This window comes from Micromonospora sp. SYSU B005, assembly GCF_055362685.1.
In genome coordinates, this window is record NZ_JAXCFU010000002.1 from 512,356 (window position 1) to 567,122 (window position 54,767).

A 54,767-nucleotide genomic window follows, 5' to 3' on the forward strand; every position below is an offset into this window, starting at 1 on the left:
GCCAGGGTCTCCCAGGTCGGCGCCGTGAGCGTGGCGTCGACGTCGACCGGGATGCCGTTGCGCGCCTGCCAGTCCTGGACCGCCGCGACGGTGGCCGCGTCGAACACGCCGTTCACCGGCACGGTGTAGCCGCGGAACGTGAGCAGGTACTGCGCGACCTGGACCACCGGGCCGCCGACGAAACGCCAGATGTCCGGCCAGCGGCGGGCCGGCACGTCGCCCAGCTTCGTGCCCAGCTTCTGGAACACCGCGCGGCGCAGCGCCGGGAACTCCCGGTAGAACATCGCGCCCGGGCAGAGCGTGGCGCGGAAGTCCCAGTGACCGAAGATGTCGTGCGCGTGCAGCCCGTACTGCCGGCAGATCGCGGTGCACAGCCGGGCGAGGGAGTCGAGCAACTCCTCCGGCGGCGTCTCGCTGACGTAGGTGCCCTCGTTCTCGATGCCGATGGCTCGCCCGTTCTCGCCCGGGCAGTGCGCGGCGATCATCTGCCGGTCGCCGGCCCGCAGCCGGTCCAGGCTGCCGTGGCGTCCCTCCAGGACGTGACCGCCGCGGCTCACCGTGAAGTGCTGCCCGGTGTCGGACCAGCCGTTGCCGTCCATGTGCAGGTCCTGGCAGTCGCGGGCGAGCTGCTTGGCGTGCTCCTCGGAGTAGTCCGTGACGTTCGGGAACGCCATGTGGTGCACGATGATCTTGTTGGTCGGGATCGCGCTCACCGACAGCGGGTCGGCCGGCGGGCGGGCGGCCCACTCGTCGCAGCTGATGATCCAGTCGAGGTCCGCGCCCGGCGCGGCCTGCGCGGCGGCCGGCAGGGCGAGCTCACTGCCGACGACCGCGACCGCGGCGGCGCCGAGGCCGGCCCGCAGCAGCGTACGGCGGTCCAGCTCGGGGTGGTCGAAGTGCATCTCGCCTCCTCGATGGCCCGGCCGGCGCCGGGCGATGTAAAGGAACTGCAACGACTGCGCGCGTGGTGGAGAATATTGCCAAGCTCGCGCGGCGCGCCAGAGGACAAAAGCGACGTTCGCCGGCCGGTGGGCCGGTTGCTCCTACCGCCGGAGTAGGCGATCTCACGTCCGCTGACCGGGACGGACCATGGTCTTCCGCGACCCGCCGTGGCAGCCTGGGCCGGTGCAGTCGCCCAGCCTGACCGGGATCGTCGTGCTCGTCGCGGTGCTCGCGGCCGCCACCGCGTTCGGCTGGTGGCGCCGCCGCCACGACGGGCGGCTGCGCGCCGTCCGGAAGCGCCCATCGGCCGCCGACGCGCCGCACCGGGCCACCCTCACCGCCCTCGGGGTACGCCCCGGCGAGGTCACGCTGGTCCAGTTCTCCGCACCGGTCTGCGCGCCCTGCCGGGCCGCCCGCCGGGTGCTCGCCGATGTCGCCGCCCGCGTCGACGGGGTCGCGGTGCGGGAGGTCGGCGTGGACGAACACCTCGACGCGGCCCGGGAACTGGACGTGTGGCGCACCCCGACGGTGCTGCTGGTGGACGCCGCCGGCCGCGTGGTGCGCCGCGCCGCCGGCGTGCCCGACCGCGACGACCTGATCGACGCGCTCACGGCCGGGGCGGCGCGATGACCGGCGTGCGGCTGACCCGCCGCCGGGTGGTGGACCACGGCCGGCTCGCCACGAGCCTCTGTGCGGCGGCGCGTCCCGCCTGACCGACCGCCCCCGCACGAACGGACCCACCCCATGCTGCTCGACCCCCGAGGACCGCGCTTCGCCGCCGTCCTCACCACAGTCGTCCTCGCGATCGTCCTCGTCACCGGCTCCGGGCCGCTCCTGCTCGCCCAGGCCGTCGTGTTCGCGCTCACCGCCCTGAACCCGCGCGTCGGCCCGTACGGCCTGCTGTTCCGCGCCCTGGTGGCGCCCCGGCTGGACCCGCCGGCGGAGCTGGAGCCGGTCGCGCCGGTGCGCTTCGCCCAGGTCGTCGGCCTGGTCTTCAGCGTCGCCGGCGCGGCCGGCTGGTTCGCCGGGCTGCCCGCGCTCGGCCTGGCCGCCACCGGTGCGGCGCTGGCCGCCGCGTTCCTCAACGCCGCGTTCGGCCTCTGCCTCGGCTGCGAGGCGTACCTGACGATCCGGCGGCTGGCCGGACGCCCGCTCGCCGCCCGGGTGGCGGTGCCCCCGCGCTGAGGTTGCGCCCGTACGCTGGCCCCGGGCGGACGGGGGAGTGGCATGGCGGGTCGCGGGCGGCTGGACCGGCGCAGCGTGCTCGTGGCCGCGGGCGGGCTGGTGGTCGCCGGGATCGGCGTGCCGGTCGGGCTGGCCGCCACGAACGACCGGCCGCCGCCCCCGCCGCGCGGTCGGCGGCCGGTCAGCATGGCGATGCACCTGCACGCCTCGTTCAGCGAGGGCGTGGCCAGCTACGCCGCCCACCTCGACCAGGCCCGGCGCAACGGCGTCGACGTGCTGTGGTGGACCGACCACGACTTCCGGGTCGCCGCCCACGACCACCGCCGGGTCGTCCACTTCGACGGCCCGGAGGAACGCGAGGGCGGCCTGGCCTGGACCTGGCAGCCCGCCACCGAGGGACGGCTGACCGGCTCGGCCGCCGACTTCGTGGACGCGCCGGACGCCCCCGACGGCCCGGGCCGCGCGCTGCGCCTGACCGCCGCCGGTTCCGGCACCCACTGGTACGCGGGCAAGGCGTGGAACTGGACGCACACCGCCAACATCTCCGACACCACGCTGCACCTCGACGTACGCCCCGAAGCCGCCGGCCGGGACGCCACGCTCACCGTGGAACTCGCACTGTCGCACCACCCGGCCGGACCCGGGCGGCCCGCCGGGCAGCTCGTGCTGCGCTACCGCCTCGGTGGCGTCGACACGGTCCGGCACACGGTGGACGGCCGGCACGGCACCGTCGAGCTGCCCGCCCCGCCCGGCGCGTGGCGGCGGCACACGTTCGGCCTGCTCGCCGACGTACGGCGGCTCTGGCCCGACATCGTCGCCGGGGACAACTCGCTGCGCGGACTGCGCCTCGGCGTGACGGTGGCCGGTGGCGGGCGCGGCGCCTACCTGGTGGACCGGCTCGTCTTCGACCGCGCCCGCCGCGCCGGCCAGGCGGGCGAGGAGCTGCGCGCCGAGGTGCTGCGCGGCTACGACGGCGCGTACCCCGGCGTCACCCACCACCGGGCGTACGAGGTGTCGATGGTGCGGCACCTCAACTGGTTCGGCGGCGACGGCACGCTGCCGCGCTTCCCGTCCCCGCCGTACCGGGACAACGACGTCGACGCCACCGAGCGGATGGTGGAGTTCCTGCACGCGCACGGCGGGGTGGTGTGCTGGAACCACCCGCTGGACGCCGAACGCCGCGAATCACTGGCCCGCCTGCTGGTCAGCCGCAACGCGCTCGGCGTCGACCTGATCGAGATCGGACGCCGGTCGGTCGAGGACCACCTCTGGGCGTACGACGTGGCGGCCCGCAACGCGATCCCGCTCACCGCCGTCGGGGTCACCGACGACCACGACGGCACCGACTGGCGGGCCGGCCGGGACCGCAACGTCACCTCGGTGTGGGCGGCCTCGACCGGCCGGGACGACCTGGTCGCGGCGCTGCGCGCCGGGCAGGCGTGGTTCGCCGACCTGGCCGGCTACCGGGGCGCGCTGGACCTGGAGCTGGGCGGCCGCAGCGCGATGGGCGCGCTCGCCGTGCTCGCCGAGGACACCGTCACGGTGCGGCTGCGCGCCACCGACCTGCCCGCCGGGGCCACGCTGGAGACGGTCACCGGCGAGGTCGACCGGGCCGGTGTCGCGGACCCGACACCGGCGGTCCGGGTCGGGCAGGTCCCCTGGCGGCAGTTGCGGCAGGGCTGGCACGACCTGCCGGTGCGCGTCGGCGCCGGCACTTACGTCCGCACCCAGGTCCGCGACCGCGACGGCGAGATAGTCGGCGCGAGCAACCCCCTCTGGCTGCTCCGCACCCCTCCACCCGCAGGCATCCCCCCACCCCGCCGCCGCTGAACCCGCGCCCCCTCTCCCGCCGTGCTCCCTTTCCGCCGATCATGAAGTTGACGGCGATGTCTGTCCTCTTTGTCCCTGTCAACTTCATGATCGACGAGCTGACGGCGGTTGCCGGGGTCTGGTAATCGTGGCGGTGTGTCCGATACCGACCACCTGTCGTGCGGCGCCGCGCCGCGCGAGCGCCCGGGCGCCGGTCGGCGTCCGGAAGCAGCCGTTGCGGCGATGGCCCGCGGCTGCGCCACGGTCAGAATGACGAGCGAGGCGGCGTCCGACATCCGCCCTTGGGACGCCGTGGAGTCTGTCGCATGAGCGGCTGGGAACTGTCCGGATACACCCCGGTCCGCCGGCTCGGCGCCGGCGCGTCGGGCAGCGTCGTGCTCGCCACCCACGACCCGACCGGCACCCCCGTCGCGATCAAGTATCTGATCCGCGACCTGGGCGAGGACTCGGCATTCCGGAGCGCGTTCCGCACCGAGGCCCGGCTCCTCGGCGAGATCGACGACCCGCACGTCAGCCGCCTCTACGAGTACGTGGAGAGCCCGCACGGCGCGGCCATCGTGATGGAACTGGTCGACGGCGTCTCACTGCGCCAGATGCTGCGCGAACACGGCCCGACCACACCCGAGGCCGCGCTCTGCGTCCTCAAGGGCTCACTCGCCGGCCTGGCCGCCGCGCACGCCCACGGTGTCGTGCACCGCGACTACAAACCGGAGAACGTGCTGGTCACCGGCACCGGGCGGAGCAAACTCGCCGACTTCGGCATCGCCATGCCGATCGGCCAGGGCTCCGACACCACGGTGTCCGGCACGCCCCGCTACATGGCCCCCGAGCAGTGGACCGGCGCCCCGGCAAGCCCCGCGTGCGACGTCTACGCCGCCACCGCCACGTTCTTCGAGTGCCTCACCGGCCGGCCCCCGTACCAGGGGCCGGACCTGCTGTCCCTGCGCGACCAGCACGCCAGCGCGCCGATCCCCGCCGAGGCGGCACCCCCGCCGGTGCACGAACTGCTGCGCCACGGCATGGCCAAACGCCCCGACGAGCGCCCGCCGTCCGCCGAGGCGTTCCTGGAGCTGCTGGAACGGGTCGCCGGCACCGGCTACGGCCCGGAATGGGAGGAACGCGGGCTGCGCGAGCTGGCCCGGCGGGCAGCGCTGCTGGCCGCGCTGTGGCCGTTCCCGGACCGGGCCGAGGGCGCCACCGCCGTCGCGCACACCGAACTCGGCACGACCACCACCGGCCGGGGCGGACGGTTCCGCAAGGGCCGCACCCGTACCGCGCTCGCCGCCGGCGCGCTGGTCGCCGCAGTCCTGGCCGGGGGCGCCGGCTACAGCTACGCCGCCCACGACGACACGTCCGCCGCGGGTCCGACCGGCCCCGCGAGCGCCGCCCCCGTCACCACCGGCGCACCCGTACCGGACCCGACCGGCACCGAGACGCCCAGCCCGTCACCGACACCCGGCCCGTCCACCGTGTCCGCCGCGCCGTCACCTCCCGCGCCGTCGGCCACCCCCGACCCGACCGGGACGCCGACCCGAACCGGCACACCCACCCCCAGCGCGTCACGCACCACCAGCCCGCCCTCACCGGACGTGACAGCGCCGGTCGTGGACGGCGTCAGCGCCGACCCGGGCGAACTGGACCCGAAGGGATGCCCCTACGGCGCGAAGAGCAGCACGGTCACCGCCACCGTCACCGACGACCGCAGCGGCCCGGCCGCGCTCACAGTCACCTTCGGCTACACGGTCGACGGCGCCACCGGCACGATCCGGATGGCCGCCGCCGGGCGCGGGCTGTTCACCGGCACGCTCGGGCCGCTGTCCACGCCCAAGCGCAGCGCCCGCATCCCCATCCGGGTCACCGCCGCCGACGCCGCCGGCAACACGACCACCTCGACGTCACCGGTGTACGTGACGCTCTACCACGACTGCACCCCCGGCTAGGAGTACGACAGTGCCCGCTGCCCCGCACCGCAGCCCGTCCCGGGGACGGTCGGCGTGACCCGCCCCGACGAGCCCACCGAGGCGCTGCCCACCCGCGCCCTGCCGATCACCGGCGCCGCGGACACCGCCGAGCCCACGGTCCACCTGACCGCTATCCCCGGCGGGGACGACCGCACCGCAGACCTCGCCGCCTCGGCCACGCCGACACCGGCGGATGCCGAACCGACTGTGCACCTGCCCCCAGGCGGGGCAGACGCCGCGGGCGAGGCGACCGTTCATCTCCCGGCGGCTCCGGACAGCGGGGCGGGGCAGGCCACCGTCTACCCGCGTCCGAGCGCGGAGCCGGCCCCGCGTCCCGGTGCGGAACCGACAGCATCGTGGCAGCCCACCGCCTCCTGGCAGCCCACCGGCGTACCGCATCGGGGCCAACCCGCCGGGACGGCGGCGACGGGCGCCGGGGCGTACCCGGATCGGAGCGGCCACGCGCGGGCGGCGAGCGGCGTGCCGGCCCCCGGCGGTGAGCTGCGCTTCGGGCCGGGCGTGCCGGCGACGCCGCCGCCCGCGCCGCACTGGCCCACCGCGCCCCCGGTCCGCCCGCGCCCGGTCTGGCGTCGCGTCGTCTCGGTGCTGTCCACGCTGCTCACCGTGGTGCTGCTGCTGACTGTCGGCCTCTACCTGTGGCAGCGGCTGCGCCCGCTGGAGGTCGAGGGGGTCACCGTGGCGGTGCCCCGGCCCGCCGGTGTCGCCTGCGACGTGACAGTCGACGTGGTGGCCACCGTGCGCACCAACGGGCGCGGCGGGACGATCAGGTACCAGTGGTTCCGCTCCGACGCGCCGCCCGGCGCCGTGCTCACCGAGCGGGTCGGCAGCGGGCAGCACACGGCGGCGCTCACCCTGAAGTGGACGTTCACCGGGGCCGGCACGACCACCGGGATCGCCACCGTCAACATCATCGAACCGTCGACGGCGCAGGCCGGCACCCGGGTCGTCTACCGCTGTCCCGGCGGCTGACCCGCGTTTCCCCGCGCGCGGGTCCGGGTAGCCCCACCCGAACAAACATGGACCACGTACGTGGAGGCCCTTCGATGAGAGACAACTTCGGGGACGCGGTGGGCGACGCGTTCCGTTCGGTGATGCTGTTCCTGCCCAAGGCGGTCGCGTTCGTCGCGATCCTGATCGTCGGCTGGCTGATCGCCAAGGCCGTGCTGAAGCTCGTGGACAAGGTGCTGGAGCGGGTCCACTTCGACCGGGCCGTCGAGCGCGGCGGGATCAAGACCGCGCTGGCCCGCTCGAAGTACGACGCCAGCGACATCGTCGCGAAGCTGGCCTACTACGGCGTGCTGCTGGTGACGCTGCAGCTCGCGTTCGGCATCTGGGGCCCGAACCCCATCTCCGACCTGATCGCCGGTGTGATCGCCTGGCTGCCCCGGGCGTTCGTCGCCATCGTCATCGTGGTGGTCGCCGCGGCCATCGCCCGCGCGGTGAAGGACATCATCTCCAGCGCGCTCGGCGGCCTCTCGTACGGCCGGGTGCTGGCGAACCTCGCCTCGGTGTTCATCCTGGGCCTCGGCGTCATCGCCGCGCTCAACCAGATCGGCGTCGCCACCACAGTCACCACCCCGGTGCTGATCGCGGTGCTCGCCACCGTGGGCGGCATCCTGGTCGTCGGCGTCGGCGGCGGGCTGGTCCGGCCGATGCAGAGCCGCTGGGAGAACTGGCTGACCCGGGCCGAGGAGGAGTCGCGGACCATCGCCACGCACGCCCGCGCGTACCAGGCCGGCCGTCGTGACGTCGAGGCCCGCCTGGCCGCCACCGGCCCGTACGCGGACTCCGAGCTGACCCAGCCGGTGAGCCGCGACGCCGAGGCGGACCGCACGCAGCCGGTCCCGGCCTACCCGGCCACCGCCGGCGCGGATGCCACCGAGCCGGTGCCCTCGCCGACGGGCGCGGAGGCCACGCAGCACATCCCGACGTACGCGGACTCCGACCGCACCCAGCCGACCACGCCGCGTCAGCCGACCGCCGAGCAGGCCGCGGACAGCGAGGCCACCATGGTCATCCCGCAGGCCGACGTGGAGAAGTTCCGCCGCTGACCCGACAGCAGCGACGAATCGGGGCGGGACCGCGCGGTCCCGCCCCGATCTCGTGCCCGCCGCGGGACAACCGGGACGCGTCGCGGCGGATAGGATCCCGGCATGACCTGGCGATGTTGATGCCTTCCTGAGCGACGAGGCCGCGGGCCGCCGCGGACGCCGTGCATTCCGACCGGTGTCCGTCACGTCCCGTGGGAAGGTTCCATGCTCGTCGCTCCTGCCCGCGTACCAGCGACCCGCCGTCTGGCGGCGACGCTCTACGGGTACGCGTTCCTCACCGACCTCGTCCTGCTCTACCCGCTCTACGTGCTGCTGTTCGCCGACACCGGGTTGTCGGTCGGGCAGATCTCCTCGCTGTTCGTACTCTGGGCGGCCACCGGCATCGTGCTGGAGGTGCCCTCCGGCGTGTGGGCCGACGCGGTGTCGCGCCGCCTGCTGCTCTGCCTGGCGCCGCTGCTGGCCGCCGCCGGGTTCGCACTCTGGGTGCTGCTGCCGTCCTATCCGGCGTTCGCCGTCGGCTTCCTGCTCTGGGGCGCCGGTGGCGCGCTGCGCTCCGGGGCGCTGGAGGCGCTGGTCTTCACCGAGCTGGAACGCCTCGGCGCGGCCGACAGGTACGCCCGGCTGATCGGCCGGACCCGCACCGCCGAGGTGCTCGGCGCGGTCGGGTCCGGGGTGCTCGCCGGGCCGGTGTTCGCGCTCGGCGGCTACCTCGCGGTCGGCGTGGCGAGCGTGGCCACGTGCCTGCTGGCGGCGGCTGTCGCGGCCCGCTTCCCGGAACACCGCCGACCACCGTCCGCGCCGGTCCCGGGCGAGCCGTACGGGCCGCGCGCGAGTGCCGCGCCGGGGGAGGGGCCGGGCGAGGACGAGCCCGGCTGGCTGGACAGCCTGCGCCTGGGCCTGCGCGAGGTGCGGGCCGATCGCCGCGTCCGCGCCGCCGTACTGCTGGTCGCGGCCGTCACCGCGATCTGGGGTGGGCTCGACGAGTACACCGGGCTGCTGGCCGCCGACATCGGCATGGCCGAGGTGGGCGTACCGCTGCTGCTCCTGCTGGTGTGGGCCGGGATGACCGTGGGCGGGCTGCTCGCGCCGCTGGGCGAGCGGCTGTCCCACCGCGGGTACGCCGGCCTGCTGGTGTTCGCGGCAGCGGCGACCGCCGCCGGTGCGCTGCTGCGGCACCCGGCGGGGTTCGTGCTGCTGGCTGCCGCGTTCGCCGCGTTCCAGTTGGCCACCGTGCTCGCCGACGTGCGGCTCCAGGCCCGGATCACCGGGTCGGCCCGGGCCACCGTCACCTCGCTCGCCGGAATGGCCACCGACCTGACCATCGTCGCCTTCTACGCCGGGTACGGGCTGCTCGCCGGTGCGGTGGGCAACCCGGCTGCCTTCGCGGTCGCGGTGCTGCCGTACCTGCTGGTGGCGCTCTGGCTGCTCACCGGTCGAGCGTGAATCGCCAGAAAGGGGACCAATGGTCGCGTTCGCGGCCTAGCGTTGGTCCGGGAATTCGGCGACCCCGGGAGACGATCGCGGTGACGTTGGAAGCAGAGCGCACGCTGCGCGACGAGGAGCTGACCGGGCTGGCGGACCTGGCCGCCCAGCTACGGGTGGACGCGATCAGGTGCAGCACGATGGCCGGCTCCGGGCATCCCACGTCCAGCCTGTCCGCCGCCGACCTGCTCGCCGTGCTCGTCGCCCGGCACCTGCGCTACGACTGGTCCTACCCGGGCAACCCCGGCAACGACCACCTGATCTTCTCCAAGGGGCACGCCTCCCCACTGCTGTACGCGGTGTTCCGCGCCACCGGGGCGATCAGCGAGCAGGAGCTGCTGGAGACGTACCGGCGATCCGGATCACGCCTGCAGGGCCACCCCACGCCGGTGCTGCCCTGGGTGGACGTCGCCACCGGCTCGCTCGGGCAGGGCCTGCCGGTCGGCGTCGGGGTGGCGCTCGCCGCCCAGTACCTCGACCGGTCGCCCGCGCACGTCTGGGTGCTCTGCGGCGACAGCGAGACCGCCGAGGGATCGGTCTGGGAGGCGCTGGACAAGGCCGGCCACTACGGGCTGCGCAACCTCACCACGATCGTGGACGTCAACCGGTTCGGCCAGCGCGGCCCCACCGAACTGGAGTGGGACCTGGACACCTACCGGCGGCGCGTCGAGGCGTTCGGCTGCCAGGCGATAGTCGTCGACGGCCACGACCCGGGCGCGATCGACGAGGCGTACGGGCAGGCACGCGACGCCACCGGACCGGCAGTGGTGCTGGCCCGCACGGTCAAGGGCAAGGGCGTGCCCGAGGTGGAGAACGACCCGGCCTGGCACGGCAAGCCGTTCGACCCGGAACTGGCCGACCGGGCCGTGCGGGCGCTCGGCGGGCCCCGGCGCATCCGGGTCGCCGGACCGAGACCTCCCGCCGCGCCGCGCACCGCCCCGGCCGAGCACGGACAGCCGGAACTGCCGCGGTACTCCCGTGGCGCGAAGGTCGCCACGCGGGACGCGTACGGTGACGCGCTGCGCGCCCTCGGCGCCGCCCGGCCCGACGTGGTCGCGCTCGACGGCGAGGTCAGCGACTCCACCCGGGCGGAGAGCTTCGCCGCCGCGTACCCGGATCGGTTCTTCCAGATGTTCATCGCGGAGCAGCAGCTCGCCGCCGCGGCGGTGGGCCTGGCGGTGCGCGGCTACCGGCCGTTCGCGGCGACGTTCGCCGCGTTCTGGTCCCGGGCCTACGACTTCATCCGGATGGCCGGGGTGTCCCGCGCCGACATCGCGCTGGTCGGGTCGCACGCCGGGGTGGAGATCGGCGCGGACGGCCCGTCCCAGATGGGGCTGGAGGACATCGCGGCGCTGCGCGCGGTGCCCGGCTCCACGGTGCTCTGCCCGGCCGACGCGGTCTCCTGCGCGGCCCTCGTCGCCCAGATGCCCGACCACCCGGGGGTCAGCTACCTGCGGACGACGCGCGGCAAGTACCCGGTGCTCTACGACGACGCCGAGCCGTTCCCGATCGGCGGCAGCCGGATGGTGCGCGACGGCGGGGACGTGGCGCTGCTCGGCACCGGCGTGACGGTGCACCTGTGCCTCGCCGCCGCCGACGAACTGACCCGCGAGGGCATCGACGCCCGGGTGATCGACCTGTACTCGATCAAGCCGGTGGACCGGCAGCGCCTGGCCGAGACCGTCGTGGAGACCGGCGGGCGGCTCGTCGTGGTCGAGGACCACTACCCGGAGGGCGGGTTGGGCTCGGCGGTGCTGGAGGCGCTCGCCGACCTGGGCGAACCGGCCCGGGTCAACCACCTTGCGGTACGCGGGCTGCCCGGTTCCGGCACCCCCGCCCAGCAGTTCGACCGGGCCGGCATCGGCGTCGGCGCGATCGTCTCGGCGGCGCGGGCCCTGGCCTGAGCGCCTGTTCGCCGGGGCCGGCGGTGTTTGCCGAGACCGGCGGCGGGTAGCCACGCTGCCGTTGCGACGGGAGGACGGACGATGGCCGAACCGGAGTTCTACGCGCGGGTGTCCGCCCGCGCCGGCGTACCGGTCGAGACGGCCCGCGCGCTGACCGAGGCGACGCTGCGCACGCTCGCCGAACGGATCAGCGGCGGCGAGGCCGACGACCTGTCCGCGCACGTCGCGCACGAGCTGCGTCCGCTGCTGGCACGCGCCCGGGTCGAAGACCCCGAGGCCTTCGGGTACGACGAGTTCCTGCGCCGGGTCGCCGAGCGCTCCGGCGCGACCCCGTCCGACGCCGAGCGCGGCGCGCGGGCGGTGTTGCAGGCGCTGCACCGGGTGATCGGGCCGGCCCAGTTCAACCGCGCGTTGTCCCAGCTGCCGCGCGAGATCGCCGAGCTGGCCCAGCCCACCCCGCGCCCCGCCTAGGTGTAAGGAAGGGCCCTTTATTAACGCCTCCGGTAGAGGAAGGGCCCCTTGTTAACACCCGCCGCCGACGTCGGAGCCGGGGGCGGCGTCACTCGGGCAGCGCGTCGACGTAGACCCAGCGGCCGTCCTCGCGGGCGAAGCGGCTGTGCTCGGCCAGCACACCCGCCCGGCCGCCCTCGCGGTAGTGCGCCCGGAACCGGACCGTACCGGCGCTGTCGAACAGGCCGCCCTGCCCGGTCTCCACGATCTCCAGCCGGGTCCAGCGGGTGCCCGGCTCCAGCTCCAGCCGGTCGGGCCGGGTGGTGGAGTGCCAGCTGTGCCGCAGGTAGGCCGCGTCGCCGAGCGCGAACGCGCTGAACCGGGACCGCATCAGCGCCTCCGCGGTCGCCGCCGTCGCCTCGCCCCGGTGGACCGGGGCGCAGCAGTCCGCGTACGGTCGGCCGGTGCCGCACGGGCAGGTCGCCGGACGTTCGCCCCGTCTCGCCATGCCACGATTCTTCCAAGCGCCGGGGAGGTGTTAACAGGGGGCCCTTCCTCTACCGGAGGCGTTAACAGGGGGCCCTTCCTTACACCGCAACCCGGTACGATCCCCGGACCATGAGCGTGAGCCCGACTCAGCGTGATCTCGACCCGGGACAGGTCCGCCGCTACCTCACCGCCTCGCTCGGATCCGGTGCCGAGGTGGCCGACTGCGGGCCGCTGACCGGGGGCGGGTTCGCCGCCGTCTGGCAGGTACGCCTCACCGACGGCCGCGACGTGGTGCTCAAGGTCGGTCCGCCGCCGCACGTGCCGTTGCTGCGCTACGAGCGGGACATGATCGGCGCGGAGGCGCACTACCTGCGCCTGGTGGCCGACCGCGCACCGGGGGTGCCGACGCCGGCGCTGCTGCACCACGGCACCGACCCCGAGCTGGGCGACTGGCTGCTCATGGCGCGGCTACCGGGTCGTACCCTCTGGGACCTGAGCCGGGCCGGCGCGGACGTCGGGCCGCTGCGCGCCGAGTTCGGCCGCGCGCTCGCCGCGCTGCACGGCGTCACCGGCGAGCGGTACGGCTACGACGGCGGCCGGGCCTCCGGCGCGACGTGGCGGGACGCCTACACGGCCATGGTGGACGACATGCTCGCCGACGCCGATGACTGGGCGGTGCCGCTGCCGGTGCCCGCGTCCCGGATCCGGGAGCTGGTGGCGGGGCACGCGGCGGTGCTCGACGCGGTACGCCGCCCGGCGCTGCTGCACTTCGACGGCTGGGCCGGCAACGTGCTGGCAGTGGACGGGCCGGACGGAAAACCCCGGCTCACCGGCCTGGTCGACGGCGAGCGGTACCTGTGGGGCGATCCGCTGATGGACCTGGTGTCGCCGCTGCTGTTCCGGCGCGCCGAGGACGAGCCGGACGACCCGCTGGTACGCGCCTACCGGGCGGCGGCGCCGTTCCCGCTCGACGACGGGGCGCGGCGGCGGCTCGGGCTCTACCGGCTGTATCTCTACCTGCTGATGACCGTCGAGATGCCCAGCCGGAACATCACCGCCGACAACGACCCGGGCCGGGTGGAGCTGCTGGCGGAACTGCTCGGCGCGGAACTGGCCGACCTGGCGGACTGAGCGTCACCGGGTCGCGGTGGCGAAGACGACGATGTTGTCCGGGTAGCTGCCGGTCCGCGGGTCGAACCGCCCGCCACACGTGATCAACCGCAGCCGCGCCGCCGCGTCGCCGCCGTAGACCCGCGCGGTGGGGAAGCGCTCCTTCGGGTACGCCCCGACGCCGTCCACAGTGAACGTCGCGGTCCGGCCGTCGGCCCGCAGCACCCGGATCGTGTCGCCGCCGCGAAGCCGCCCGAGGTCGAAGAAGACCGCCGGGCCGTGCTGCGAGTCGACGTGCCCGACCAGCACCGCGTTGCCGGCCTGGCCGGGGGCGGGGCCGGGGTGGTACCAGCCGGTGACCTCCGGGCGTTCCAGCGGCGGCACCTCGAGCGCGCCGTCCGCGTCGGTGGCGACCGGGACGATCTCGGCGTCGACGCCGATGCGCGGGACGGTGATCCGCACCGGCGTGGACCGGGGCAGCGCCGGGCCTGCCGTACCGGGGCGTTCGGTGGCGGGCGCGGCGGAGACGCCGGGCTGCGGTGGTGACGCCGACGTGGTGCCGAGCCCGGCCGAGACCAGCCCGGTGCCGGTGGCGGCGGCGACGGTGACGGCGGTGACCAGGACGGCGGTGTGCAGGCGCGACCGGCGCTGCGACTCCGACAGCATCCCACCTCCGTTCGACGGGGACGCGGCGCCCGCGCCGGAGCATCCGGCGCGGGCGGACCGCTCGGCGAGCCGGTCAGGCGAGGGCGTCCGCGCGGCGCCGGCGGATGACCGCGTACGCGCCTCCGGCGAGCGCCCCGGCGGCCAGCACGCCACCGGCGATCAGCACCCCGGTGTCGCCGTCGCGCCCGCCGCCACCGGCCTGCGCGCCGCCGATCGGCGTGACGGTGAACGTGGCGCTGCCGCCGTCGCTGCCGTCGCCGCAGGTGGTGGCGACGGTGTACGTGCCGAGCGTGAACCCGGCGGTGAACAGTTCGGCGCTCAGGCCACCGCCCGCGGCCGCAGTGGTGGACCGGACGTTCTGGTCCCGGTCCGGGCCGGTGACCCGGAAGATCGCGTCACCGGCGTTCGGGTTGCACGTGGTGGTCAGCACGACGGTGCCGCCGACCGGGGTGGTGGCGGGTGAGACTCTGGTGTCCGCCAGCGCGGCGGCCGGGAGCAGCAGTGCGCCGAGGCCCACGCCGAACGCCGCCGATCCGAGAAATGACTGTGCCTTCATCCGCGTCTTCCCTCACTTTTCGTCCGCTGTAGGCGTGGGACGTCGTTCGGGTGGCCAACTCCGTGACGAGCACCGGTGTGGCCAACACTAGGAGGGTTGCGGCGGTCACGGGGGGTAATTGAGAAATCTTCGTTGCCGTCCGGTGTGCTCCCTGCCGCCACGAGACGGCGGACATGCCGGGCCAGGCCGGGCGGCGAGCCGTCACGGTTGGCCGCGTCTGGGTCCGCTGTCCGGTTCGGCGCCTACCGGGTCGGCGGCTCCGGCCGGACCAGTCCGGTGTCGTACGCGAGGACCACCGCCTGGATCCGGTCGCGCAGGCCCAGCTTGGTGAGGATCGCCGAGACGTGGGTCTTCACGGTGGCGGTGCTCAGGTGCAGCCGGGCGGCGATCTCCGCATTGGACAGTGCCCGCGCGGTGAGTGTCAGCACCTCCCGCTCGCGGGCGGTCAGCACGGCGAGGGCGTCGCCGGTGGGCGCGGGCGCGGGCAGCCGGTCGGCGTACCGGTCCAGCAGCCGCCGGGTCACTGTGGGCGCGAGCAGGGCCTCGCCGCGCGCCACCACGCGTACCGCCTCGGCGAGGTCGGCCGGGCGGGTGTCCTTGAGCAGGAACGCGCTGGCCCCGGCGCGCAACGCGGCGTAGACGTGTTCGTCCAGGTCGAAGGTGGTCAGCATGACCACCTTGGCCGGGTTGCCGGCGGCCACCAGGTCGCGGGTGGCGGCGATGCCGTCGCGCCGGGGCATCCGCACGTCCATCAGCACCACGTCCGGCCTCGTCCGGGTCGCCACCGCGACCGCCTCGACGCCGTCGGCGGCCTCGCCGACCACACTCAGGTCGGGCCGCGCGTCGAGGACTGTGCGCAGCCCGGCGCGGATCAGTTCCTGGTCGTCGGCGACCACCACCCGCACGGTCACCGGCCCGCTCCGACCGGCAGTCGCGCGTGGACCCGGAACCCGCCGGCCGGCAGCGGGCCGGCGTCGAGCGTGCCGCCGAGCAGCCGGGCCCGCTCCCGCATGCCGACGATGCCGCGCCCGGTGGGCGTACCGGGCCGGCGGGTGGGCGCCGGGCCGTCGTTGACGACCTCCAGCCGCAGTACGCCGTCGCGGTAGTGGACGTCGACGTCGGCGCGTGTGGCGTGCCCGTGGCGCAGCGCGTTCGTCAGTGACTCCTGCACGATCCGGTACGCCGACAGTTGCACCCCGCCGGGTAGCGCCTCGCCGTCGCCCTCCCGGTGCAGCGTCACCGGCAGGCCGACCGCCCGTACGGCGTCGGCGAGCGCGTCGAGCTGCGCCAGCCCCGGCTGTGGCCCGCCCTGCTCGGACCCGTCGTCGACGGCGAGCGCGTGCAGCATGGCCCGCAGTTCGGTCAGCGCCGACCGGGCCGCCGTGTCGATCGCGGCGAGCGCGGCGCGGGCCTGCGCCGGGTGCTCGTCGAACACGTCCTCGGCGGCGGCGGCCTGCACCGCGATGACCGCGACGTGGTGCGCCACCACGTCGTGCAGTTCCCGGGAGATGCGTTCCCGCTCGGCCGCCAGCACCTGCCGTTCCCACGCGCAGCGCCGTTGCGCCTGGCCCCGTTGCAGTTCGCCGAGCGTCCAGCTCAGGCCCAGCGCGGTCACCGCCAGCAGCAGGTCCCGCCAGCCGCCGGTGACCAGCTTCCACGGCGTGGGCGCCAGCAGCAGCCCGAGCGCGACGAGCGAGTACCGGGGTGGGCGCAGCCGGGCCACGTACGCCATCGGGATGGCGACCAGCCCGAGCCAGCCGAGTTGCGGGCAGAGCGCCTCCAGGCCGACGCCGGCCAGCGCGGCGACGCCGACGGCGTACCCCGGGTGGCGCCGGATCCACAGCAGACAGCTCGCCTGCGCCACGGCGAGGCCGACCGCGACGGCGGTCGCGCCGGTCGTGTCCGGGCCGGCGTCGGAGGCCAGCAGCGCGAGCAGGCACACGGCGAGGCTCGCGGTGGCGATGCCGCCGTCGAGCAGCAGCAGGAACCGGGACCGGGACGCGCACCTCATGTCCGGATGCTAGGCCGCCGGTCCACCGCTTCTCATCGGTCGCCAGACGGAGATCCGCGCCGGTGGTCGGTCCAGCGACGGAGCCGGGAACCGCTCCGCGGCCCGATCCGCGCGGCGGCCCGCCGGACCTAGCGTTTCCGGCAGTCGTCCCGATGTGGAGGAGTCACCGATGGAGACCACGATCCCGACCGTCGCCACCCGCCCGAACCGCCGCCGGGACCGCCTGCTCACGGTGTTCGCGGCGACCGTCGCCGCGCTGCTGGGATGGGTGGTCGCGGTACCGGTCGCCGGGGTGGACCTGATCGCGCGCAGCGGCTCGACGGACCAGCGGGTGACGCCGGTGGCGGTGGCGGTGAGCACGCTGCTCGCCGGGCTGGCCGGCTGGGCGCTGCTGGCCCTGCTGGAGCGGCTCACCGCCCGCGCTCGGACGGCCTGGACGGTGGTCGCGGGCCTGGTGCTGCTGGTGTCGCTGCTCGGGCCGCTGGGCGGGGGAGTGGGGCGTGCGGCGACGCTGACGCTTGTGGTGTTGCACCTGGTCGCGGGCGCGGTGCTGATCACCGGCCTGCGCCGGACCGCCGCCCGCTGACGGCCGGCGATCCGCTGATGGTCCGGACCGCCGCGACGGGGGCAGGCGGCCCGGACCATCAGAACCAGCCTCCTAGGATGGCTTGCGCGATGTGACGCCCGAAATTCCTCCGCCACCGATGTCGAGAACGCCAGGGCGGCTTCGTCCCCGGAGTGAACGCGGCCAGAATGGGTCGCACCCTCCACGAGGAGACACAAATGAAGTACCTGCTCCTGAAGCACTACCGCGGCGGCCCGACCCCGGTGTCCGACATGCCGATGATCGACAAGTGGACGCCGGAGGAGATCTCCGCGCACGTGCACTACATGCAGGAGTTCGCGGCGAAGCTCCAGGAGAGCGGCGAGTACGTCGACGGCCAGGCGCTCGCCCCGGAGGGCACGTTCGTCCGCTACGACGGCGAGGGACGCCCGCCGGTGACCGACGGCCCGTTCGCCGAGACGAAGGACCTCATCGCCGGCTGGATGGTGATCGACGTGGACAGCTACGAGCGCGCGCTCGAACTCGCCGCCGAGCTGTCGGCCGCGCCCGGGCAGGGCGGCAAGCCGATCCACGAGTGGCTGGAGCTGCGCCCGTTCCTGACCGCGCCGCCGACCATCACCGAGTGATCCGTCCGATGGACGAGGTCGCACTCCGCAGCCTCATCCCGGGCGTGCTCGGTGTCCTCGTCCGCCGCGGAGCCGACTTCGCGGCGGCCGAGGACGCCGTGCAGGACGCACTCGTCGAGGCGCTGCGTGTCTGGCCGGACGACCCGCCCCGCGATCCGCGCGGCTGGCTGGTGACGGTGGCGTGGCGGCGGTTCCTGGACGTGGTCCGCGCCGACGCCGCCCGGCGCCGGCGTGAGGACCTCGTGGACGAGGAGCCGCCGCCCGGGCCGGTGCCGGCGGTGGACGACACGCTGCGGCTCTACTTCCTCTGCGCGCATCCGTCGCTGAGCCCGTCGTCGGCCGTCGCGTTGACGCTGCGTGCCGTCGGCGGGCTCACCACCCGGCAGATCGCGCAGGCGTACCTGGTGCCGGAGGCCACCATGGCGCAGCGGATCAGCCGGGCCAAGCGCACCGTCTCCGGGGTCCGCTTCGACCGGGCCGGTGACGTCGCCACCGTGCTGCGGGTGCTGTACCTGGTGTTCAACGAGGGCTACTCCGGCGACGTGGACCTGGCGGCCGAGGCGATCCGGCTCACCCGGCAGCTCGCCGCCGCGATCGACCACCCGGAGGTGGCCGGGCTGCTCGCGCTCATGCTGCTGCACCACGCCCGCCGGGCCGGACGGACCGCGCCCGACGGCAGCCTGGTGCCGCTCGCCGAGCAGGACCGCCGCCGGTGGGACACCACGCTGATCGCCGAGGGCGTGGGCATCCTGCAGACCGCCCTGTCCCGGGACCGGCTGGGCGAGTTCCAGGCCCAGGCCGCGATCGCGGCCCTGCACGCCGACGCGCCCACCGCGGCCCAGACCGACTGGGTGCAGATCGTCGAGTGGTACGACGAACTGGTCCGCCTGACCGGCAGCCCGATCGCCCGGCTCAACCGGGCGGTGGCGGTCGGCGAGGCGGACGGCCCGCGCGCCGGGCTGGCGGCGCTCGCGGCGCTCGACGACACGCTGCCCCGGTACACGGCGGTGGCCGCGTACCTGCACGAACGCGACGGCGACCCGGACACGGCGGCGCGGCTGTACGCGGAGGCGGCCCGCCGGGCGTCCAGCCTGGCCGAACGCGACCACCTGAACCGGCAGGCGGCCCGCCTCAACAGCCGCCGCCCCGGATAAACCGGTCGGCGGCGACCGTCGGCGCTGGTAGGTTGCCTCGCCGTGACGGGGGAACGGCTCGGCGGGCGCTTCGCCCGACTGTGGACGGCGAGCACACTGTCCGCGCTGGGGAGTGGGACGGCGACGGTGGCCGCGCCGCTGTACGTGGCATCGATCACCGACGATCCGCTTGTGGTGTCGGCCGGGGCGGCGGTGTCGTGGCTGCCGTGGCTGCTGTTCGCGCTGCCCGGTGGCGTGCTCGCCGACCGGGTGGACCGGCGGCGGCTGATGGTGCTCATCGACTGGGTACGCGTCGGCGCGCTCGCCGTGCTCGCCGCGGCGATGCTCGCCGACCGGGCCGGGATCGCGCTGCTCTACGCGGTGCTGTTCGTGGTGAACACCGGCGAGGTGGTGTTCCGGACCGCCGCGCAGGCGGTGCTGCCGGCGGTGGTGCCGCGCTCGATGCTGGAACGCGCCAACGGGTGGCTGGGCGGCGGCACCCAGGTGATGCAGAACATGATCGCCGGCCCGCTCGGCGGGTTCCTGTTCGTGCTGGCGGCGTCACTGCCGTTCGCCCTCAACGCCGGCACGTACGCGCTGAGCGCCGTGCTGGTCGGGCTGCTCGCCGGGACGTACCGCGGCGGGCCGGCGCCGGACGAGCGGCGGTCGGTGCGGGCGGAGGTCGCGGAGGGGTTCCGCTGGCTGTGGCGGCAGCGGCTGCTGCGCACCATGACCGTGCTGATCGGCCTGCTCAACGTCACGCTCACCGCCGCGGTGGCGGTGCTGGTGCTGCTCGCCACCGAGCGGCTGGGCCTCGGCTCGGTCGGCTACGGCGCGTTGTTCACCTGCATGGCGGTCGGCGGGGTGCTCGGCTCGCTGGTGGGGGACCGGCTGATCGCCGCCATCACGCCCACCTGGACGGTGCGGACCGGGCTGCTGATCGAGGCGGGACTGCACCTGGCGCTCGCCGCGTCCCGCAGCGCCGCCGTGGTCGGGTTCGCGCTGTTCGCGTTCGGCGCGCACAGCGCGCTGTGGAACATCGTGGCGAACTCGCTGCGGCAGCGGCTCACCCCGCCGGAGTTGATGGGCCGGGTCGGCAGCACCACGTTGTTCGTCGCGGCGGGTGGCAACTGTGTCGGCGCGCTGCTCGGCGGCGTGGTGGCGGCCCGGTTCGGCATCACCGCGCCGTACTGGGTGGGTTTCGTGGTGGCGGTCGCGGTGATCGCCGCGACGTGGCGGGTCTTCGACCGGGCGACGGTGGCCGCCGCCTACGCCGAGCCGGCCCCGCAGAAGCCCGCGCCGGTGGCCTGAGCGCGGGTCGGCCGGTGGCCGCCTGCGCCGATGTGGCAGCGTGGCCGGATGCACGCTTCCTTCCCGGTCGACGTCGACCTCGCGCTGGTCGGCGGCGGCGGCGCCGCGTCCCTGGTCCTGGCCGCGCTGGACCGCCACGACGTGACCGGGCTGCGGGTCGCGGTGGTCGACCCGGTGCACAAGCGCGGCCAGGACCGCACCTGGGCGTTCTGGGGCCTGCCCGGCGACGACCTCGACCCGCTGCTGAGCGCGAGCTGGTCGCAGGTCGACGTGGTCACGCCGGCCGGCCGCCGCGTCCTCACGCTCGACCCCCTGCGGTACGGCATGCTCCGCTCCGCCCCGGTCTACGACCGGGCTGCCGCGGCCGAGCGGCGGCTGGACGCGGTCCGGATCAGCGCCCCGGCGGGGGAGTTGCACGACGACGGTGAGCGGGTCACGGTCCGCGACCCGGACGGGCGGGACCTGGTGCGGGCCGGGTGGGTGCTCGACTCGCGGCCCCGGCGGCCGAAGCGACCGGGACGTACCAGCTGGTTGCAGCACTTCCGCGGCTGGTGGCTGGCCGCCGACCGGCCGACGTTCGACAGGCAGCGGGCGGTGCTGATGGACTTCCGCACACCCCAGCCGGAACGCGGCGTCTCCTTCGGGTACGTGCTGCCCGTCGACGACCGGTTCGCGCTGGTCGAGTACACCGAGTTCGGGCCGGAACTGCTCGACGACGCCGGGTACGACGCGGCGCTGCGCGGCTACGCCGACCTGCTCGGTCTGGACCTGACCGCGCTGCGGGTGCGGGAGGTCGAGGACGGCGTGATCCCGATGACCGACGGCCCGTTCGAGTCCCGCCCGAGCCCGCGGGTGGTGCGGCTGGGCACCGCGGGTGGGGCGACCCGTCCGTCCACCGGATTCACGTTCTCCGCGATGCTGCGCCAGGCCGACCAGGTGGCACTGGCGCTCGCCGCCGGCCGTCCGCCGGTGCCGGCGCCCGCGTACCCGGGCCGGCACCTGTGGATGGACGCGGTGGCGCTGCGCGCGCTGGACCGGGGGCACGTCGGCGGGGTGGAGTTCTTCGAGCGGCTGTTCGACCGCAACCCGCCGGAGCGGGTGCTGCGGTTCCTCGACGGCGTGACCAGCCCGGCCGAGGACCTGGCGGTGATGCGGTCCAGCCCGCTGCTGCCGATGACCGGCGCGGTGCTCGGCGACGCGGCCGGGCGGTTGCGGGCCCGCCTGCGCCGCTAGCCTCGGTGGCCGGTCGCTGCGGCGACGCGGTCGCGTACCAGCGTCCGCAGCTGCTCCATCGGGTCGCCGTCGCCCGCGCCGAGCCGGTTGCGCACCGCCGCCACCGTCAATCCCAGTTCCGGGTACGCGAACGCGAGGCTCCCGCCGCTACCCGCGGTGCCGAACGATCCGTCGTCGTCGACCGCATACCCGAGCCCGAACGTGCTCTCCTGCCCGAACACCCACTCCTGTGCGCGTACCGCAGGGGCGGACACCTCCCGCATCCGCTCGGCGGAGATCAGCCGTACCCCGTCGACCGGGCCGAGCAGCGCCGCGTACATCCGGGCCACCGCGCGGGCGCTCATCGTGCCGACCGACGGCACGTCGGCGCGCAGCACGTCGGGGCGGGAGCCGATGACGGTGTCCGGTCGTACGCCGGGTGGCGCGACCGCGTCGAAGTGCGGCAGGTTCGCCCCGGCCCAGGTCATCAGGGCGGACAGGCCGGCGTCCTCCAGCCGCGCCAGCCGGGGCAGGTCCGCCTCCGGTACGCCGAGGAACAGTTCCCGGTCCACGCCGAGCGGCCCGGCCACCTCGTTCGCGAGCACCCGCGAGATGGGCGCGCCGGTGATCCGCCGGACCACCTCGCCGACCAGCCAGCCCCACGTCCACGCGTGGTACGCGAGCCGCTCGCCCGGTGCCCACAGCGGACGCGCGTCGGCCAGCAGTTCGCACATGCGCGTCCAGTCGGTGAAGTCCTCGGGTGTGACGTCGGCGGGCAGCGCGGGCAGGCCGGCGGTGTGGGTGAGCACGTGCCGCAGCGTGATGCCGTCCTTGCCGTGCCGGGCGAACTCCGGCCACACCGCGGCGAGCGGCAGGTCGTAGTCGAGGCGTCCCCGCTCGGCCAGCACGTGCACCACTGTGGCGGTGAGGCCCTTGCCGGTGGAGACCGCGTGCACGGGCGTGTCGGCGGTCATCGGCCGGCCCGTGGTGGTGTCGGCCAGGCCGGCCTGCTCGGTGACGATCGCGACCCCGTCCAGGTACGCGGCCACTTGCACACCGGTCTCCCGCCCGGAGGAGACCAGCTCGTCGATCGTCGCCCGCACCTCGGCCCGCAGGCCGTCCCACCGCGTGTCCACGATCCCGCAGCGTGCCAGACCGTGGCAGCGGCGTCGTCTGCTTTTCGTGGGAACGGCGACCGCGCCCGGTATCGGCGGCCGGCGGTGCTCTACCGGGCGGCCGGCGTCGGCGTACTGCCGGTGGTGCCCTGGCTGGGCAGCGGGTTCGTGCCGTCGGTGAGCAGCCGGGCACGCAACGCGTCGATCGTCTTCTCGCCGACGCCGAGCCGGCCGGTCACGTACCCGTGCACCGAACCGTGCGCGGCCCGCAGGTCGGCCAGCACCAGCCGGATGATCTCGGCCGGCGCCCGCCCGTACGCGGGCCAACCAGGCGTCGCGCCGCCGTTGCGGTCCCGCCACTCGGCCACCAGGCGGTCGGTGGCCTGCTCGGTGAGCGCGAAGTCCGCCGCGATCTGGTCGTCGTCCACGCCGAGCAGGGACAGCACCAGCGCGGCGAGCAGCCCGGTGCGGTCCTTGCCGGACGCGCAGTGGAACACCAGCGGGTGCTCGCCGTCCGCGATCACCTCGATCGCCCGGCGCAGCTCGGCCACGCCGTCCTCGGCCACCTCGGCGTACCGGTCGGCCAGGTAGCGCCACGGGTCCACGTCGGGGTCGATGTCGGCCTGCACGTACGGCCGGTGCTCGATGCTCAGGTTGTGCCAGGTGACGCCGAGGCTCTCCGGGGCCCGGCCGCGGTCGGCGATCTCCCACGGGTACCGCAGGTCGATCACGGTGCGGACGCCGAGCGCCGCGAACCGTTCCAGATCCTCACCGGCGAGCTTGGCCAGCGAGTCGGAGCGGTAGAGGCGGCCCCGGGCGACGGTGCGGCCGTCGCCGGTCCGCCAGCCACCGAGGTCACGGAAGTTGCAGAGCGTGGCGAAGTCCGGGGGAGTGGTCATCCCGGCACGCTAGCCGGGCGCGGCGGGTCGGGTGGTCCCGCGTGCCCGCGTACCCGGTAGGTTGCCGGGCATGGCGGAGGCGGAGACCGGCCGGGTCGTGGAGATCTGGACCGACGGCGCGTGCAGCGGCAATCCCGGGCCCGGCGGGTGGGGCGCGGTGCTGCGCTGGGGCGGGCACGAGCGGGAACTGTGCGGCGGCGAGGCCACCCCGACCACGAACAACCGGATGGAGCTGACCGCCGCGATCCGGGCGCTGGAGAGCCTGACCCGCCCGGTCACGGTACGGCTGCACACCGACAGCACGTACGTGCGCAACGGCATCACCGGCTGGCTGAACGCGTGGAAGCGCAACGGCTGGCTGACCGCCGCGAAGCAGCCGGTGAAGAACGCCGACCTGTGGCAGGCGCTGGAGGCGGCCTGCGCCAGGCACGACGTGACGTGGCTGTGGGTGAAGGGCCACAACGGGCACCCGGAGAACGAGCGCGCCGACGCGCTGGCGAACCGGGGCATGACCGAGGCGCGAGGCGCCGGCCCGGCCGCCACCCCGCGTGCGCGTCAGCGCAGCGGCCGGCCCTCCTCGATCTCCTCCGGCTCCTCGGACGGGTCGCCGGTGCCGGAGACCGCGTCGACGTCGTAACCGGCCCGGCTGACCTCGCGTGCCGAGCGTCGCTCCTCGGCGGGCAGGTCGGCGAAGTCGTCACCGGTGTCGTCGGTGGTGTGCAGGGATTCGCCCGGCGGGCGCAGGGACGCCTCGTACGCGGTCGCGCCGTCGGGTTCGTCGCCGGCCGCGCGGCCGAAGGACTCTTCACTGGTCATGTCGCACTCCTGCCCGCAGCGGGTGACGGCAAACGTTCGGGTGGCCTGGTGTCCGGCCAGTGCGCGCGCTCGCTCAGCCGGCGGCGTCCCGTCCGCGGGCCGCGTCCGGGTGGGTCGGCATCGAGGAGCCGCCGGAGCTGCTGCCGGAGGCGCCGCCCGCCATGCCGGATCCGTCGTCCTCGGTCACCTCGTCCGGTTTCGGCGCACCGGGAGCGGGCGCCGGCACGTCGGTGTCCGCGGCCGTCTGCACCAGCGGCACCTGCCCGGCCTCGTCCTCGGCGTGTGCCGGGTCGACCGGCTCCGCACCGTCGCGTGCCCGATATCCCACCGGGGCCCCTCCCGTTCGGCCAACAGTCGTTCGCGCGACCTACCCGACCCCACCCCCACCAAACCCGCCCCCCGCACTCGCCCGTCCTCCCCCCGCCCCATTTCTCGCCGTGATCAAGGAGTTCGTGTCCCGATCCGGCCCCGAGCCGGACACAAACTCCTTGATCGCCGCTGTGCGGGTGCGGGTGCCGATGCGCGGGCGGGCCGGGTTCAGCGTCAGCGGGGTCGGGGTCGGGGGTGGCGCCGGCGCGGCTGGGGGCGCGTCGGGGTCAACGTCAGGGACCAGTGGGACGGGCGGCGCAGGCCCGGCGGCAGGACCGTGCGGTGGTCGCCGCGGGCAGCGTCGAGCTGCGACTGGTGCGTGAACAGGCACTCGCCCAGGTCCGCGCCGCGCAGGTCGGCTCCGCGCAGGTCCGCGCCGGTCAGGTCGGCTGCGCCGAGGCGTACGCCCCGCAGGTCGGCGCCGATCAGGCAGGCGCCGCGCAGGTTCGCCCCGGCCAGCGGGGTACGGCGCAGGTCCACCCCGATCAGCATCGCGCCCCGGCGGTCCGGCCCGGCCTTCCCGGCTCGGGCCTGTTCGGCGGCGCGGGACAGCAGGCGGTTGGCGCGGTCCCGGTGCGCGTCGACGTCGAGGGCGAGCAGTTCCTCGGGGGTGCCGTCGGTGAGCCGGCCGGTCTCGTCGAGCGCGGCGGTCAGCTCGTCGCGCAGCGGGCCGGGCGGGGCCAGGCGTACCGCCTCGGTCAGGTACCACAGCAGTTCGTGCAGCGGCCGTAGTACGGCGAAGCTGTCGAACATGCGCTGTGCGGTGGCCCGGTCGGCCCGCCAGTCGCGGCCGGCGAACGTGTGCTGCGTGAGGTGCTGGCCGGCGCCGAAGCAGTCGAACACGGTGCATCCGGGGAAGCCGCGTTGCCGCAGCTCGGTGTGGATGCCGCAGCGGAAGTCGGCGCCCAGGTTCGGGCAGGGCCGCCCGGCGGGCTTGTCGATGGCGAAGTCGGCCGACGCGGTGAACGCGGGAGCGACGCAGCACACTCCGGCGCAGCGCGAGCAGTCCGCCCGCAACTCCCGCCCGTCACCCACCGCGCCCGACCCGAGTCCCACCGTTCCCCCCTCCCAGCACCCCGCCCATTCTCCCCACCTCACCCCACAACCTCCCCACCCCACCCCGTCGATCATGAGGTTGACGGCGACAAACCGGACCGGAACCGCCGCCAACCTCATGATCAACGCGACAAGGAGGAGGTCAGAAGGTGAAGAGGGAGGCGGTGGTGCGCTGCATCAGGCAGGCGTTGGCGAACGTCCGGGTGTAGGAGATCGGGCGGGTCTGCCAGATGCCCACGGCACGCGCGACGACCGGGTCGTACTGCGAGGTGCAGGGCGCGCCGTCCACGTCGAGCGCGTCCAGGTCGCCGTCGACGCGGGCGACGAGCCGGCAGGCGGTGATCGGGTCGGGGTGCAGGCCGCCGGTGGGCCCGCAGGTCAGCACCGTGGCGCGCGGGCCGGCGCCGTCGTCGACGGTGAGCAGCAGCACCGAGGGGGTCTCCGGGCCGGGGCGCGGCGCGGCCTGCGCGGGGGCGGCCGGCGCGGCGAGGCCGCCGAGCGCGGCGACCAGGGCCGCAGCGGCGGTACGTCGGGCGAAGGGCATGGGTGGTCCTTCCGTCGGGGCCCCGGGTGAGGGCCGGTGGACGGCCCGGCACGTCGTGCGAACCGGACCGCCGAGAACCCTAGGTGGACGGTGTGAACGCGAAGAGTCACGAAGTGTTACACCAGCCGACGCTGCCGTCCGATCGGTGTGACATCGGTGTACGGGAATGCCCGAACGGCTGACAACCGCCCGAATGCCTTGCGGCAACGCATTCCGAATTCGCGACACGCCTGCCTGAAAGGCTGACAACCGAATCGCTCCGTTATTGCGCCGATGCATTCCGTACGCCGGATCGTTGTCAATGCACGACAACCGGAACGGCCGTTACCGGAACGATTCTTTCGAGTACGCCATAGCGCATTACCGTCGGGTGGCAGGGCGTTTTCGTCCCCGTCGGGAGGACTGCTCATGAGCGAACTGTCGTACCCACCGGCCGCTCCCGGCCCCGATGTCGAGGCCGTTCCCGCCCCCGTCGGCCGGCCCGGCGAATTCGTCGGCCGGTCACCCGGCCGGCTCGCCTGGCTGCGGCTCAAACGCGACCGTACGGCCCGCGCCAGCGCCGTCACGCTCGCCGTCGCCGCCCTTGTCGCGCTCGGCGCGCCACTGCTGGGACGGCTCACCGGAATCGATCCGACCGACAAGTTCGCCGACCGCCTGAACGATTTCGGAATGCCGATCGGGTACGCCGGCGGAATCAGCGCCGACCATTGGCTCGGGCTCGAACCGGGCAGCGGGCGGGACATCCTGATGCAACTGGTCTACGGCCTGCGGACGTCGCTGTTCATCGCGTTCGCCTCGGCGCTGCTGGCATCCGGCATCGGCGTCGCTGTCGGTGTGCTGGCCGGGTGGGCCAGAGGCTGGCTGGACAGCGTCGTCAACTGGCTGATCGACCTCACGCTGGCGTTCCCGTTCCTCATCTTCGCCCTCGCGGTCATCCCGATCCTCCAGGACCGCTTCTACTCCGACCGGGAGGCGCCGTCGCCGGCCTTCCGGGTGGCCCTGATCGTCGCCACCTTCGGCCTGTTCAGCTGGACGTACACCGCGCGCCTGGTCCGCGGTCAGGTGATCTCGCTGCGCGAGCGGGAGTTCGTCGAGGCGGCCCGGGCCGCCGGCGCCGGCACCGCGCACATCCTGCTGCGGCAGCTGCTGCCGAACATCTGGGCGCCGATCCTGGTCACCGTCTCGCTGATGGTGCCGCAGTTCATCGCCATCGAGGCGGCGCTGGCGTTCGTCAACATCGGCGTCACCGAACCCACGCCCGACCTGGGCCGCATGATCTTCAACAGCATCGGCTACGTCGCGAGCGACCCCTGGTACACCCTGTTCCCCGGGTTGACGGTCTTCCTGCTGGTCCTGGCGTTCAACCTGCTCGGCGACGCGCTGCGCGACTCGCTGGACCCCCGCTCCACCCGGTAGTCCCCACGGCCATCAGTGCCCGGCCGGCGGGGGCCGCCGGGCAGGAAGGAGCACACCGTGCGCGCACGAACCCGGACACTGACAGGTGTCCTCGCCGCGGCGGCGCTGGCCGCCGCCGGCTGCAGCCCCACCACCGACGACGGCGGGGGCGGCGACGACCAGAAGACCAAGACCCAGAGCGGATCGATCTCGTACGAGGCCGCCGACAACCAGGGCCCGGCGAAGCCCGTCGACGGGGCGTCCCGCGGCGGCACCCTCACCGTGATGCAGCCGGCCGACTTCGAGCACCTCGACCCGGCCCGCAACTACGTCAACGTGCAGCAGGTCGCCGGCGGGCTGCTCTACCGCGCGCTCAACGGCTACAAGGAGGACGGCACCGGCAAGCTGCTGCTCGTCGGCGACCTGGCCACCAACCCAGGCAAGGACGTCAACGGCGACTGCAAGGTCTGGGAGTTCACAGTGCGCGACGGCGTGAAGTACGAGGACGGCACGCCCGTGTCCAGCAAGGACGTCGCCCACGGCATCGCCAGGTCGTTCGCGGCGAACCTCAACGAGGGCCCGCACTACATCCAGCAGTGGCTCTACCCGGGCGGGGCCTACAACGCCACCTACAAGGGACCGTACGACGGTGGCAAGCCGATGCCCGACGGCGTCGCCACCCCCGACGACCGGACCATCCGGTTCACCTTCCCGCAGCCGCACTGCGACCTGCCGTACGCGGCGGCGCTGCCCACCAGCGCGCCGGTGCCCGCGGCGAAGGACACCCGCGCCAACTACGACCTGCGGCCGTTCTCGTCCGGGCCGTACCGGGTGAAGACCTACCAGCGCGACGTGTCGCTGGAGCTGGAACGCAACCCGAACTGGGATCCGGCGACCGACCCGATCCGCAACGCGTACCCGGACGCGATCCGGATGACGTTCGGCCTGGAGCAGGCCCAGATCGCCGAGCGCCTGGTCGCCGACGGGCCGGCCGACCGGGCGGCGCTGAGCTGGTCGGACGTGCCGCCGTCGGTGCTGCCCCGCACCACCGGATCCGGCGTCGCCGACCGGGTGGTACGCGGTCCGACGCAGTACAACTGGGTGCTGAGCATCAACACCCAGCGGGTCACCGACCTGAGCGTACGGCGGGCGCTGAACTACGCGGTCGACAAGGACGCCCTGCTCAAGGCGCTCGGCGGGCAGGCCGCCGGCACCCCGGCGACCACGCTCATGTCGCCCACCACCGCCGGTTTCGTCCCGTACGACCTGTTCAACGCTCCGGTCACCGGCGACAAGGCCAAGACCGCCGAGCTGCTCGCCGGCAAGCGCCCGAAGCTGGTCCTCGCCCACTCCAACCTGGAACTGCGCACCCAGCAGGCCGAGGCGCTGCGCAAGAACCTCACCGACATGGGCTTCGACATCGTGATGAAGCCGATCGACAACAGCAGCTACTACGACGAGGTCGGCCGTAAGGACAACCCGTACGACATGTACCTCACCGGCTGGGGCTCGGACTGGCCCACCGGCTCGACAGTGATCCCGCCGGTCTACGACGGACGGGAGATCGTGGCCGAGGGCAACCAGAACCTGTCGTACCTCAACGAACCGTCTGTGGGCGCGGAGATCGACCGGGTCCGCGACCTGCCGGCCGCCGAGCAGGACGCCGGCTGGATGGCGCTCGACCGCATGATCATGGAGAAGTACGCGCCGGTGGTGCCCTGCTACTACGACGCCACCTACGAACTGCACGGCTCGAAGGTCGGCAACGCCTTCCTCAGCGACGCGTTCGGGATCATCTCGCTCAACGGCATCTACGTGAAGAAGTGACAGCCGCGCGGGGCGGCTGCCACGGCGGCCGCCCCGCGCCCACCCCGGGGGAGGTGCTCCCGTGCTCCGTTTCGTCGTACGGCGGCTGCTCGTCGCCGCCCTGACCCTTGTCGTCATCAGCCTCGTCACGTTCGGTCTCTTCTTCGCGGTGCCGAGCAGCCCGGCGAAGGTGATGTGCGGCAAGAACTGCACGGCCGAGGACATCGCCCAGGTCGAGCGCCGGCTCGGCATCGACCAGCCGTTGCCCCGGCAGTACGCCGACTTCGTCGGTGGCGTCTTCGCCGGCCGGACCTACGGCGAGGGCGACTTCCGGCAGGACTGCCCGGCGCCCTGCCTCGGCTACTCGTTCCGCAACAACCAACCGGTCACCGAGATCGTCGCCCAGCGCGCCCCGGTGACGTTCAGCATCGTCCTCGGCGGCGCCGTGCTCTGGCTCGGCCTCGGCATCTCGCTGGGCATGGTGTCGGCACTACGCCGGGGTACGGCGTTCGACCGCGCGGCCATCGGCGTCACGCTGGCCGGGGCGTCGATGCAGGTCTACTTCTTCGGGCTGATCCTGCTCTACCTGCTCGTCTACTCCACCGGCCTGCTGCCGTTCCCCAGCTACACGCCGCTGACCGAGAGTCCGCTGCGCTGGGCGACCGGACTGCTGCTGCCCTGGATGACGCTCGGTTTCCTCAACTCGGCGCTGTACGCCCGGCTGTCCCGGGCGCAGATGCTGGAGACGCTGTCGGAGGACTTCGTCCGTACCGCCCGGGCGAAAGGGCTGCCCGCCCGGAAGGTGCACACCCGGCACGCGCTGCGGGCGGCGATCACGCCGATCGTCACGATCGCCGGGCTCGACATCGGCACCAGCCTCGGCGGCACGTTCATCACCGAGACCATCTTCGGCCTCCAGGGTCTCGGCAAGGCGACAGTGGAGGCGGTGCAGTTCCTCAACCTGCCGGTGGTGATGGCGACGGTGCTGCTGGCAGCGGTGTTCATCGTGATCGCCAACATCGTCGTCGACGTGCTGTACGCGGTGATCGACCCACGGGTCCGGCTGGGCTGAGGGGGAGGAGACGGACATGGTGGAGCTTCCGGCGCCGCGTCGCGGCGAGGGCCCGTACCTGCGGGTCAGGGATCTGCGGGTGCGGTTCGACACCGAGGACGGTGTGGTGCGGGCCGTGGACGGGGTGTCGTTCGCGGTGGAGCGGGGTCGCACGTTGGGGATCGTGGGGGAGTCCGGTTCGGGTAAGAGCGTCACTTCGCTGGCGATTCTCGGTTTGCACAACGCGAAGCGGACGGCCATTTCGGGGGAGATCTCGGTGGGTGGGCGTCAGCTGGTGGGGTTGGGTGAGGAGGAGGTGCGGCGGCTGCGGGGCCGGGACATGGCGATGGTCTTCCAGGATCCGTTGTCGGCGTTGCACCCCTACTACTCGGTGGGGAAGCAGATCGCTGAGGCGTATCGGGTGCATCATCCGAGGGCCGGCAGACGCGAGGCGCGGACGCGGGCGGTGGACATGTTGGGCCGGGTCGGTATCCCGCAGCCCGCGAAGCGGTTCGACCAGTACCCGCACGAGTTCTCGGGCGGGATGCGGCAGCGGGCGATGATCGCGATGGCGTTGGTGAACGATCCGGATCTGCTGATCGCCGATGAGCCGACGACGGCGTTGGATGTGACGGTGCAGGCGCAGATCCTGGACCTCCTTGCGGATCTGCAGGAGGAGTTCCGGTCGGCGATCGTGTTGATCACGCATGACCTGGGTGTGGTCAGTCAGGTGGCTGATGACGTGTTGGTGATGTATGCGGGTCGGGCGGTGGAGCACGGGAGTGTGGAGCGGGTGTTGCGGGCGCCGCAGCATCCGTACACGTGGGGGTTGTTGTCGAGTGTGCCGTCGTTGCACGGTGACGCGGACGCGGACCTGCTGCCCATTCCCGGCAACCCGCCCAGTCTGATCAATCTGCCGTCGGGGTGTGCGTTTCATCCGCGGTGCCGGTGGGCCGACGTGAACGGCGACCGGTCCCGCACCGAGGTGCCCGAGCTGGTCTCGGCGGGTACGGCCGGGCATCTGGTGGCGTGTCACCTGCCGGTCGCCGCGCGGGAGCGGATCTACCGCGACGAGGTAGCCCAGGTGGGGGTGGCCCGATGAGTGCTGACCAGGACGGGACGGGCGTTGTCGACGGCCGGCGGGGTGCGGCCGTCGGTGCGGCGGCGGACAGCGGGCCGCTGCTGTCGGTGCGGGGCCTGACCAAGCACTTCCCGGTCCGGCAGGGGCTGCGTAGCACGGGTGCGGTGCGGGCGGTGGACGGGTTGGACTTCGACGTGCGCCCGGGCGAAACGCTGGGGTTGGTGGGGGAGTCGGGGTGTGGGAAGACCACGACCGGGCGGATGCTCGTGCGGCTGCTGGAGCCGACTGCTGGGTCGATCGCGTTCGCGGGGCGGGACATCACCCACGCGAAACGTGGTGAGCTGCGGGGGCTGCGGCAGGACCTGCAGATCATCTTCCAGGACCCGTACGCGTCGCTGAACCCCCGCCACACGGTCGGGCGGATCGTGGCGATGCCGTTGCAGGTCAACCGGATCACCCCACCCGGCGGCGTCAAACACCGCGTGCAGGAACTCCTCGAACTCGTGGGCCTGAATCCGGAGCACTACAACAGGTATCCGCACGAGTTCTCCGGCGGGCAGCGCCAGCGCATCGGCATCGCCCGCGCCCTGGCGTTGAAGCCGAAACTGATCGTGGCCGACGAACCCGTCTCGGCGCTGGACGTGTCGATCCAGGCGCAGGTCATCAACCTGCTGCGCAGCCTGCAACACGACCTGGACCTGGCGTTCGTGTTCATCGCCCACGACCTGGCCGTGGTGCGGCACTTCTGCCACCGCGTCGCCGTCATGTACCTCGGCAAGATCGTCGAGATCGGTGACCGCGACACCATCTACACCCGCCCCCAGCACCCCTACACCCGGGCACTGCTGTCCGCGATCCCCGACGTCACCACCCTCGGGCCGGCCGGACGGATCCGCCTCACCGGCGACGTGCCCACGCCACTCAACCCGCCGTCGGGCTGCCGCTTCCGCACCCGCTGCTGGAAAGCCACCGACCGGTGCGCCACCGAAGAACCCGCCCTCACCACCCGCGACGACGGCCGGCAGCTCACCGCCTGCCACTACCCGGAGGAGCACACACCACTCGATGCGGTCATCGGAGCCGAGCCCGCACCGTGACCAGGGGACGCCGAGCGGTCACAGCGGTGACGGGTCGTCGCGCAGCCGGCTGTAGAGCCAGCCGTCACGCCAGGCGCCGGCCCGGAACTCACAGGCCCGCAACACCCCCTCCAGTTGGAAGCCGGCCCTCTCCAACGATCGCTGCTCGGCACCGTTCTCGGCATGGGTGCCGGCCTGGATGCGCTGCGCCGGGGTGTGGCTGAACAGGTAGTCGCAGAGCAGCGCCTGGGCCCGCCAGCCGAGACCCCGGCCGCGCCACTCGGGCAGCAGCACGATGCCGATCTCCCAGTATGGCGCCCGCCCGCCGTACTGGCCCTGGCGATAGCTGAGGAAGCCGGCCGCGACGTCGGGGGGCTCGACCTGGACGATCAGGCCGCCCACCTGCTCGCCGAGATAGCCGTCCTCGGCGAAGCGGCGGGCCGGCGCGGCGGCGTCCCGGAAGCCGGCCCAGTCGAGCCCGATCAGTCCGGGTTCGACAGCGAAACGGCGTAGCATCGCCAGATCGTCCTCGGCCACCGGGCGCAGTCGTACGGTCGAGCCGGGCGCCTCGTGGACGACGCCGGCCACCAGCGGATGGGAACTGTGCATCCTCCGCACCGTAGTGACGGGCCGGGCCGCCCGCTGCCCCCGCGCCGGGCGGCTGACCGCCTAGACGGAACGCCACGAATCAGAAGGCAGCGCAGACGCTTGCGGCCCCATCAGCAGCATCCCCCCGTCGACCGCCCACGACGCCCCCGTCACGTACGCCGCCGCAGGTGAGGCGAGCATCGCCACCACCGCCGCCACCTCCCGCGCGTCACCCGGCCGTCCCACCGGCACACCCGGACGGTCCTGCGTGAACGGGTCCACGTCCTCCTGCCCGGTCATCGGCGTGGCGATCTCACCCGGCGCGACCGCGTTGACGGTGATCCCGTCGGCCGCCAGTTCCTGCGCCATCACCTTCGTGAGCAGGCCGAGCCCGCCCTTGGCGGCGCAGTACACCGACGAGCCGACCCGGGGCGCGTGCTCGTGCACGCTGGTGATGCTGATGATCCGGCCACCCCGTCCGGCCGCGCGCATCCGCCGGGCGGCCCGCTGCGAGCACAGGAACGGCCCGTCCAGGTCGACAGCCAGCACCTCCCGCCATTTCTCCCAGCTCACGTCCACGAACGGTTCGGACAGGCCGGTGCCGGCGTTGTTGACGAGCACACCCAGGCCGCCGAGCCGGTCGGCCAGTTCGTCGACGACCGCCGCCGCTTCGGGGAGCCGGGTCAGGTCCAGCTCCACGGTCTCGCAGCGGCGGCCGGTGGCACGCACCTCGGTGGCGGTGCGGTCGGCGCCCGCGGCGTCGCCGTACCAGGTGATGCCGATGTCGTAACCGGTCTCGGCGAGCGCCACCGCGCACGCCTTGCCGATGCCGGAGTCCGCGCCGGTGACGATCGCGACGTGGTCGTAGTCCTCGTATCGTTCGGGCATGTCCGCGCACTACCCGCGGGCGGCCGCCTCAACCGGCCGGACGACCCCGGCTCGCCCGGCGGTTTCGTCGGACCCGCTCGCTAGGGTACGGGCGTGATCGCCGATGACTCCGATGCCGTGACAGTCCGCTTCCTGCGCATGATGCGTGCCGAGATAGGCGCCGAACGGGTGGGCGAGGATTCGCTCGGCCGCACCGTCGACCTCGCCCGGCGCTGGTGGGGCACCGGCGCCGCCGCCGACGCGCGCCTCGCCGACGCGCTGCGCGAGCTGCACGGCGAGCCGGTCGACCTGGCCGATCCGCACGACGTGGCCGGTGCCGCGAGCGCCCTGACCGCCGACGCCGGTCTGCGCACCGAGCCGGACCCGCGCGGTGCGGCACTGGCCCGATTCGCCGCCAACGCCCGGCGGCTGCGCACCGGTGAGATCACCCCGGCCGAGTTCGACGAGCTGATGGCGCACGACCGCACCGACGCCCCCGACGCCTGACGACGAGCGGGGCAGCTGCCGGCGTCGTCGCCGGACGCCCGGAACCTGCGCACCGGCGGCACGCCGCGCGACCGGCCGTCGCCCACGCCGGCGGGTCAGCCCGTCCGGACCGGCACGGCCAACTCGGGCGCGTCAGCGGCGAGCAGCGCCGCCCGTGACGGCACGCGCCACCGCTCGTCCAGCGCCGCCGCCAGGTCGTCCAGCATCCGGCGTACGGTCGGCGCCGCCCCCTCGTGCATCGCCTCGACCACGACCAGCACCTCGGCGGTGTCGGCCCGTACCGCCGACGTACCGCTCTGCCGGTGGCACCAGCGCCGGGCGTGCGCGTTCCCGCCCTGGTCGGCGAAGATCACCTCGCCGGGCGCGGGCTGCTCGGACTCCCCGCCGAGGCCCAGGTAGGACTCGGTGCCGTCGGCCGCGCGGACGGTCAGGTCGCCGTCGATCCCGGCCAGGTCGAGCACGGCGACCGGGACGGCGTACCGGACCGAGAGCGCGTTGCCGAGGTCCACGAGCGGGTGCAGCCGGGGCAGGTCGCCCTCCCGCCGCAACCGGCGCAGCAGTGACTCGGCTGCGCAGCGGTAGCGGGTCGGCGGGCAGCCCATCCGGGCGAACGCGCGGCGCCACGCCTGGATCTCCGGGAAGCCACCCTCCGGCCCGGCGGCGAGCCGATCCCGGGCGGCGCCGAGATGCCCGGCGGACAGTGGCGTCACGTCGATGTCCGGGGTGACGCCGGTGGCGTGCAGGACGCCGCAGGTCAGCTCCGGGAAGGTCGACCAGATCTCGGGAGAGTGCCGGAAACGCACAGGGAGACTCCTCTTCGGGCGGTGAGCGGGTACGGGTCAGGCGGTGAAGGCGAGGCCGAGGCCCAGGACGAGGAAACCGCCGGCGAAGGCGTGCCGTAGCAGCCCGGTCAGCCGGGGCCGGGACAGCACCCTGCGGCGCAGCGCGCCGGCCAGGAGCGCGTACCCGGCGAACACCAGCAGCGTGACGGCCATGAACACCAGGCCGCAGGCGAGCATGCGGACGGTGGCGGCGGGCGCGTCCGGCGGTACGAACTGCGGCAGGAACGCCACGAAGAACACGGTCACCTTCGGGTTGAGCAGGTTCAGCAGCACCCCGTCCCGGAACACCGCAGCCGCCGGACGCGGGGGCCGGTCACCGTCGAGGGGGAACGCGCCGCGGTCGCGCAGCGCCGACCAGGCCATCCAGAGCAGGTACGCCACACCCAGCCAGGTCACCACGCGGAACGCCGGCGTGCCGGCGCGCAGCAGGGCGGCGAGGCCGGTCACCGCAGCGATCACGTGCGGGACGAGGCTGAGCGTGCCGCCGGCGGCAGCGGCCAGCCCGGCCCGGCGTCCGCCGGTCACGGCGTTGGCGAGCGTGTGCATCACCCCGGTGCCCGGAGTGATCGCGACGACGAGGGAGGTCAGCAGGAAGGCGACTGTCATGCGGTCCAGCCTGTGACCATAATGGTCCGATGGACAGGGCCAAAGCTGTCGTCATCGAGAAGTCCAAAGCGGCTGGTGCGGACTTCCTCCAGCTCGACGTCGGCGAGGCGCCCCCAGGCGGCCGCGCGGACTGGCTGGCCGCCCGGCTGCGATCGGCCATCGCCGACGGCCGGGCGCCGGTGGGCATGCGCCTGCCGGCGAGCCGGGTGCTCGCCGGCGAGCTGGGTGTCTCCCGGGGCGTGGTGACCGAGGCGTACCAGCGGCTGGCCGAGGACGGGCAGGTGGCCGGGCGCGGCCGGGCCGGGACGGTGGTGGTCGCCTCACCGGCCGCCGCGGTCACCCGGCCGCCCCGGCCCAGGAGAGCGGCGGAGGTGTTCGCCGGCCGGCCCGGCCTCGACGTCTTCGACGAGTTGCGCGCCGTACCCGCGGAGGTGGACCTGACTCCCGGCGTACCCGATCTGGCGGCCTTTCCCCGCGCGGCCTGGCTGCGGGCCGAGCGGGCGGTGCTGCACCGGATGACGCCCGCCGCGCTCGCCTACGGCGACCCGGCGGGCGCGCCCGCGCTGCGGTCGGCGGTGGCGAACTGGCTGGCCCGCAGCCGGGGCGTCCGCGCCGACCCGGCCGAGGTGGTGATCGTGGCCGGGGTGTCCCAGGCGCTCGGCCTGCTCGCGCGGGTGCTGAGCGACCGGGGTACGCACACCGTCGCGGTGGAGGACCCGGGCTCGCTCGGCGTACGGCAGCACCTGGCCTATTCCGGGCTGGCGACACCGCCGGTCCCGGTGGACGACAGGGGTCTGCGCGTCGACGAGCTGGAGCGGTCCGGCGCGCCCGCCGTGCTGCTCACCCCGGCGCACCAGTTCCCGACCGGGGTGGTGCTCGACGGCGACCGGCGCCGGCGGCTGCTGCGGTGGGCGCGCGACGGCGGCCTGGTGGTGGAGGACGACTACGACGCCGAGCACCGCTACGACCGTCCGCCGGTGCCGGCGCTGCGCGGCATGGCGCCGGACCGGGTCTGCTACGTCGGCAGCATCTCGAAGCTGCTCGCGCCGGCGCTGCGGATCGGCTGGCTGCTGGTGCCGCCCGCGCTGCACGCCGACGTGGTGGCCGCGAAGCGGGCGGCCGACCTGGGTAACGCGGCGCTGGCGCAGCTCGTGCTGGCCGAGCTGATGGAGTCCGGGGCGCTGGAACGGCACCTGCGGCTGCTGCGGCACCGGCACGTACGCCGCCGGGACGCGATGATCCGGGCGGTTCGCGCGTACCTGCCGGGGGCGGTGGTGCACGGCGCGGCGGCCGGGCTGCACCTGATGGTGACGCTGCCCGGCGACGTCGACGACCGGGCGCTGGCGGCGGCGGCGCTGCGCCGCGGGGTGAAGGTCCACCCGCTGTCCTGGCACGGCCAGCGCCCGCAGCCACCCGGCCTGGTCCTCGGCTACGCCGCCACCCCGCCCTCCGACCTCGACCGAGCCCTCTCCACCGTGGCCGAGGTCCTCCGAACCCCGCCCCGGTGATCAAGGAGTTCGTGTCCGAGTCGATCTCCTCGAAGGACACGAACTCCTTGATCAACCGGGGAGAGGCGGGGCGGTGGGCGGGTGGTAGAGAGCGGCCAGGGCGGTGGCGGTCTCGGACAGGCGGGCGCGCAGCGCCTCCGGGGCGAGCACCTCCACGTCGGCGCCGAGCCGGAGCAGGTCACCGTGCGCGTGGGTGAGCGACTCGATCGGGATGACCGCGTGCACCCAGCCGGTGGCGTCGGGTGGCCCGGCGCTCGCCTCGGCGGCGGCCACCACCACGTCGCTGCCGACCTCGCGCAGCCGGGCGAACCCGCGCGGCGACAGCCGGATGCGCGCCTCGTCGCGGTGCAGGCCCGCCCGGAACTCCACCACGTGCGCGCGCCACCAGGCCGGCAGGTCGAACTCCGGCCGCTCGAACGGCTCGTCCAGCGGGGTCAGGTCGAGGATCTGGTTGACCCGGTAGGTGGCCGGATCGGCGCGGTCCGGCCGGGCGGCGACCAGGTACCAGCGCCCGCCCTTGAGTACCAGCCCGTACGGTTCGAGGACCCGGGTCGTCTCGCCCCGCCAGCCCCGGTACCGCACCCGGACCCGGTGCTGCCGCCACACCGCCTCGGCGGCCTCGGCCAGGTACGGCGACGGGTCGCCGTCGGAGTACCAGCCCGGTGTGTCCAGGTGGAACCGCTGCTCCAGCCGGGCCGCCCGGTCGGCCAGCGGCGCGGGCAGCGCGGCCCGCAGCTTGAGCTGTACGGCGGCGACGACCGACTGATAGCCCAGCTCGGCCGCCGGTCCGGGGAGCCCGGCGAAGAGCAGCCGGTCGGCCTCCTCGGCGGTCAGCCCGGTCAGCCGGGTCCGCCACCCGTCCACGAGCCGGTAGCCGCTGTCGTGTCCGGCCTCGCCGTACAGCGGGATGCCCGCGGCGTGCAGCGCCTCGACGTCCCGGTAGACGGTGCGCGCCGACACCTGGAGGCGGGCGGCCAGGTCGGCAGCGGTGAGCCGGCCGTGGGCCTGGAGGAGCAGCAGGATGGACAGGAGTCGACTGGCCCGCATTCCACTGACACTAGCTGTCAGGGGAGCGGTCCTAGCGTGCCCACATGGCTTTTCACGACAAGGAGCTGACCGTGCCGGGGACCGTCGAGGTGGCCGGCCGGCACGTCAAGCGCTACCACATGGACCAGCCGGACCGCCGCCTCGAACCGCGGGTGGTCGACGCCGCGTACGCGTACCTGCCGAAGCTGCTGCCCGCCCCGGACGGCTCCACCCCACCGGCGAGCTGGGTGGTGCTGCACCGCGGCGCGGACAGCGGGGCGTACCTGCTGGCGTACAGCTGGTTCTTCGACAACGTGGTCGAGTGCCGTATCGCGATCGCCGGGCAGCCCGCGCTGGACTGCCCGGACGACGACCCGGCGCGTTTCGTCGACCTGACCCGCCCCGGCGTCGGATGCGTCTGGGAACTGGGCGTGCTGGAACACGAGCGCACCGCCTGGATCCGGCACGTGCTCGCCCCGGACCGGCCGGACCTGGCCGGCTACCTGGCCGACGCCCGGGCCGACGGGCCGGTGGGGTTCTGATGGGCGACTTCGACTTCCTCGTCGGCACCTGGGACGTGACAAACCGGCGCCTGCGGCAGCGCCACGCCGGCAGCGACGACTGGGACGAGTTCGCCGGTGTCAGCGAGGCGCGCTCGTTCTTCGACGGCGCGGGCAGCTTCGACGAGATGCGCTGCCCGAGCCGGGGTTTCTCCGGCTCCTCGGTGCGCGTCCTGAACCCGTCGACCGGGCTGTGGTCGATCTACTGGATGCACAGCGCGCGGGGCGTGCTGGAGCAGCCGCCGGTGGTGGGCCGGTTCACCGACGGTGTCGGTGAGTTCTACGCCGACGACACCGACGAGGGGCGGCCGGTGCGCTGCCGGTTCCTCTGGTCGGCGATCACCGCCGGCTCCTGCCGCTGGGAACAGGCGTTCTCCACCGACGGCGAGCGCACCTGGGAGACCAACTGGGTCATGGAGTTCCGCCGGACGCGGTGACCGGCGGCGTGGTGGTCCGGTAGATCGCGGTCAGCCAGACGTCGAGCAGCACGTCGACCACGTCCCGCTCGGCCACCGCCGGGCCGTCCCCGGCGAACGTGGCGTACCAGACGCGTTCGTTCATCGAGTTCAGCGCGATGGCGAGGTCCCGGGCGGGCAGCCCGTCCGGGGCCGCGCCGCGGGCGCGTTCGGCCTCGATCGCGGCCTGCACCGCGCGGACCCAGCGTTCCAGCACCTCGGCCCAGAGCCGCCGCACTTCGGCGTTGGTGCCGCGCACCTGGGCGCAGGCCAGCACCACGTCCCGGTGCCCGCCGAACGTGGCGTGGAACCGGGCGATCAGCTCCCGCCAGTGGGCGCGCGGATCCTCGGCGAGCCGCTCGAACACGCCACCGGCGGCGGCGTCGGCCTCCTCGGTGACGCGGTCGAGCAGCGTGAGCAGCACCGCGTCCTTGGACGGGAAGTAGAAGTAGAACGTGGGCCGGGAGATCCCCGCGCCGCGCGCCAGGTCGTCGATGGAGATGTCGGCGAAGGGACGCTGCGCCAGCAACCGCTCGGCCGTGGCCAGGATCGCTGTCTCCCGGTCGTCGCCGGTGGACCGGCCGGCCCGCCGCCCGCGCGTCGGCGCGGCGCCGGTCGGCGTACGGGCGGTCGTCATGTCGGCAGATGCTACACCCGCTCGACACCCTGTCGATTCGACTCGACACGGTGTTGACTGCGGTCGACGGCGATGGATAGTGTCCGGTCCACCGCCGGTGCGAACGGGAGAAACCGATGGCCGCAGACCACGTCGACGTCCTCATCGTCGGGGCCGGCCTGTCCGGCATCGGCGCCGCCGTCCACCTCGGACGCGAATGCCCCGGCAAGACCTACGCGGTGCTGGAGGCCCGGGGCGCCATCGGCGGCACCTGGGACCTGTTCCGCTACCCGGGCATCCGCTCCGACTCCGACATGTACACCCTCGGCTACTCGTTCAAGCCGTGGACCGACCCGAAGGCCATCGCCGACGGCGACTCCATCCGGGCGTACGTCCGGCAGACCGCCCGGGAGTACGACGTCGAGCGGCACATCCGCTTCCACCACCGGGCGGTACGCGCCGAGTGGGACAGCGCCACCGCGCGCTGGACCGTCCACGCCCACCGCGACGACACCGGCGAGGACGTCACCCTCACCTGCGGGTTCCTGTTCACCAACTCCGGCTACTACCGCTACGACTCCGGCTACACGCCACGGTTCCCCGGAGTCGAGAAGTACGCCGGCACGCTCGTGCACCCGCAGCACTGGCCCGAGCACCTGGACTACGCCGGCAAGCGGGTCGTGGTGATCGGCAGCGGCGCCACCGCCGTCACCCTGGTCCCGGCCATGGCCGAGCGGGCCGCCCACGTCACCATGCTCCAGCGCTCACCCACGTACGTGATCGCGCTGCCCTCGCGCGACCCGTTCGCCGACGCCGCGCGGCGCTGGCTGCCCCCGAAGGCCGCGTACGCGGTGGCCCGGTGGAAGAACGTCACGCTCGGCGTGGCGAACTTCCAGCTCAGCCGCCGCGCCCCGGGCGTGGTGAAGCGGTTCCTGCGCCGCGCCGCGAAGGGCCGGCTCCCGTCCGGGTACGACGTCGACAGGCACTTCTCGCCCCGCTACAACCCGTGGGACCAGCGGCTCTGCGTGGTGCCGGACGGGGACCTGTTCACCGCGCTGAGCGCGGGCCGCGCGTCGGTGGTCACCGACACCATCGACACGTTCACCGAGCAGGGCATCCGGCTCGCCTCCGGCGAGGAGCTGCCCGCCGACGTGGTGGTCACCGCCACCGGCCTCAACCTGCTCGCGCTCGGCGGCATGACGCTGGTGGTCGACGGCGCCGAGGTCGACCTGGCGTCGACCGTCGCCTACAAGGGCATGATGCTGTCCGGCGTGCCGAACTTCGCCATGACCATCGGCTACACGAACGCCTCCTGGACGCTGAAGGCCGACCTCGTCGCCACGTACGTCTGCCGGCTGCTGCGCCACCTCGACGACACCGGCCGGCAGATCGTCACGCCGCTCGCCCCGGACACCGACGACCTGGTGCCGATCATCGACCTGCAGTCCGGCTACGTGCTCCGCGCCGTCGACCAGCTGCCCAAGCAGGGACCGCAGGCGCCGTGGCGGCTGCACCAGAACTATCCCCGCGACGTACGCCTGATGCGGCACGGCCCGCTCACCGACGGCGTCCGGTTCGACCGCGCCGGCGTACCCGCCACGGCGGCCACCACCTCGGGAGGAACCGATGCGTGACCTCGTCTTCCCCGGCGGCACGGCGGTGCTCACCGGCGCGGCGAGCGGCATCGGCGCGGCGCTGGCCCACGGCCTGGCCCGGCGCGGCGCCGACCTGGTGCTGCTCGACCGCGACGCCGACGGCCTGGCCGCCACCGTCGCCGCGATCCGGGCCGCGTACCCGGACCGGCGGGTGGAGACCCACCTGGTCGACCTGGCCGACGCCGAGGCCACCGACCGGGTCGCCGCCGAGATCCACCGCGCGCACCCCCGGATCCGGCTGCTGATCAACAACGCCGGCGTGGCGCTGGGCGGGCGCTTCGACCAGGTCACCCTGGAGGAGTTCCTCTGGGTCATCGAGATCAACTTCCGGGCGGTGGTCCGCCTGACCCACGCGCTGCTGCCCGCGCTCAAGGCCGAACCCGGCGCCCACCTGGTGAACGTGTCCAGCCTGTTCGGGCTGATCGCCCCCGCCGGGCAGGCCGCGTACGCGGCGAGCAAGTTCGCCGTACGCGGCTTCACCGAGGCGCTACGGCACGAGCTGGTCGACGACGGCGTCGGCGTCACCTCGGTGCACCCGGGCGGCATCCGCACCCGGATCGCCGCCAGCGCCCGCGTCGGCAGCGGTGTGGCCCTCGACGAGTACGAGGCCGGACGCAAGCAGTTCGAGAAGCTGCTCACCATCGACCCGGCCACCGCCGCCGAGGTGATCCTGCGCGGCGCGCAACGACGCCGCGGCCGGGTGCTGATCGGCTGGTCGGCGAAACTGCCCGACCTGCTCGCCCGCCTCGCCCCCGCCGGGTACGGCAAGGTGCTGGCCCTGGGCATGCGCCCGTCCCGCCCGGTGGCCACCGTCGCCGAGGTGCCGGCCCCACGGACCGAGGAGGCCGCGCGGGAACCCGGACGCACGCCGTGACGGTGGCCCTCCCGCCGGCCGACGCGCGCACCGTCGACGGCCGGCGGGTGCGCTGCCGGATCAGCGGCGACGGGCCGCCCGTGGTGCTGCTGCACGGCATCGGCCGTACCCTCGACGACTTCACCGCCCTGCACACCGCGCTGGCCCGCGACCACCTGGTGCTCGCGGTGGACCTGCCCGGGCACGGCGGCTCCGCGCCGCTGGACGGACCGCACACGCTCCCGGCGCTGGCCGCCGCGGTGGCCCGCTTCCTGGACGTGGCCGGGGTGACCGGCCCGGCCCACCTGGTGGGCAACTCCCTCGGCGGGGCGGTCGCCATGCGCCTGGCCGCCGACGAACCGCAGCGCGTCGCCAGCCTGGCGTTGCTCAACAGTGCCGGCTTCGGCCGCGAGGTGACTGTGGCGCTGCGGCTGCTGGCGGTACGCCCGCTGGCCCGGCTGCTGCTGCGCCCGCACCCGGGGATCGTCCGCCGCACCGAACGGGCGATCTTCTACGACCCGGCGTACGTCACCGAGGAGCGGCTCGCCACCGCGCTCGCGGTGGCCCGGCAGCCGCACGCCGCCCGGGTGATGCTGGAGCTGGTCCGCGACCTGGGCACCTGGCGCGGCGTACGCCCGCAGTGGCGCGCCGACCTGCTCGACGCGGTGGACGCGCTCGGCCTGCCCACGCTTCTCGTCTGGGGCGAGCGCGACCTGGTCCTGCCCGCCGCGCACCTGGCGTACGCCCGTACCCGGCTGCCGCACGCGCGCTCCCACCTGTTCCGCGACACCGGGCACATGCCGCAGATCGAGCGGACCGCCGAGGTGGAGGCGCTGCTGCGGGAGCTGTGGGCCTGACCGTGGCCTGCGCCACTGCCCCGGCCCGCGCCAGGCCGTCCGGCCGGACCCGGGAGCAAGCTTAGATACATGACGCATCCCAGCCGGACCGCGCCATCCGCCGCCGAGCGGGCGTACCGGCACCTCAAGCAGGCCGTCCTGGAACAGGTCTACCCGGGCGGTCAGCTCGTCAGCGAGGGCGAGATCGCCGAGGCGACGGGGGTGTCCCGCACCCCGGTCCGGGAGGCGCTGCTGCGGCTGGAGACCGAGGGGCTGGTCAAGCTCTACCCGAAGCGCGGCGCGCTGATCCGGCCGGTGTCGGCCCGGGAGATCGCCGACGTCATCGAGGCCCGCCGCCTGGTCGAGCTGCACGCCGCCGACCGGGTCTGGCCGCGCCGCGCCGAGCTGCGCGCCGACCTGGCCCGATGGCTGGACGAGATGGGCCGCGCGCACGCCGCCGGCGACCTCACCGCGCTGATGGCCGCCGACCGCTCGTTCCACGCCGCGGTGGTCGAGGCGGCCGGCAACGAGATCCTCGCCGAGCTGTACCACCGGCTGCGCGACCGGCAGCTGCGGATGGGTGAGGCGAGCTTCCGGCTCTCGCCCGGCTGGGCCGAGGTCGCCCTCGCCGAGCACGCCGGTCAGCTCGCCGCGCTCGACGGCGACGACCCGCAGGCGTGGCACGACGCGGTCGCCGCGCACATCGACACCGCCGCGCGGATGCTCGGGACGCTGCGGTGAACGCGGGTCGCCGCCCCGCCGCCCTGGTGTACGCGGTGGCCGTCACCGCCTATCTGACGGCCGTGTTCCACCGCAGCTCCCTCGGCGTCACGGGGGTCGACGCGGCGGAGCGCTTCCACATCAACGCCGCCGCGCTCGCCACCTTCTCCGTCGCCCAGCTCGCCGTCTACGCCGCCATGCAGGTACCTGTCGGCGTGCTGCTGGACCGCTACGGCTCACGCCGGCTGCTGCTGGCCGGCGGCGCGCTCATGGTGGCCGGGCAGCTCCTGTTCGCCGTGGCCGGGGACGTGCCGCTCGCGGTCGCCGCCCGGGTGCTCGTCGGTCTCGGCGACGCCATGACCTTCATCAGCGTGCTGCGCATCGTCGCGTTCTGGTTCCCCGGGCGGCGCAACCCGCTGCTGGTGCAGCTCACCGGCACCGTCGGTCAGCTCGGTGCGGTGCTCGGCGCCGTACCCCTGGTGCTGCTGCTGCACCGCGCGGGCTGGACCCCGGCGTTCCTGACCGCCGCGGCGCTCGGCGCGACGGTGGTGCTGCTGGTCCTCGTCGCGGTACGCGACACCCCGCACGCCGAGCACGCCACCGCGCTCGCGCCCGACCTGGCCACCGTGCGCCGCCGGCTCGCCGAGGCGTGGGCCCAGCCGGGCACCCGGCTGGGCCTGTGGACTCACTTCGTCACCCAGTTCTCCGGCGCGGTGTTCGCGCTGCTGTGGGGGTACCCGTTCCTCGTACAGGGGCAGGGGTTCTCGCCGACCGCGGCGGCCGGGATGCTCACCCTGATGACAGTGGTGACGCTCGTGTGCGGGCCGGTGATCGCGCACCTGTGCTCGCGCCACCCGTTCCACCGCTCGGTGGTGGTCTTCGCGATCACCGCCGCCACCGCCGGGGTGTGGGCGGTGGTCCTGGCCTGGCCCGGCCGCGCGCCGCACTGGCTGCTGGTGGCGCTCGTGGTGGTGCTCGCGGTCAACGGCCCCGGCTCGATGATCGGGTTCGACTACGCCCGGTCGTTCAATCCGGTGCACCGCATCGGCAGTGCCACCGGCATCGTCAACGTCGGCGGCTTCGTCGCCTCGATCGTGCTGATCCTGGCCGTCGGCGTGGTGCTCGACCTGGCCACCCCGGCCGGGCGGGACGCGCCGCCGCTGTCCGCGTTCCGCTGGGCGTTCGCCGTGCAGTTCCTGCTCTGGGCGCTCGGCGCCGTGCAGGTGCTGCGCTACCGCAACGCCGCCCGTCGCCGTCTCGCCGGCGAGCGGGCCGCCGCCGCGGTGCCGGCGGCGGCCTGAGTACGCGGGCGGCCGGGCGCGGCTTCGGCTCGGGCGGCTCAGCGCCCGTGGCGGACCAGCGAGTCGAGCACCAGGGTCAGCCCCGCGCCGACCAGCCACACGTCCTTGGCCAGGCCGATGCCCTCCTGACTCGGCCGGAGGCTGCCGCCCTCGCGCATACCCGGCGTCTTCAGGTAGAGCTGCACCAGGCCCGCGCCGAACGCGGTGAGCGCGGCCCCGGCCAGCAGCGACGGGACGAACGGGGCGAGCAGCGCCGCGCCGAGCGCGACCTCGCCGCGCGACAGCAGCACGGCGAACCGGTCCGGCGGGATCTGCCGCAGCTGCGGCATCGCGCCGGCCGCCATGCCGTGCATGCCCGCGGCGGCCTCACCCTCCAGGCCCCGCTTGCCCAGCCCGGAGTTCAGGATGTACGCGCCGATGGCGACCCGCAGCGGAGCATGCGACAGCCTCATGATCACTCCCGTCCCACCTGGTAGAACCGGCACACCGGGTACCCGGTCATGACCAGGACAATCCGGCGGGCTTCATTGGTTCGCGGGTCATGATCAGCGGTAGGTTCGGGGTGCAGAAGCACGCAACAAGGGAGGCACTGTGAGCCAGGAAGTCCGGGGAGTCGTGTCGCGGCGCAAGGGCGCGCCCGTGGAGGTCACCACCATCGTGGTGCCGGACCCGGGGCCGGGCGAGGCGGTGGTCCGCATCCAGTCGTGCGGCGTCTGCCACACCGACCTGCACTACCGCGAGGGCGGCATCAACGACGACTACCCGTTCCTGCTCGGCCACGAGGCCGCCGGCATCGTGGAGCAGGTGGGCGACGGCGTCACCGACGTGGCCCCAGGCGACTTCGTGGTGCTCAACTGGCGCGCGGTCTGCGGGCAGTGCCGGGCCTGCCGGCGCGGCCGACCGTGGTACTGCTTCGCCACCCACAACGCGACCCAGAAGATGACGCTCACCGACGGCACCGAGCTGACGCCCGCGCTCGGCATCGGCGCGTTCGCCGAGAAGACGCTCGTCCACGCCGGGCAGTGCACGAAGGTCGACCCGTCGGCCCGGCCGGCGGCGGTCGGCCTGCTCGGCTGCGGCGTGATGGCCGGCCTCGGCGCGGCCATGAACACCGGCAACGTGACCCGGGGCGACTCGGTCGCGGTGATCGGCTGCGGTGGTGTCGGTGACGCGGCGGTGGCCGGCGCGGCCCTGGCCGGCGCGACCACGATCATCGCGGTGGACACCGACTCCCGCAAGCTCGACTGGGCGCGCAAGTTCGGCGCCACCCACACCGTCAACGCCTCCGAGGACGACGCGGTGGAGGCCATCCGCGCGGCCACCGGCGGCTTCGGCGCCGACGTGGTGATCGACGCGGTCGGCCGTCCGGAGACGTGGAAGCAGGCGTTCTACGCCCGCGACCTGGCCGGCACCGTCGTGCTGGTCGGCGTACCCACCCCGGAGATGACAGTGGAGCTGCCGCTGGCCGACGTCTTCGGCCGCGGCGGCGCGCTCAAGTCCAGCTGGTACGGCGACTGCCTGCCCAGCCGCGACTTCCCGATGCTCACCGAGCTGTACCGGCAGGGACGGCTGGACCTGGACGCCTTCGTCACCGAGGAGATCGCCCTCGACCAGGTCGAGGAGGCGTTCAACCGGATGCACCACGGCGACGTGCTGCGCTCGGTGGTGGTCTTCCCGTGACCGCACGCGTCGACCACGCCGTCACCTCCGGCACGTTCTCGCTCGACGGCCAGACGTTCGACGTGGACAACAACGTCTGGGTGATCGGCGACGACGCCGAGTGCGTCGTCCTCGACGCGCCGCACGACGTGGCCGCCATCCGCGAGGTGATCGGTGACCGGCGGGTGGTCGCGATCATCGCCACCCACGCCCACGACGACCACGTCCGGGTCGCGCCCGAACTGGCCGGGGCCACCGGCGCGCCGGTGCTGCTGCACCCGGCCGACCGGGTGCTGTGGGACATGGTGCACCCGGACACGGCACCGGACGGCGAGCTGACCGACGGGCAGACGTTCACCGTCGGCGGCACCACGCTGCGGGTGCTGCACACCCCGGGCCACAGCCCCGGCGCGTGCAGCCTCCACGCCCCCGACCTGGGCGCGGTCTTCACCGGCGACACCCTGTTCGCCGGGGGACCGGGCGCCACCGGGCGGTCGTACAGCGACTTCGGCACCATCGTCGAGTCGATCCGTACCCGGCTGCTCACGCTGCCGCCGGAGACGGTGGTGCACACCGGGCACGGCGACGACACCACGATCGGGGCCGAGGCGCCGCACCTGGACGAGTGGATCGCCCGGGGCCACTGAGGACACGCGCGAGCGGGCCCGGCCGGAGTGATCCGGTCCGGGCCCGCTCGCGCGTCCCGGCCCGGCCCGGCCCGGAAACCGTGTGGCCGCGCGGCGGCGCGACCCGTGATACTCGGGCCCGTGCCCGTCGCCACCCTCACCGACGCCCAGTCCGCCGCGCTGGGCCACGTCCGCGACGTCGCGCTGCGCGACCGCCCCGCCGCGCTCGCCGTCATCGCCCGCCACCTCGCCGCCTCCGGCACCACCTACCGGTACGAGGAGGTCGTCGCCGCGATCACCGGGCACGGGCGCCTGACGCTGAACTTCCACCCCGACCGGTTGCTGCGCGACGGCCGCACAGTGGTCGAGGCCCTCGAAGAGGAGGGCGTCTACCGCAGCCAGTTCGAGACCGGCATCTCCAACGGCGGCCTGACCGCGTACCCGGGTGGCGACCGGGACGTGTGGGAGCAGGCGATGTTCGGCGGCGCGTACCAGCGTCCCGGCGTGCTCCCGGCACAGCGTCCGAAGTACGGCGGCCTGAACCTGCTCGACCACGCCGACGGCGCCTGCCCCCGCTTCGGGTCCTGCCATCTGCGGCTGCGCCCGGAGGTGCTGGCCCGGGCCACGTTCAGCTTCGGTGACAGCCACCTCGAGCCCACCGAGTTCGGCACCGTCGACGTCTTCGAGCCGGTGTTCGCGGCGCTGCTCACCGCCACCGCCGGCACCGGCGTCGCCCTGGGCGTGGCAGGAATGGACACCGGCACGCTGCTGCGGACGCTGCTGCGCCGCCGGGAACGGGAGTCCGGGCGGGTCGGCCGGGCGCTCGACGACTACGTCGAGGCGCAGGTGCACGGCGAGATCAGCCTGGCCCGCGACGTCGAGGCGCTCGTGGTCGACCCGTCGTTCCGGGGCACCGACGTGGGACGGCGTCTGGAGCGGATCGCCGCGCGGCACGGCCTGGCGCTGCGGTCCCACCCCGGCTTCGTGCTGCCGGTCCACGCCGTGGACGCCGAGTTCCGCGGCCCGGACATCCCGCCGCTCGCCGCGCGCGTGCACGCCGAGTTCGCCCGCCCGGGGGAGCCGCTGCACGCCGCGCTCGTCGGCCGGGCCGCCGCCTCGGTGGTACGCGAGCCGCAGCGCTGGGCCGATCGGGGACCGGCCGCGGTGACGCTGCAGCACCTCAAGCAGCTCTGGCACGTGCTGGTCCGGTTCGGCGGTCCGGCCTGATCGTCCCGCTCTGCCTGCTGAACCGCGTGCTTGTCCGGAACCGCGGGTGACCTGGACCGCAGCCTTCGCCGTGCTCGGCATTTCCGGAATGACCGACACCGCGGGTTCGTTGTGTCCCCTGTACCGCCGGAACCCAAACACCTACCCGGCGGTAGTCCCTCGAGGGGCGCTCACCCCGGAGCGCGTCGTAACGATCGAAAGGGCAACCATCGTGAAGCAGCACTTCACTCGATGGCTCCCCGCCATCGCGAAGACCGCCATCGCGAAGACCGCCATCGCGAAGACCGCCATCGCGAAGACCGCCGCCGTCACCCGTAACCGCCGTGCCGCGCTGAGCGTGGCGGGTGTGGCAGTTCTGGGCGGGCTGGCCGTCGGCCCCGTCGCAGTGGCCGCGCCGGTGACCAGCGGGCCGCACGCCGGCGCCAAGGCCGCCATCGACCTGGCGACCGGCAAGAAGACCTCCACCGAGGCGGTCAAGCCCGGCCAGACCACCGGCCTGGACAAGGTGCCGACCCGGGCCGACCGCCCGGCCAAGGAGAAGCTCGTGCCGCACGGCGTCGAGGGCGCGCAGTCGCGTATCCCGCTCGACGACGCACAGCTCGACAACGCCAAGGCCATCGTCGAGGCGGCCAAGGAGACCGGCGTGGGGGAGCGGGGCGCCGTGATCGGCGTCGCGACCTCGCTGCAGGAGTCGAAGCTGTACAACCTGGGTCACCTCGGCGCGTACAACGACCACGACTCGGAGGGCCTGTTCCAGCAGCGCCCGTCGTCCGGTTGGGGCACGTCCGAGCAGATCACCGACCCGGAGTACTCCAGCAAGGCGTTCTTCAACGCGCTGAAGAACGTCGGCGGCTGGCACGAGCTGCCGCTGACCACCGCCGCGCAGACCGTCCAGGTGTCCGCCTACCCCTACGCGTACGCGCAGTGGGAGGAGCAGGCGGCGGACATCGTCCAGCAGGTCTGGTAACCCGACACTAACCCGACACCCGTAGAGAACGGCCGGCCCTTTCGTGGGGTCGGCCGTTCTCGTCGATCTTGGACTTGTGGCACCTCGCAGACCTCGGATAACGGACATCTTGGGCGCCACAACTCCAAGATCGCCGGGCAGGGGCGGGGAGGGCGGGCGGGGAGGGCGGGTTTGGTGGGCGGGGAACAACCCCGGGTCGTCGGTCGTTGCAGATGCACCCGGCACGCCCCCGCGCTGCCGGATCCCCCGAGAACCCTGAGCGCCTGACGGTGCCCACGCATCCCCCGGATGCGTCGACCCCCGAACGGAGCCCACCATGAACACGATCCTGCGCAAGAGCATCCTCGGTGTCGCCGGTCTCGCCTTCACCGGTGGCGTGTTCGCCGGTCCGGTCGCCGCCCACGCGGCGGAGACCACCAAGCCGACCGCGGTCGCGGTTCAGGGCGTGAGCCCGCAGGGCGAGCAGTCCCACGTGGACCTGAACGACGAGCAGCTCGCCAACGCCAAGGCCATCATCGCAGCCACCAAGAAGGCGGGCCTGCCCGAGCGGGCCGCGGTCGTCTCGATCGCCACCGCGCTGCAGGAGTCGAAGCTGGAGAACCTGGGTCACCTGGGTGACCGCAACGACCACGACTCGCTGGGCCTGTTCCAGCAGCGGCCGTCCAGCGGCTGGGGTACGCCGGAGCAGATCACCGACCCCGAGTACTCGACGCTGGCGTTCCTCAAGGGTCTGAAGCAGGTCGACGGCTGGCAGGACATGCCGCTGACCGAGGCCGCGCAGACCGTGCAGGTCAGCGCCTACCCCGACGCGTACGCGCAGTGGGAGAAGCAGGCCGCCGAGATCGTGGCCGAGCACTGGAACAAGTAAGAACCACCGAAAGGCCGGTACCCGGATCGGGTGCCGGCCTTTCGCGTGCCCTCAGCCGCTGTGCGCGGCAAGCCACGACAGCACCGGCTCGACCACCGACGGGTCCAGCGGCTGCTTCGCCTCGTCCCGGTACGCCCGCAGCGACGGCGGCCCCGGCTGGCGCCGCAGCACGTGGGTGACGTCGGGCAGCACCCCGGTCTGCACCGGCCCGCCCGCGTGCGCGGCGATGACCGGCAGGTCGGCCGGGTCGGTCTGGAGGTCCTTGTCGCCGGTGAGCGCGAGGATCGGCGCGTCGACGCGGGCCAGGTCCGGCCGGGGGTCGTAGCGCAGGAACTCCCGGAACCAGCGGGCGTTGAGCCGCTGTCCGCCGACCCACGCCACGTCCTTGTCGGTGGCGAGGATCTTCTCGTGGTTGCGGGCCACCTTCGCCACCAGGTCGGTGCGGGTGAGCCGGAGCACCAGGCGTACCGGCGCGGGCAGCGTGGGCAGCAGCCGCCCGGCCTGCCAGCGCAGCACCTCGGCGCCGGTGCGCCCGGGCGCGGAGAGCAGGACCAGACCGGCCACCGGTACGCCACGCGCGGCGAGCGCGACAGCGGTGAGTGCGCCCTCGCTGTGGCCGACCAGGAACATCCGCCCGGCGTCCACGGCCGGGTCGTCGCGCAGTGCCGCGAACACGGCGGCCGCGTCGTCGACGTTGTCGTGGAAGCCGGTACGCAGGAACTCACCGCTGCTCTCGCCGACGCCCCGCCTGTCGTACCGGGCGACAGCGATCCCGGCCCCGCTCAGCGCGGCGGCCAGGTGCCGCTGGATGCCGAGCGGCAGGCGGCGGTGGTCGCCGTCGCGGTTGATCGGCCCGGAGCCGGGCAGCAGCAGCGCCACCGGGTGCGGTCCGGCGCCGTCGGGCAGCGTGAGTGTGCCGGACAGCCGCTGCCCGGCCGACTCGACGGCGAGCGGACTGTCGATCGTCACGGCAGCACCGCCGCGGCCAGGGCGTCGGCGTCGTCGGCGCCGATGAGCAGGGAGTCGTACGCCTGGCCGGTGAGGGTGATGCGGACGGCCGGCTGGCCGCCGCGGACGCTGACGAACTCCTTGCCGGCCTTGCCGCGCCAGGTGCCGACGTTGCGCGTGCGGGGCACGCCGAGGCCGGGCGCCCGGATGCCACGGGTGGCGCGGGCGCCGTCCGGTACGACGACGGCGCCGCTGACGGCGGAGCGGGGGAACGACAGGTCGCCGCGCAGGGCCCAGATCTTCTCGGCGGTGGTGAGCCGGACGTCGATGCGGTGGGGGGTGAGGTCGATGGTGGCCATCGGTGGACTCCTCGCTTCTGTTATCGTCGGTGAGAACATTACCGGAGGCGAGAACAAAAAGGGGAGCCACTGTGGCACTCGACACCGTGGAGCTGCTGATGCACCCGGTCCGGCTGCGCATCGTCCAGGCGTTCCTGGGCGGCCGCACGCTCACCACCACCGACCTGCGCACCGAGCTGAGCGACGTGCCGCCGGCCACGCTCTACCGGCAGGTCGCCACGCTGGCCGACCACGGCGTGCTGCACACGGTGGGGGAGCGGCGGGCCCGCGGCGCGACCGAGCGCAGCTACCGGCTCCACGAGGCCGCCGCGTCGGTGGACCCGGACGAGGCCCGGGCCATGAGCCCGCAACGGCACCGGCAGGCGTTCCTCACCTTCGTCGCGGGCCTGCTCGCCGACTTCGACGGCTACCTCGACCGCGGCGACCCCGACCTGGCCCGCGACGTCGCCGGCTACCGGCAGAACGCGTTCCACGCCACCGACACCGAGACCGCCGAGTTCGTCACCCGGTTCCGCGAGCTGTTCGCCGAGTACGCGGCGCTCGGCCCCGGGCCCGGCCGCACCCGGCGGCTGCTCACCACAGTCCTGCTGCCCGGCGCCGATCAGGAGCGGCCCGTCGAGCGCCGGTGACCGGCCACGATGTCCGCCACGGCGGCACCGAGCGCCAGCACGATGATCCCGGCGGCGAGCAGCAGCGAGCGGCGGAACGCCGTACTCCAGTCGCCGTGGCCGTCGGCGAGCGTGGAGAAGAACAGCGCGCCCACCGCGGCGATGCCCGCGGCCGACCCGATGCGCTGCCCGGTCTGGAGCATGCCCGCGCCGCTGCCGGCCATCGGCACCGGCACCTCGGACAGCGTGAGCGTCTGGTTCGGCGCGATCACCAGGCCGCTGCCCAGCCCGGCGACGAGCAACGGCAGCGCGGTCCGCAGCGGCACGTTCTCGTGCGGCCCGCCCGCCAGCACCAGGTCGGTCGCGATCAGCCCGGCCACCACGGCCACCAGCCCGATCGCCACCAGCGGACGGCCGTACCGGGTGACCACCCGGCCGCCGAGCGCGGAGGCGAGCGCCGAACCGAGCGCGAACGGCGTGATCGCCAGACCGGCCACGAGCGCGCTGTAGCCGAGCCCCATCTGGAGGTAGAGCGTGAAGACGAAGAAGATCGCGGTGAACCCGGCGAAGTAGATCAGGCCGATCAGCGCGCCCAGCGTGTACGAGCGCACCGTGAACAGCCGCAGGTCGAACAGCGGCTGGGCGCGCCGGCCGTACCGGTGCTCCCAGAGCGCGAACCCGGCGAGCAGCAGCAGGCCGACGGGAATCAGCAGCCACTTGCCCGGGCCCCGCCACTGCTCCCGCTGCACCAGCGGCAGCAGGATCACCGTCACCCCGGCGCCGAGCAGCAGCACCCCGAGCGGATCGAGCCGGCCTCGTCCGGCCGGATTCGTCGGCCGGGACGGCATCAGCCGCCAGCCGAGCAGCATCGCCACGATCCCGACCGGGATGTTCACGAAGAACACCCACCGCCAGCCGTGCTCGGCGCCGCCGAGCTGGATGAGCAGACCGCCGAGCAGCGGACCCACGGCGGTGGAGATACCGATCGTCGCGCCCAGCAGCCCGAACGCCCGGCCCCGGTCGGAGCCCCGGAACAGCTCCTGGATCATGCCGCTGACCTGAGGGTTCACCACGCCGGCTGCGGCACCCTGGACGAGCCGGGCGACGACCAGCCACTCCGGCGAACGGGCCAGCCCGGCCAGCGCGCTGGTCAGCGTGAACAGGCCGACCCCGACCACGAACGCGGTACGCCGCCCGCGCGCGTCGCCGAACCGCCCGGCCGGCACCAGCACCAGGCCGAACGTCAGTGCGTACCCGGACAGCACCCATTGCAGGTCGCTCGGCGTGGCGTGCAGCGCCCGATCGATCGACGGCACCGCGACGTTGACGATGCTGACGTCCAGCAGCGTCATGAACGCCGCGATCAGGCCGACGCTCAGCGCGCGCCAGCGACGCCGGCCGTCGTACCCGGTGTCCTGCACCGGCGTCGACGACCGGCCCTCGCTCATCGTGCCCCCCGCTGACCGTCGATCACCCGACTCCGATCGCTACCCGGTGCCCGGTGGGGCAAACGACTCGATCACGCCATCTGGCGCGCGCACCACCGGGGTCCGAAGTCCAGGCCGGACATCGGGGAGTCCTCGCGGTGCAGCAGCCCTCGCTCGGTGAGCGAGTGCAGCGGCTCGCGCAGCTCCTCCTCGGTCATCCCGGTCTCCTGGGCGATCAGGTCCGGGTAGGGGACGTGTCCCTGCACCTCCAGCGCGGACACCGCCTGGTAGACCCGTTCCTCGACCGCAGACAGCTGGACCTGAGGCATCGCTTCCCTCCTCGGCGTGGACCGCCCGACCCGCGGACGGCCGGCGACCGGCGGTTACCCGGACGGGCCGCGATGATGCTCACCCGTTCGACTGTC

Annotated in this window: 59 protein-coding genes (1 of these 59 running past the window's edge); 36 read left to right on the forward strand and 23 right to left on the reverse strand. The window is 74.0% G+C overall.

Features of this window, described 5'->3' with window-relative positions:
* Positions 1-902 carry the 5' portion of a peptidoglycan recognition protein family protein gene (locus SM452_RS07590; protein ID WP_355508733.1) on the reverse strand. The gene continues 232 nt to the left of window position 1, outside the view, so the window shows 902 of its 1,134 coding nt (coding positions 1-902); the start codon lies at positions 900-902; the stop codon falls past the left edge of the window.
* A 223-nt stretch (positions 903-1,125) separates the two neighbouring features.
* Between SM452_RS07590 and SM452_RS07595 the strand changes: the two genes are divergently transcribed.
* The 9 genes from SM452_RS07595 (at position 1,126) to SM452_RS07635 (ending at position 11,847) form a co-directional block, all read left to right on the forward strand.
* Complete coding sequence (locus SM452_RS07595) at positions 1,126-1,572, forward strand: TlpA family protein disulfide reductase (protein WP_355508731.1); 447 nt, start codon at positions 1,126-1,128, stop codon at positions 1,570-1,572.
* Positions 1,573-1,686: 114 nt separating this feature from the next.
* Positions 1,687-2,127: a DUF4395 domain-containing protein gene (locus SM452_RS07600; protein ID WP_262011580.1), complete on the forward strand. Its 441-nt coding sequence runs from the start codon at positions 1,687-1,689 to the stop codon at positions 2,125-2,127.
* A 42-nt stretch (positions 2,128-2,169) separates the two neighbouring features.
* Positions 2,170-3,957: a hypothetical protein gene (locus tag SM452_RS07605; protein WP_463839582.1), complete on the forward strand. Its 1,788-nt coding sequence runs from the start codon at positions 2,170-2,172 to the stop codon at positions 3,955-3,957.
* A 305-nt stretch (positions 3,958-4,262) separates the two neighbouring features.
* The gene (locus tag SM452_RS07610; RefSeq protein WP_463839583.1) at positions 4,263-5,897 is read left to right on the forward strand and encodes a serine/threonine-protein kinase; all 1,635 of its coding nucleotides are present in this window, start codon (positions 4,263-4,265) and stop codon (positions 5,895-5,897) included.
* 54 nt (positions 5,898-5,951) lie between these two features.
* The gene (locus SM452_RS07615) at positions 5,952-6,908 is read left to right on the forward strand and encodes a hypothetical protein (protein WP_463839584.1); all 957 of its coding nucleotides are present in this window, start codon (positions 5,952-5,954) and stop codon (positions 6,906-6,908) included.
* A gap of 74 nt (positions 6,909-6,982) precedes the next feature.
* Positions 6,983-7,990 carry a membrane protein gene (locus SM452_RS07620; protein ID WP_463839585.1) on the forward strand — a complete coding sequence of 336 codons (1,008 nt, stop codon included), beginning with the start codon at positions 6,983-6,985 and terminating at the stop codon, positions 7,988-7,990.
* A gap of 204 nt (positions 7,991-8,194) precedes the next feature.
* A complete protein-coding gene (locus SM452_RS07625; RefSeq protein ID WP_355508723.1) occupies positions 8,195-9,433 on the forward strand; it encodes an MFS transporter in 1,239 nt (412 codons plus the stop codon).
* Positions 9,434-9,513: 80 nt separating this feature from the next.
* On the forward strand, positions 9,514-11,376 hold the full coding sequence (locus SM452_RS07630) for a transketolase (protein WP_463839586.1): 1,863 nt from the start codon (positions 9,514-9,516) through the stop codon (positions 11,374-11,376).
* A gap of 81 nt (positions 11,377-11,457) precedes the next feature.
* The gene (locus SM452_RS07635) at positions 11,458-11,847 is read left to right on the forward strand and encodes a DUF2267 domain-containing protein (RefSeq protein ID WP_262011572.1); all 390 of its coding nucleotides are present in this window, start codon (positions 11,458-11,460) and stop codon (positions 11,845-11,847) included.
* Between the two features lie 88 nt (positions 11,848-11,935).
* Here SM452_RS07635 and SM452_RS07640 read toward each other — a convergent pair whose 3' ends face one another.
* Positions 11,936-12,334, reverse strand: coding sequence for a YchJ family protein (locus SM452_RS07640; protein WP_463839587.1), 399 nt, complete (start codon positions 12,332-12,334; stop codon positions 11,936-11,938).
* Between the two features lie 110 nt (positions 12,335-12,444).
* Here SM452_RS07640 and SM452_RS07645 point away from each other — a divergent pair, with 110 nt between their 5' ends.
* Positions 12,445-13,446 carry a phosphotransferase family protein gene (locus SM452_RS07645; protein WP_463839588.1) on the forward strand — a complete coding sequence of 334 codons (1,002 nt, stop codon included), beginning with the start codon at positions 12,445-12,447 and terminating at the stop codon, positions 13,444-13,446.
* A gap of 3 nt (positions 13,447-13,449) precedes the next feature.
* Here the strand turns inward: SM452_RS07645 and SM452_RS07650 are convergent, their stop codons facing one another.
* The 4 genes from SM452_RS07650 to SM452_RS07665 form a co-directional block, all read right to left on the reverse strand.
* Positions 13,450-14,091: a class F sortase gene (locus SM452_RS07650; protein ID WP_262011569.1), complete on the reverse strand. Its 642-nt coding sequence runs from the start codon at positions 14,089-14,091 to the stop codon at positions 13,450-13,452.
* Positions 14,092-14,164: 73 nt separating this feature from the next.
* A complete protein-coding gene (locus SM452_RS07655; protein WP_463839589.1) occupies positions 14,165-14,647 on the reverse strand; it encodes a hypothetical protein in 483 nt (160 codons plus the stop codon).
* 242 nt (positions 14,648-14,889) lie between these two features.
* On the reverse strand, positions 14,890-15,558 hold the full coding sequence (locus SM452_RS07660) for a response regulator (protein ID WP_463839590.1): 669 nt from the start codon (positions 15,556-15,558) through the stop codon (positions 14,890-14,892).
* The gene (locus SM452_RS07665) at positions 15,555-16,658 is read right to left on the reverse strand and encodes a sensor histidine kinase (protein ID WP_355508712.1); all 1,104 of its coding nucleotides are present in this window, start codon (positions 16,656-16,658) and stop codon (positions 15,555-15,557) included. The genes SM452_RS07660 and SM452_RS07665 overlap by 4 nt, the downstream gene beginning before the upstream one ends.
* A gap of 169 nt (positions 16,659-16,827) precedes the next feature.
* On the opposite strand from SM452_RS07665, the gene SM452_RS07670 reads away from it, so the two are divergent.
* The 5 genes from SM452_RS07670 (at position 16,828) to SM452_RS07690 (ending at position 21,526) form a co-directional block, all read left to right on the forward strand.
* On the forward strand, positions 16,828-17,244 hold the full coding sequence (locus SM452_RS07670) for a DUF6069 family protein (protein WP_262011566.1): 417 nt from the start codon (positions 16,828-16,830) through the stop codon (positions 17,242-17,244).
* 197 nt (positions 17,245-17,441) lie between these two features.
* On the forward strand, positions 17,442-17,849 hold the full coding sequence (locus tag SM452_RS07675) for a YciI family protein (protein ID WP_013286440.1): 408 nt from the start codon (positions 17,442-17,444) through the stop codon (positions 17,847-17,849).
* Positions 17,850-17,857: 8 nt separating this feature from the next.
* Entirely contained in the window at positions 17,858-19,003 is a 1,146-nt protein-coding gene (locus tag SM452_RS07680) for an RNA polymerase sigma factor (RefSeq protein WP_262011990.1), read from the forward strand.
* A gap of 42 nt (positions 19,004-19,045) precedes the next feature.
* A complete protein-coding gene (locus SM452_RS07685; protein ID WP_262011565.1) occupies positions 19,046-20,293 on the forward strand; it encodes an MFS transporter in 1,248 nt (415 codons plus the stop codon).
* Positions 20,294-20,341: 48 nt separating this feature from the next.
* Positions 20,342-21,526, forward strand: coding sequence for a lycopene cyclase family protein (locus SM452_RS07690; protein ID WP_463839591.1), 1,185 nt, complete (start codon positions 20,342-20,344; stop codon positions 21,524-21,526).
* Here the strand turns inward: SM452_RS07690 and SM452_RS07695 are convergent.
* Positions 21,523-22,641, reverse strand: a complete 1,119-nt coding sequence (locus tag SM452_RS07695) for a serine hydrolase domain-containing protein (protein ID WP_355508707.1) — start codon at positions 22,639-22,641, stop codon at positions 21,523-21,525. The two genes, SM452_RS07690 and SM452_RS07695, sit on opposite strands and share 4 nt — an antisense overlap.
* Positions 22,642-22,730: 89 nt before the next feature.
* Positions 22,731-23,519, reverse strand: a complete 789-nt coding sequence (locus SM452_RS07700) for a tyrosine-protein phosphatase (RefSeq protein ID WP_355508705.1) — start codon at positions 23,517-23,519, stop codon at positions 22,731-22,733.
* A gap of 70 nt (positions 23,520-23,589) precedes the next feature.
* On the opposite strand from SM452_RS07700, the gene rnhA reads away from it, so the two are divergent.
* A complete protein-coding gene (rnhA, locus tag SM452_RS07705; protein WP_135240256.1) occupies positions 23,590-24,156 on the forward strand; it encodes a ribonuclease HI in 567 nt (188 codons plus the stop codon).
* Here the strand turns inward: rnhA and SM452_RS07710 are convergent.
* The 4 genes from SM452_RS07710 to SM452_RS07725 all read right to left on the reverse strand — a co-directional run bounded on the left by SM452_RS07710 (position 24,075) and on the right by SM452_RS07725 (position 26,304).
* On the reverse strand, positions 24,075-24,335 hold the full coding sequence (locus SM452_RS07710) for a hypothetical protein (RefSeq protein ID WP_355508703.1): 261 nt from the start codon (positions 24,333-24,335) through the stop codon (positions 24,075-24,077). The genes rnhA and SM452_RS07710 overlap by 82 nt on opposite strands.
* A 73-nt stretch (positions 24,336-24,408) precedes the next feature.
* Positions 24,409-24,663 (reverse strand): preprotein translocase YidC, encoded by a 255-nt coding sequence (locus tag SM452_RS07715; protein WP_262011560.1) that lies wholly within the window; start codon positions 24,661-24,663, stop codon positions 24,409-24,411.
* Positions 24,664-24,878: 215 nt separating this feature from the next.
* The gene (locus SM452_RS07720) at positions 24,879-25,760 is read right to left on the reverse strand and encodes a pentapeptide repeat-containing protein (RefSeq protein ID WP_463839592.1); all 882 of its coding nucleotides are present in this window, start codon (positions 25,758-25,760) and stop codon (positions 24,879-24,881) included.
* A gap of 142 nt (positions 25,761-25,902) precedes the next feature.
* Positions 25,903-26,304 carry a subtilase-type protease inhibitor gene (locus SM452_RS07725; protein ID WP_262011558.1) on the reverse strand — a complete coding sequence of 134 codons (402 nt, stop codon included), beginning with the start codon at positions 26,302-26,304 and terminating at the stop codon, positions 25,903-25,905.
* Positions 26,305-26,712: 408 nt separating this feature from the next.
* Between SM452_RS07725 and SM452_RS07730 the strand changes: the two genes are divergently transcribed.
* From SM452_RS07730 to SM452_RS07750, 5 genes are all read left to right on the forward strand, one after another.
* Positions 26,713-27,720 carry an ABC transporter permease gene (locus SM452_RS07730; RefSeq protein WP_262011557.1) on the forward strand — a complete coding sequence of 336 codons (1,008 nt, stop codon included), beginning with the start codon at positions 26,713-26,715 and terminating at the stop codon, positions 27,718-27,720.
* Between the two features lie 57 nt (positions 27,721-27,777).
* Positions 27,778-29,526, forward strand: a complete 1,749-nt coding sequence (locus SM452_RS07735; RefSeq protein ID WP_463839593.1) for an ABC transporter substrate-binding protein — start codon at positions 27,778-27,780, stop codon at positions 29,524-29,526.
* 61 nt (positions 29,527-29,587) lie between these two features.
* Entirely contained in the window at positions 29,588-30,577 is a 990-nt protein-coding gene (locus SM452_RS07740; protein ID WP_262011555.1) for an ABC transporter permease, read from the forward strand.
* Between the two features lie 16 nt (positions 30,578-30,593).
* Complete coding sequence (locus SM452_RS07745; RefSeq protein ID WP_463839594.1) at positions 30,594-31,658, forward strand: ABC transporter ATP-binding protein; 1,065 nt, start codon at positions 30,594-30,596, stop codon at positions 31,656-31,658.
* Complete coding sequence (locus SM452_RS07750; RefSeq protein WP_355508689.1) at positions 31,655-32,734, forward strand: ABC transporter ATP-binding protein; 1,080 nt, start codon at positions 31,655-31,657, stop codon at positions 32,732-32,734. Before SM452_RS07745 ends, SM452_RS07750 begins: the two co-directional genes overlap by 4 nt.
* Before the next feature lie 18 nt (positions 32,735-32,752).
* On the opposite strand, the gene SM452_RS07755 is transcribed toward SM452_RS07750, so the two are convergent.
* Positions 32,753-33,322: a GNAT family N-acetyltransferase gene (locus tag SM452_RS07755; protein WP_262015821.1), complete on the reverse strand. Its 570-nt coding sequence runs from the start codon at positions 33,320-33,322 to the stop codon at positions 32,753-32,755.
* 60 nt (positions 33,323-33,382) lie between these two features.
* Entirely contained in the window at positions 33,383-34,189 is an 807-nt protein-coding gene (locus SM452_RS07760) for an SDR family oxidoreductase (RefSeq protein WP_463839595.1), read from the reverse strand.
* A 93-nt stretch (positions 34,190-34,282) separates the two neighbouring features.
* Here SM452_RS07760 and SM452_RS07765 point away from each other — a divergent pair, with 93 nt between their 5' ends.
* Entirely contained in the window at positions 34,283-34,675 is a 393-nt protein-coding gene (locus tag SM452_RS07765; protein ID WP_355508685.1) for a hypothetical protein, read from the forward strand.
* Positions 34,676-34,770: 95 nt separating this feature from the next.
* On the opposite strand, the gene SM452_RS07770 is transcribed toward SM452_RS07765, so the two are convergent.
* Positions 34,771-35,478, reverse strand: coding sequence for a B3/B4 domain-containing protein (locus SM452_RS07770; protein WP_355508683.1), 708 nt, complete (start codon positions 35,476-35,478; stop codon positions 34,771-34,773).
* A 36-nt stretch (positions 35,479-35,514) separates the two neighbouring features.
* On the reverse strand, positions 35,515-36,123 hold the full coding sequence (locus SM452_RS07775) for a LysE family translocator (protein WP_262015817.1): 609 nt from the start codon (positions 36,121-36,123) through the stop codon (positions 35,515-35,517).
* A 29-nt stretch (positions 36,124-36,152) separates the two neighbouring features.
* On the opposite strand from SM452_RS07775, the gene pdxR reads away from it, so the two are divergent.
* Entirely contained in the window at positions 36,153-37,631 is a 1,479-nt protein-coding gene (gene pdxR / locus SM452_RS07780; protein ID WP_463839596.1) for a MocR-like pyridoxine biosynthesis transcription factor PdxR, read from the forward strand.
* A gap of 51 nt (positions 37,632-37,682) precedes the next feature.
* Here pdxR and SM452_RS07785 read toward each other — a convergent pair whose 3' ends face one another.
* Entirely contained in the window at positions 37,683-38,678 is a 996-nt protein-coding gene (locus SM452_RS07785; RefSeq protein WP_463839597.1) for a helix-turn-helix transcriptional regulator, read from the reverse strand.
* 44 nt (positions 38,679-38,722) lie between these two features.
* On the opposite strand from SM452_RS07785, the gene SM452_RS07790 reads away from it, so the two are divergent.
* Positions 38,723-39,199 (forward strand): hypothetical protein, encoded by a 477-nt coding sequence (locus SM452_RS07790; protein ID WP_355508675.1) that lies wholly within the window; start codon positions 38,723-38,725, stop codon positions 39,197-39,199.
* Positions 39,199-39,654 carry a hypothetical protein gene (locus tag SM452_RS07795; protein WP_355508673.1) on the forward strand — a complete coding sequence of 152 codons (456 nt, stop codon included), beginning with the start codon at positions 39,199-39,201 and terminating at the stop codon, positions 39,652-39,654. Before SM452_RS07790 ends, SM452_RS07795 begins: the two co-directional genes overlap by 1 nt.
* Here SM452_RS07795 and SM452_RS07800 read toward each other — a convergent pair.
* On the reverse strand, positions 39,629-40,309 hold the full coding sequence (locus SM452_RS07800; protein WP_357389849.1) for a TetR/AcrR family transcriptional regulator: 681 nt from the start codon (positions 40,307-40,309) through the stop codon (positions 39,629-39,631). The two genes, SM452_RS07795 and SM452_RS07800, sit on opposite strands and share 26 nt — an antisense overlap.
* Positions 40,310-40,425: 116 nt before the next feature.
* Here SM452_RS07800 and SM452_RS07805 point away from each other — a divergent pair, with 116 nt between their 5' ends.
* The 5 genes from SM452_RS07805 to SM452_RS07825 all read left to right on the forward strand — a co-directional run bounded on the left by SM452_RS07805 (position 40,426) and on the right by SM452_RS07825 (position 45,653).
* Entirely contained in the window at positions 40,426-41,922 is a 1,497-nt protein-coding gene (locus SM452_RS07805) for a flavin-containing monooxygenase (protein WP_355508669.1), read from the forward strand.
* Complete coding sequence (locus tag SM452_RS07810; RefSeq protein WP_463839598.1) at positions 41,915-42,817, forward strand: SDR family NAD(P)-dependent oxidoreductase; 903 nt, start codon at positions 41,915-41,917, stop codon at positions 42,815-42,817. Before SM452_RS07805 ends, SM452_RS07810 begins: the two co-directional genes overlap by 8 nt.
* The gene (locus SM452_RS07815) at positions 42,814-43,653 is read left to right on the forward strand and encodes an alpha/beta fold hydrolase (RefSeq protein ID WP_463839599.1); all 840 of its coding nucleotides are present in this window, start codon (positions 42,814-42,816) and stop codon (positions 43,651-43,653) included. The genes SM452_RS07810 and SM452_RS07815 overlap by 4 nt, the downstream gene beginning before the upstream one ends.
* Before the next feature lie 69 nt (positions 43,654-43,722).
* Entirely contained in the window at positions 43,723-44,373 is a 651-nt protein-coding gene (locus SM452_RS07820; protein ID WP_355508663.1) for a GntR family transcriptional regulator, read from the forward strand.
* Positions 44,370-45,653, forward strand: coding sequence for an MFS transporter (locus SM452_RS07825; protein ID WP_355508661.1), 1,284 nt, complete (start codon positions 44,370-44,372; stop codon positions 45,651-45,653). The genes SM452_RS07820 and SM452_RS07825 overlap by 4 nt, the downstream gene beginning before the upstream one ends.
* Before the next feature lie 38 nt (positions 45,654-45,691).
* On the opposite strand, the gene SM452_RS07830 is transcribed toward SM452_RS07825, so the two are convergent.
* Complete coding sequence (locus SM452_RS07830) at positions 45,692-46,105, reverse strand: hypothetical protein (RefSeq protein ID WP_262015806.1); 414 nt, start codon at positions 46,103-46,105, stop codon at positions 45,692-45,694.
* A 139-nt stretch (positions 46,106-46,244) separates the two neighbouring features.
* Between SM452_RS07830 and SM452_RS07835 the strand changes: the two genes are divergently transcribed.
* From SM452_RS07835 to SM452_RS07855, 5 genes are all read left to right on the forward strand, one after another.
* On the forward strand, positions 46,245-47,333 hold the full coding sequence (locus SM452_RS07835) for an S-(hydroxymethyl)mycothiol dehydrogenase (RefSeq protein WP_355508659.1): 1,089 nt from the start codon (positions 46,245-46,247) through the stop codon (positions 47,331-47,333).
* Positions 47,330-47,959, forward strand: a complete 630-nt coding sequence (locus tag SM452_RS07840; RefSeq protein WP_355508657.1) for an MBL fold metallo-hydrolase — start codon at positions 47,330-47,332, stop codon at positions 47,957-47,959. The genes SM452_RS07835 and SM452_RS07840 overlap by 4 nt, the downstream gene beginning before the upstream one ends.
* A gap of 105 nt (positions 47,960-48,064) precedes the next feature.
* The gene (locus SM452_RS07845) at positions 48,065-49,165 is read left to right on the forward strand and encodes a DUF3626 domain-containing protein (RefSeq protein ID WP_463839600.1); all 1,101 of its coding nucleotides are present in this window, start codon (positions 48,065-48,067) and stop codon (positions 49,163-49,165) included.
* Positions 49,166-49,376: 211 nt separating this feature from the next.
* Positions 49,377-50,132, forward strand: a complete 756-nt coding sequence (locus SM452_RS07850; RefSeq protein ID WP_463839601.1) for a hypothetical protein — start codon at positions 49,377-49,379, stop codon at positions 50,130-50,132.
* 316 nt (positions 50,133-50,448) lie between these two features.
* Positions 50,449-51,000, forward strand: a complete 552-nt coding sequence (locus SM452_RS07855) for a hypothetical protein (RefSeq protein ID WP_355508653.1) — start codon at positions 50,449-50,451, stop codon at positions 50,998-51,000.
* 51 nt (positions 51,001-51,051) lie between these two features.
* Here SM452_RS07855 and SM452_RS07860 read toward each other — a convergent pair whose 3' ends face one another.
* Both SM452_RS07860 and SM452_RS07865 read right to left on the reverse strand, forming a co-directional pair.
* Positions 51,052-51,969 (reverse strand): alpha/beta hydrolase family protein, encoded by a 918-nt coding sequence (locus SM452_RS07860; RefSeq protein ID WP_355508651.1) that lies wholly within the window; start codon positions 51,967-51,969, stop codon positions 51,052-51,054.
* Positions 51,966-52,307: a hypothetical protein gene (locus SM452_RS07865; protein ID WP_262015799.1), complete on the reverse strand. Its 342-nt coding sequence runs from the start codon at positions 52,305-52,307 to the stop codon at positions 51,966-51,968. The genes SM452_RS07860 and SM452_RS07865 overlap by 4 nt, the downstream gene beginning before the upstream one ends.
* A 71-nt stretch (positions 52,308-52,378) precedes the next feature.
* Between SM452_RS07865 and SM452_RS07870 the strand changes: the two genes are divergently transcribed.
* Positions 52,379-52,936, forward strand: coding sequence for a helix-turn-helix domain-containing protein (locus tag SM452_RS07870; protein ID WP_262015798.1), 558 nt, complete (start codon positions 52,379-52,381; stop codon positions 52,934-52,936).
* Here SM452_RS07870 and SM452_RS07875 read toward each other — a convergent pair.
* Together SM452_RS07875 and SM452_RS07880 are read right to left on the reverse strand one after the other, a co-directional pair.
* Positions 52,909-54,363: an MFS transporter gene (locus tag SM452_RS07875; protein WP_463839602.1), complete on the reverse strand. Its 1,455-nt coding sequence runs from the start codon at positions 54,361-54,363 to the stop codon at positions 52,909-52,911. The two genes, SM452_RS07870 and SM452_RS07875, sit on opposite strands and share 28 nt — an antisense overlap.
* 71 nt (positions 54,364-54,434) lie before the next feature.
* Complete coding sequence (locus SM452_RS07880) at positions 54,435-54,671, reverse strand: hypothetical protein (RefSeq protein ID WP_013286401.1); 237 nt, start codon at positions 54,669-54,671, stop codon at positions 54,435-54,437.
* Positions 54,672-54,767: the final 96 nt, after the last annotated feature.

What these genes read in the sequence shown, in the direction of transcription:
- SM452_RS07600 (WP_262011580.1), top strand. Translation starts at nt 1,687, where the DNA reads ATGCTGCTCGACCCCCGAGGACCGCGCTTCGCCGCCGTCCTCACCACA.
- SM452_RS07605 (WP_463839582.1), top strand. Translation starts at nt 2,170, where the DNA reads ATGGCGGGTCGCGGGCGGCTGGACCGGCGCAGCGTGCTCGTGGCCGCG.
- SM452_RS07610 (WP_463839583.1), top strand. Translation starts at nt 4,263, where the DNA reads ATGAGCGGCTGGGAACTGTCCGGATACACCCCGGTCCGCCGGCTCGGC.
- SM452_RS07620 (WP_463839585.1), top strand. Translation starts at nt 6,983, where the DNA reads ATGAGAGACAACTTCGGGGACGCGGTGGGCGACGCGTTCCGTTCGGTG.
- SM452_RS07625 (WP_355508723.1), top strand. Translation starts at nt 8,195, where the DNA reads ATGCTCGTCGCTCCTGCCCGCGTACCAGCGACCCGCCGTCTGGCGGCG.
- SM452_RS07635 (WP_262011572.1), top strand. Translation starts at nt 11,458, where the DNA reads ATGGCCGAACCGGAGTTCTACGCGCGGGTGTCCGCCCGCGCCGGCGTA.
- SM452_RS07640 (WP_463839587.1), bottom strand. Translation starts at nt 12,334, where the DNA reads ATGGCGAGACGGGGCGAACGTCCGGCGACCTGCCCGTGCGGCACCGGC.
- SM452_RS07645 (WP_463839588.1), top strand. Translation starts at nt 12,445, where the DNA reads ATGAGCGTGAGCCCGACTCAGCGTGATCTCGACCCGGGACAGGTCCGC.
- SM452_RS07650 (WP_262011569.1), bottom strand. Translation starts at nt 14,091, where the DNA reads ATGCTGTCGGAGTCGCAGCGCCGGTCGCGCCTGCACACCGCCGTCCTG.
- SM452_RS07655 (WP_463839589.1), bottom strand. Translation starts at nt 14,647, where the DNA reads ATGAAGGCACAGTCATTTCTCGGATCGGCGGCGTTCGGCGTGGGCCTC.
- SM452_RS07665 (WP_355508712.1), bottom strand. Translation starts at nt 16,658, where the DNA reads ATGAGGTGCGCGTCCCGGTCCCGGTTCCTGCTGCTGCTCGACGGCGGC.
- SM452_RS07670 (WP_262011566.1), top strand. Translation starts at nt 16,828, where the DNA reads ATGGAGACCACGATCCCGACCGTCGCCACCCGCCCGAACCGCCGCCGG.
- SM452_RS07675 (WP_013286440.1), top strand. Translation starts at nt 17,442, where the DNA reads ATGAAGTACCTGCTCCTGAAGCACTACCGCGGCGGCCCGACCCCGGTG.
- SM452_RS07680 (WP_262011990.1), top strand. Translation starts at nt 17,858, where the DNA reads ATGGACGAGGTCGCACTCCGCAGCCTCATCCCGGGCGTGCTCGGTGTC.
- SM452_RS07690 (WP_463839591.1), top strand. Translation starts at nt 20,342, where the DNA reads ATGCACGCTTCCTTCCCGGTCGACGTCGACCTCGCGCTGGTCGGCGGC.
- SM452_RS07700 (WP_355508705.1), bottom strand. Translation starts at nt 23,519, where the DNA reads ATGACCACTCCCCCGGACTTCGCCACGCTCTGCAACTTCCGTGACCTC.
- rnhA (WP_135240256.1), top strand. Translation starts at nt 23,590, where the DNA reads ATGGCGGAGGCGGAGACCGGCCGGGTCGTGGAGATCTGGACCGACGGC.
- SM452_RS07710 (WP_355508703.1), bottom strand. Translation starts at nt 24,335, where the DNA reads ATGACCAGTGAAGAGTCCTTCGGCCGCGCGGCCGGCGACGAACCCGAC.
- SM452_RS07725 (WP_262011558.1), bottom strand. Translation starts at nt 26,304, where the DNA reads ATGCCCTTCGCCCGACGTACCGCCGCTGCGGCCCTGGTCGCCGCGCTC.
- SM452_RS07730 (WP_262011557.1), top strand. Translation starts at nt 26,713, where the DNA reads ATGAGCGAACTGTCGTACCCACCGGCCGCTCCCGGCCCCGATGTCGAG.
- SM452_RS07745 (WP_463839594.1), top strand. Translation starts at nt 30,594, where the DNA reads ATGGTGGAGCTTCCGGCGCCGCGTCGCGGCGAGGGCCCGTACCTGCGG.
- SM452_RS07750 (WP_355508689.1), top strand. Translation starts at nt 31,655, where the DNA reads ATGAGTGCTGACCAGGACGGGACGGGCGTTGTCGACGGCCGGCGGGGT.
- SM452_RS07755 (WP_262015821.1), bottom strand. Translation starts at nt 33,322, where the DNA reads ATGCACAGTTCCCATCCGCTGGTGGCCGGCGTCGTCCACGAGGCGCCC.
- SM452_RS07760 (WP_463839595.1), bottom strand. Translation starts at nt 34,189, where the DNA reads ATGCCCGAACGATACGAGGACTACGACCACGTCGCGATCGTCACCGGC.
- SM452_RS07775 (WP_262015817.1), bottom strand. Translation starts at nt 36,123, where the DNA reads ATGACAGTCGCCTTCCTGCTGACCTCCCTCGTCGTCGCGATCACTCCG.
- pdxR (WP_463839596.1), top strand. Translation starts at nt 36,153, where the DNA reads ATGGACAGGGCCAAAGCTGTCGTCATCGAGAAGTCCAAAGCGGCTGGT.
- SM452_RS07785 (WP_463839597.1), bottom strand. Translation starts at nt 38,678, where the DNA reads ATGCGGGCCAGTCGACTCCTGTCCATCCTGCTGCTCCTCCAGGCCCAC.
- SM452_RS07790 (WP_355508675.1), top strand. Translation starts at nt 38,723, where the DNA reads ATGGCTTTTCACGACAAGGAGCTGACCGTGCCGGGGACCGTCGAGGTG.
- SM452_RS07795 (WP_355508673.1), top strand. Translation starts at nt 39,199, where the DNA reads ATGGGCGACTTCGACTTCCTCGTCGGCACCTGGGACGTGACAAACCGG.
- SM452_RS07800 (WP_357389849.1), bottom strand. Translation starts at nt 40,309, where the DNA reads ATGACGACCGCCCGTACGCCGACCGGCGCCGCGCCGACGCGCGGGCGG.
- SM452_RS07805 (WP_355508669.1), top strand. Translation starts at nt 40,426, where the DNA reads ATGGCCGCAGACCACGTCGACGTCCTCATCGTCGGGGCCGGCCTGTCC.
- SM452_RS07810 (WP_463839598.1), top strand. Translation starts at nt 41,915, where the DNA reads ATGCGTGACCTCGTCTTCCCCGGCGGCACGGCGGTGCTCACCGGCGCG.
- SM452_RS07820 (WP_355508663.1), top strand. Translation starts at nt 43,723, where the DNA reads ATGACGCATCCCAGCCGGACCGCGCCATCCGCCGCCGAGCGGGCGTAC.
- SM452_RS07830 (WP_262015806.1), bottom strand. Translation starts at nt 46,105, where the DNA reads ATGAGGCTGTCGCATGCTCCGCTGCGGGTCGCCATCGGCGCGTACATC.
- SM452_RS07855 (WP_355508653.1), top strand. Translation starts at nt 50,449, where the DNA reads ATGAACACGATCCTGCGCAAGAGCATCCTCGGTGTCGCCGGTCTCGCC.
- SM452_RS07865 (WP_262015799.1), bottom strand. Translation starts at nt 52,307, where the DNA reads ATGGCCACCATCGACCTCACCCCCCACCGCATCGACGTCCGGCTCACC.
- SM452_RS07875 (WP_463839602.1), bottom strand. Translation starts at nt 54,363, where the DNA reads ATGAGCGAGGGCCGGTCGTCGACGCCGGTGCAGGACACCGGGTACGAC.
- SM452_RS07880 (WP_013286401.1), bottom strand. Translation starts at nt 54,671, where the DNA reads ATGCCTCAGGTCCAGCTGTCTGCGGTCGAGGAACGGGTCTACCAGGCG.